The sequence below is a fragment of the Rhodococcus sp. NPDC060084 genome (assembly GCF_042730335.1).
In the GTDB taxonomy this organism is placed as follows: Bacteria; Actinomycetota; Actinomycetes; order Mycobacteriales; family Mycobacteriaceae; genus Rhodococcus.
In genome coordinates, this window is sequence record NZ_JBHWWX010000004.1 from 1 (window position 1) to 57120 (window position 57120).

Annotated in this window: 52 protein-coding genes and 1 pseudogene (1 of these 53 only partly in view); 23 read left to right on the forward strand and 30 right to left on the reverse strand. The window is 68.3% G+C overall.

The annotated features are described in order from the left end of the window. Positions 1–123: 123 nt before the first annotated feature. Together ACFWBU_RS03465 and ACFWBU_RS03470 are read right to left on the reverse strand one after the other, a co-directional pair. Positions 124–1914, reverse strand: a complete 1791-nt coding sequence (locus tag ACFWBU_RS03465) for an AMP-dependent synthetase/ligase (protein ID WP_378527484.1) — start codon at positions 1912–1914, stop codon at positions 124–126. Next, complete coding sequence (locus tag ACFWBU_RS03470) at positions 1907–2398, reverse strand: MarR family winged helix-turn-helix transcriptional regulator (RefSeq protein WP_378527485.1); 492 nt, start codon at positions 2396–2398, stop codon at positions 1907–1909. Before ACFWBU_RS03470 ends, ACFWBU_RS03465 begins: the two co-directional genes overlap by 8 nt. A gap of 194 nt (positions 2399–2592) precedes the next feature. Between ACFWBU_RS03470 and ACFWBU_RS03475 the strand changes: the two genes are divergently transcribed. The 3 genes from ACFWBU_RS03475 to ACFWBU_RS03485 are packed head-to-tail and all read left to right on the forward strand — an operon-like array spanning position 2593 to position 9385. Further along, positions 2593–4101, forward strand: coding sequence for a DUF2397 domain-containing protein (locus ACFWBU_RS03475; protein ID WP_378527486.1), 1509 nt, complete (start codon positions 2593–2595; stop codon positions 4099–4101). Beyond that, a complete protein-coding gene (locus tag ACFWBU_RS03480; protein ID WP_378527487.1) occupies positions 4098–5234 on the forward strand; it encodes a TIGR02678 family protein in 1137 nt (378 codons plus the stop codon). The genes ACFWBU_RS03475 and ACFWBU_RS03480 overlap by 4 nt, the downstream gene beginning before the upstream one ends. Next, a complete protein-coding gene (locus tag ACFWBU_RS03485) occupies positions 5231–9385 on the forward strand; it encodes a TIGR02680 family protein (RefSeq protein ID WP_378527488.1) in 4155 nt (1384 codons plus the stop codon). The genes ACFWBU_RS03480 and ACFWBU_RS03485 overlap by 4 nt, the downstream gene beginning before the upstream one ends. Before the next feature lie 99 nt (positions 9386–9484). Here the strand turns inward: ACFWBU_RS03485 and ACFWBU_RS03490 are convergent, their stop codons facing one another. Continuing rightward, positions 9485–10669 (reverse strand): thiolase family protein, encoded by a 1185-nt coding sequence (locus ACFWBU_RS03490; protein WP_169652756.1) that lies wholly within the window; start codon positions 10667–10669, stop codon positions 9485–9487. Positions 10670–10769: 100 nt separating this feature from the next. Then, entirely contained in the window at positions 10770–11585 is an 816-nt protein-coding gene (locus tag ACFWBU_RS03495; protein WP_296551536.1) for a hypothetical protein, read from the reverse strand. Positions 11586–12025: 440 nt separating this feature from the next. On the opposite strand from ACFWBU_RS03495, the gene ACFWBU_RS03500 reads away from it, so the two are divergent. Further along, entirely contained in the window at positions 12026–12322 is a 297-nt protein-coding gene (locus ACFWBU_RS03500; protein ID WP_169622434.1) for a chorismate mutase, read from the forward strand. A gap of 90 nt (positions 12323–12412) precedes the next feature. Here ACFWBU_RS03500 and ACFWBU_RS03505 read toward each other — a convergent pair whose 3' ends face one another. After that, a complete protein-coding gene (locus tag ACFWBU_RS03505; RefSeq protein WP_169622433.1) occupies positions 12413–13837 on the reverse strand; it encodes an aldehyde dehydrogenase family protein in 1425 nt (474 codons plus the stop codon). A 376-nt stretch (positions 13838–14213) separates the two neighbouring features. On the opposite strand from ACFWBU_RS03505, the gene ACFWBU_RS03510 reads away from it, so the two are divergent. Further along, positions 14214–19709, forward strand: coding sequence for a glutamate synthase-related protein (locus tag ACFWBU_RS03510; protein WP_169622432.1), 5496 nt, complete (start codon positions 14214–14216; stop codon positions 19707–19709). Beyond that, on the forward strand, positions 19706–21463 hold the full coding sequence (locus ACFWBU_RS03515) for a sulfite reductase subunit alpha (protein ID WP_378527489.1): 1758 nt from the start codon (positions 19706–19708) through the stop codon (positions 21461–21463). Before ACFWBU_RS03510 ends, ACFWBU_RS03515 begins: the two co-directional genes overlap by 4 nt. A 13-nt stretch (positions 21464–21476) precedes the next feature. On the opposite strand, the gene ACFWBU_RS03520 is transcribed toward ACFWBU_RS03515, so the two are convergent. Next, on the reverse strand, positions 21477–22775 hold the full coding sequence (locus tag ACFWBU_RS03520) for an MFS transporter (protein WP_378527490.1): 1299 nt from the start codon (positions 22773–22775) through the stop codon (positions 21477–21479). A 357-nt stretch (positions 22776–23132) separates the two neighbouring features. Here ACFWBU_RS03520 and ACFWBU_RS03525 point away from each other — a divergent pair, with 357 nt between their 5' ends. From ACFWBU_RS03525 to ACFWBU_RS03540, 4 genes are read left to right on the forward strand one after another with little or no spacing between them, the layout of a single operon-like run. Further along, positions 23133–23822 (forward strand): energy-coupling factor ABC transporter permease, encoded by a 690-nt coding sequence (locus ACFWBU_RS03525; RefSeq protein ID WP_206037271.1) that lies wholly within the window; start codon positions 23133–23135, stop codon positions 23820–23822. Then, positions 23819–24187, forward strand: a complete 369-nt coding sequence (locus tag ACFWBU_RS03530; RefSeq protein WP_169622429.1) for a PDGLE domain-containing protein — start codon at positions 23819–23821, stop codon at positions 24185–24187. Before ACFWBU_RS03525 ends, ACFWBU_RS03530 begins: the two co-directional genes overlap by 4 nt. Then, entirely contained in the window at positions 24184–24945 is a 762-nt protein-coding gene (gene cbiQ, locus ACFWBU_RS03535) for a cobalt ECF transporter T component CbiQ (RefSeq protein WP_169622428.1), read from the forward strand. The genes ACFWBU_RS03530 and cbiQ overlap by 4 nt, the downstream gene beginning before the upstream one ends. Then, positions 24942–25709 (forward strand): ABC transporter ATP-binding protein, encoded by a 768-nt coding sequence (locus ACFWBU_RS03540; RefSeq protein WP_169622427.1) that lies wholly within the window; start codon positions 24942–24944, stop codon positions 25707–25709. The genes cbiQ and ACFWBU_RS03540 overlap by 4 nt, the downstream gene beginning before the upstream one ends. Positions 25710–25724: 15 nt before the next feature. On the opposite strand, the gene ACFWBU_RS03545 is transcribed toward ACFWBU_RS03540, so the two are convergent. Further along, complete coding sequence (locus ACFWBU_RS03545) at positions 25725–26105, reverse strand: helix-turn-helix transcriptional regulator (RefSeq protein ID WP_296551551.1); 381 nt, start codon at positions 26103–26105, stop codon at positions 25725–25727. Positions 26106–26252: 147 nt separating this feature from the next. Between ACFWBU_RS03545 and ACFWBU_RS03550 the strand changes: the two genes are divergently transcribed. After that, complete coding sequence (locus tag ACFWBU_RS03550) at positions 26253–28304, forward strand: elongation factor G (RefSeq protein ID WP_378527491.1); 2052 nt, start codon at positions 26253–26255, stop codon at positions 28302–28304. Positions 28305–28335: 31 nt separating this feature from the next. Here ACFWBU_RS03550 and ACFWBU_RS03555 read toward each other — a convergent pair whose 3' ends face one another. Then, positions 28336–28839: a carbonic anhydrase gene (locus tag ACFWBU_RS03555; protein WP_169622424.1), complete on the reverse strand. Its 504-nt coding sequence runs from the start codon at positions 28837–28839 to the stop codon at positions 28336–28338. 211 nt (positions 28840–29050) lie between these two features. On the opposite strand from ACFWBU_RS03555, the gene ACFWBU_RS03560 reads away from it, so the two are divergent. Then, complete coding sequence (locus tag ACFWBU_RS03560; protein WP_072700161.1) at positions 29051–29239, forward strand: hypothetical protein; 189 nt, start codon at positions 29051–29053, stop codon at positions 29237–29239. Between the two features lie 35 nt (positions 29240–29274). On the opposite strand, the gene ACFWBU_RS03565 is transcribed toward ACFWBU_RS03560, so the two are convergent. Both ACFWBU_RS03565 and ACFWBU_RS03570 read right to left on the reverse strand, forming a co-directional pair. Further along, complete coding sequence (locus tag ACFWBU_RS03565; protein WP_169622423.1) at positions 29275–30435, reverse strand: iron-containing alcohol dehydrogenase; 1161 nt, start codon at positions 30433–30435, stop codon at positions 29275–29277. A gap of 58 nt (positions 30436–30493) precedes the next feature. Then, positions 30494–31498 (reverse strand): ADP-ribosylglycohydrolase family protein, encoded by a 1005-nt coding sequence (locus ACFWBU_RS03570; protein WP_296551558.1) that lies wholly within the window; start codon positions 31496–31498, stop codon positions 30494–30496. 60 nt (positions 31499–31558) lie between these two features. Between ACFWBU_RS03570 and ACFWBU_RS03575 the strand changes: the two genes are divergently transcribed. Beyond that, complete coding sequence (locus tag ACFWBU_RS03575) at positions 31559–32224, forward strand: NUDIX domain-containing protein (protein WP_378527493.1); 666 nt, start codon at positions 31559–31561, stop codon at positions 32222–32224. Between the two features lie 45 nt (positions 32225–32269). On the opposite strand, the gene ACFWBU_RS03580 is transcribed toward ACFWBU_RS03575, so the two are convergent. Beyond that, positions 32270–33178 carry a pseudouridine-5'-phosphate glycosidase gene (locus ACFWBU_RS03580; RefSeq protein ID WP_378527494.1) on the reverse strand — a complete coding sequence of 303 codons (909 nt, stop codon included), beginning with the start codon at positions 33176–33178 and terminating at the stop codon, positions 32270–32272. 48 nt (positions 33179–33226) lie between these two features. Beyond that, the gene (locus ACFWBU_RS03585; protein ID WP_378527495.1) at positions 33227–33784 is read right to left on the reverse strand and encodes a TIGR03086 family metal-binding protein; all 558 of its coding nucleotides are present in this window, start codon (positions 33782–33784) and stop codon (positions 33227–33229) included. A gap of 37 nt (positions 33785–33821) precedes the next feature. On the opposite strand from ACFWBU_RS03585, the gene ACFWBU_RS03590 reads away from it, so the two are divergent. Both ACFWBU_RS03590 and ACFWBU_RS03595 read left to right on the forward strand, forming a co-directional pair. Further along, a complete protein-coding gene (locus ACFWBU_RS03590; RefSeq protein ID WP_378527496.1) occupies positions 33822–34685 on the forward strand; it encodes a helix-turn-helix domain-containing protein in 864 nt (287 codons plus the stop codon). 120 nt (positions 34686–34805) lie between these two features. Continuing rightward, a complete protein-coding gene (locus tag ACFWBU_RS03595; RefSeq protein ID WP_169652745.1) occupies positions 34806–35693 on the forward strand; it encodes an alpha/beta fold hydrolase in 888 nt (295 codons plus the stop codon). Between the two features lie 4 nt (positions 35694–35697). Here ACFWBU_RS03595 and ACFWBU_RS03600 read toward each other — a convergent pair whose 3' ends face one another. From ACFWBU_RS03600 to ACFWBU_RS03610, 3 genes are all read right to left on the reverse strand, one after another. Continuing rightward, positions 35698–36477, reverse strand: a complete 780-nt coding sequence (locus ACFWBU_RS03600; RefSeq protein WP_378527497.1) for a maleylpyruvate isomerase family mycothiol-dependent enzyme — start codon at positions 36475–36477, stop codon at positions 35698–35700. Positions 36478–36556: 79 nt separating this feature from the next. Further along, entirely contained in the window at positions 36557–36886 is a 330-nt protein-coding gene (locus ACFWBU_RS03605) for a hypothetical protein (RefSeq protein WP_378527499.1), read from the reverse strand. Between the two features lie 38 nt (positions 36887–36924). Further along, positions 36925–37536 carry a DUF3558 domain-containing protein gene (locus ACFWBU_RS03610; protein ID WP_169622415.1) on the reverse strand — a complete coding sequence of 204 codons (612 nt, stop codon included), beginning with the start codon at positions 37534–37536 and terminating at the stop codon, positions 36925–36927. A gap of 202 nt (positions 37537–37738) precedes the next feature. Between ACFWBU_RS03610 and ACFWBU_RS03615 the strand changes: the two genes are divergently transcribed. Further along, positions 37739–38170 carry a PPOX class F420-dependent oxidoreductase gene (locus ACFWBU_RS03615; protein WP_169622414.1) on the forward strand — a complete coding sequence of 144 codons (432 nt, stop codon included), beginning with the start codon at positions 37739–37741 and terminating at the stop codon, positions 38168–38170. A gap of 9 nt (positions 38171–38179) precedes the next feature. Here the strand turns inward: ACFWBU_RS03615 and ACFWBU_RS03620 are convergent, their stop codons facing one another. Together ACFWBU_RS03620 and ACFWBU_RS03625 are read right to left on the reverse strand one after the other, a co-directional pair. After that, positions 38180–38938: an HAD-IA family hydrolase gene (locus ACFWBU_RS03620; RefSeq protein WP_378527500.1), complete on the reverse strand. Its 759-nt coding sequence runs from the start codon at positions 38936–38938 to the stop codon at positions 38180–38182. A 33-nt stretch (positions 38939–38971) separates the two neighbouring features. Then, positions 38972–39382: pseudogene (locus ACFWBU_RS03625) on the reverse strand (GyrI-like domain-containing protein). A gap of 235 nt (positions 39383–39617) precedes the next feature. Between ACFWBU_RS03625 and ACFWBU_RS03630 the strand changes: the two are divergent. The 3 genes from ACFWBU_RS03630 (at position 39618) to ACFWBU_RS03640 (ending at position 41481) form a co-directional block, all read left to right on the forward strand. Then, complete coding sequence (locus ACFWBU_RS03630; RefSeq protein ID WP_169652741.1) at positions 39618–40025, forward strand: four-helix bundle copper-binding protein; 408 nt, start codon at positions 39618–39620, stop codon at positions 40023–40025. A gap of 141 nt (positions 40026–40166) precedes the next feature. Beyond that, complete coding sequence (locus tag ACFWBU_RS03635; protein WP_169652740.1) at positions 40167–40817, forward strand: DedA family protein; 651 nt, start codon at positions 40167–40169, stop codon at positions 40815–40817. 16 nt (positions 40818–40833) lie between these two features. After that, on the forward strand, positions 40834–41481 hold the full coding sequence (locus tag ACFWBU_RS03640; RefSeq protein ID WP_378527501.1) for a maleylpyruvate isomerase family mycothiol-dependent enzyme: 648 nt from the start codon (positions 40834–40836) through the stop codon (positions 41479–41481). Positions 41482–41487: 6 nt separating this feature from the next. Here ACFWBU_RS03640 and ACFWBU_RS03645 read toward each other — a convergent pair whose 3' ends face one another. Then, complete coding sequence (locus ACFWBU_RS03645) at positions 41488–42240, reverse strand: energy-coupling factor transporter transmembrane component T family protein (RefSeq protein WP_378527503.1); 753 nt, start codon at positions 42238–42240, stop codon at positions 41488–41490. After that, positions 42237–44249, reverse strand: a complete 2013-nt coding sequence (locus ACFWBU_RS03650) for a DUF2232 domain-containing protein (RefSeq protein WP_378527504.1) — start codon at positions 44247–44249, stop codon at positions 42237–42239. The genes ACFWBU_RS03645 and ACFWBU_RS03650 overlap by 4 nt, the downstream gene beginning before the upstream one ends. A 120-nt stretch (positions 44250–44369) precedes the next feature. Here ACFWBU_RS03650 and ACFWBU_RS03655 point away from each other — a divergent pair, with 120 nt between their 5' ends. Then, positions 44370–44996, forward strand: coding sequence for a maleylpyruvate isomerase family mycothiol-dependent enzyme (locus ACFWBU_RS03655; protein WP_378527505.1), 627 nt, complete (start codon positions 44370–44372; stop codon positions 44994–44996). On the opposite strand, the gene ACFWBU_RS03660 is transcribed toward ACFWBU_RS03655, so the two are convergent. Continuing rightward, complete coding sequence (locus ACFWBU_RS03660) at positions 44993–46021, reverse strand: DNA polymerase IV (protein WP_296551573.1); 1029 nt, start codon at positions 46019–46021, stop codon at positions 44993–44995. The two genes, ACFWBU_RS03655 and ACFWBU_RS03660, sit on opposite strands and share 4 nt — an antisense overlap. 190 nt (positions 46022–46211) lie before the next feature. On the opposite strand from ACFWBU_RS03660, the gene ACFWBU_RS03665 reads away from it, so the two are divergent. After that, entirely contained in the window at positions 46212–46472 is a 261-nt protein-coding gene (locus ACFWBU_RS03665) for a hypothetical protein (protein ID WP_378527507.1), read from the forward strand. Between the two features lie 15 nt (positions 46473–46487). Here the strand turns inward: ACFWBU_RS03665 and ACFWBU_RS03670 are convergent, their stop codons facing one another. From ACFWBU_RS03670 to ACFWBU_RS03700, 7 genes are all read right to left on the reverse strand, one after another. Further along, the gene (locus ACFWBU_RS03670; RefSeq protein WP_378527508.1) at positions 46488–47588 is read right to left on the reverse strand and encodes an AAA family ATPase; all 1101 of its coding nucleotides are present in this window, start codon (positions 47586–47588) and stop codon (positions 46488–46490) included. Next, on the reverse strand, positions 47588–48214 hold the full coding sequence (gene pnuC / locus ACFWBU_RS03675; protein WP_378527509.1) for a nicotinamide riboside transporter PnuC: 627 nt from the start codon (positions 48212–48214) through the stop codon (positions 47588–47590). The genes ACFWBU_RS03670 and pnuC overlap by 1 nt, the downstream gene beginning before the upstream one ends. A 61-nt stretch (positions 48215–48275) precedes the next feature. Then, a complete protein-coding gene (locus ACFWBU_RS03680; protein ID WP_378527510.1) occupies positions 48276–49091 on the reverse strand; it encodes an ABC transporter ATP-binding protein in 816 nt (271 codons plus the stop codon). Beyond that, positions 49088–50140, reverse strand: coding sequence for an iron chelate uptake ABC transporter family permease subunit (locus ACFWBU_RS03685; protein ID WP_296550044.1), 1053 nt, complete (start codon positions 50138–50140; stop codon positions 49088–49090). Before ACFWBU_RS03685 ends, ACFWBU_RS03680 begins: the two co-directional genes overlap by 4 nt. Further along, the gene (locus ACFWBU_RS03690) at positions 50137–51180 is read right to left on the reverse strand and encodes an iron ABC transporter permease (protein ID WP_169622402.1); all 1044 of its coding nucleotides are present in this window, start codon (positions 51178–51180) and stop codon (positions 50137–50139) included. The genes ACFWBU_RS03685 and ACFWBU_RS03690 overlap by 4 nt, the downstream gene beginning before the upstream one ends. After that, positions 51177–52214, reverse strand: a complete 1038-nt coding sequence (locus ACFWBU_RS03695) for an iron-siderophore ABC transporter substrate-binding protein (protein WP_169622401.1) — start codon at positions 52212–52214, stop codon at positions 51177–51179. Before ACFWBU_RS03695 ends, ACFWBU_RS03690 begins: the two co-directional genes overlap by 4 nt. Positions 52215–52355: 141 nt before the next feature. Beyond that, the gene (locus ACFWBU_RS03700; RefSeq protein ID WP_378527512.1) at positions 52356–53126 is read right to left on the reverse strand and encodes an AraC family transcriptional regulator; all 771 of its coding nucleotides are present in this window, start codon (positions 53124–53126) and stop codon (positions 52356–52358) included. Positions 53127–53205: 79 nt separating this feature from the next. Here ACFWBU_RS03700 and ACFWBU_RS03705 point away from each other — a divergent pair, with 79 nt between their 5' ends. Continuing rightward, complete coding sequence (locus tag ACFWBU_RS03705) at positions 53206–54333, forward strand: methyltransferase (protein ID WP_378527513.1); 1128 nt, start codon at positions 53206–53208, stop codon at positions 54331–54333. Here ACFWBU_RS03705 and ACFWBU_RS03710 read toward each other — a convergent pair. Both ACFWBU_RS03710 and ACFWBU_RS03715 read right to left on the reverse strand, forming a co-directional pair. After that, on the reverse strand, positions 54330–55538 hold the full coding sequence (locus ACFWBU_RS03710; RefSeq protein WP_378527514.1) for a winged helix DNA-binding domain-containing protein: 1209 nt from the start codon (positions 55536–55538) through the stop codon (positions 54330–54332). The two genes, ACFWBU_RS03705 and ACFWBU_RS03710, sit on opposite strands and share 4 nt — an antisense overlap. An 80-nt stretch (positions 55539–55618) precedes the next feature. Next, entirely contained in the window at positions 55619–56269 is a 651-nt protein-coding gene (locus ACFWBU_RS03715) for a hypothetical protein (protein ID WP_378527515.1), read from the reverse strand. Between the two features lie 116 nt (positions 56270–56385). Here ACFWBU_RS03715 and ACFWBU_RS03720 point away from each other — a divergent pair, with 116 nt between their 5' ends. Then, the gene (locus ACFWBU_RS03720; RefSeq protein ID WP_378527516.1) at positions 56386–57066 is read left to right on the forward strand and encodes a TetR/AcrR family transcriptional regulator; all 681 of its coding nucleotides are present in this window, start codon (positions 56386–56388) and stop codon (positions 57064–57066) included. Here ACFWBU_RS03720 and ACFWBU_RS03725 read toward each other — a convergent pair. Continuing rightward, positions 56994–57120: the end of a sulfurtransferase gene (locus ACFWBU_RS03725; protein WP_378527518.1), read on the reverse strand. The gene runs 752 nt beyond the window's last position; 127 of the gene's 879 nt are visible here — the last part of the coding sequence; its start codon lies off the right edge, out of view — the gene reads right to left on this strand; the stop codon is at positions 56994–56996. The genes ACFWBU_RS03720 and ACFWBU_RS03725 overlap by 73 nt on opposite strands.

The window sequence follows — 57120 nt, forward strand, 5'->3', positions numbered from 1 at the left end:
GGTGTTTCGGGGGGCCACGCGGGGCCCGCCCCCCCCCGCCGCGCCACCCCCCCCCCCCCCTCGGGCGGGGTCTGGCCGGCCCCCCCCCCCCCCCCGGGGCGGGGGGGCCCCCACGGCAGGAGACTACTTGCGGTACATCGCCTCGATATCGGCGGCGAACCGCTCGGTGACGACATTGCGCTTGATCTTCAGCGTCGGCGTCAGCTCGCCGGATTCCTCGGTCAGATCCCGCTCGAGCACGACGAACTTCTTGATCGACTCCGAATGCGACACCATCGTGTTCGCGTCGTCGATGATCGTCTGCAGAGCGTCGCGGAGAGCCGGATCGTGGCGGAGATCGGCGATCGTCGCGGTGGACGGCTTGCCGTTCTCGGTCTTCCAGTTCTCGAAGACGTCGGGGTCGACGGTGAGGAGCGCGGTGATGAACGACCGTCCGTCTCCGATCACGACCGCCTGCGAAATGATGGTGTGCGACCGCATGCGGTCCTCGAGCGGCCCGGGCGAGACGTTCTTGCCTCCGGCGGTGATGATGAGGTCCTTCTTGCGGCCCGTGATCGACACGTATCCCTCGTCGTCGATCGATCCGAGGTCTCCGGAACGGAACCAGCCGTCGTCGAACACCTCGGCGGTGGCCTCATCGTTACGCCAGTACCCGTTGAACACGACGTTGCCGCGGAGTTCGATCTCCCCGTCGGCGGCGATGCGCGCGCTGTTGCCGCCCATCGGCTGACCGACGGTGCCGATCTTCTGGGCGCCCGGGGTGTTGACGCTGTGTGCGGCGGTGGTCTCGGTCAGTCCGTAACCCTCGTAGATCGGAACGCCGACGCCACGGAAGAAGTGGCCGAGCTTGGGGCTCAGTGCCCCTCCACCCGAAATGGCGTACCAGCACTGGTTACCCATCGCCTCGCGCAGCTTCGAGAAGACCAGCTTGTCGGCCAGCGCGTGCTTCGCCTTGAGGGTGAACGTCGGGCCGCCGTGGTCGAGCGACTCGCTGTATTCCACTGCGGTCTGCTCGGCGAACGCGAAGATGGCACCCTTGAGTTTGCCGCCGGCGGCCGCCTTGGCCGCGGCACCGTCGCGCACCTTTTCGAAGACCCGCGGAACGCCGAGGATGATGTTCGGCGAGTACCGGGTGAACTGTCCCGAGACGGTCGAGAAGTCCGCCCAGTGGGCCTGCGCCGCGCCCGACTCGAACAACGCGAGCGAGACCGCGCGAGCGAGCACATGGGCGAGCGGCAGGAAGGTCAGGCCGCGGTTTCCGGGCTTGGCGACCGCGCCTACCGACGAGGTGAGGATCGCGCGGACCTCGGACAGGAAGTTGGCGTGCGTGAGCATGCAGCCCTTGGGGCGACCCGTGGTGCCGGAGGTGTAGACGAGCGAGGCGAGGTCGGCCGAGCGGATACCCGCCAGACGCGCCTTCAGTTCCGCATCGTCGACGTCGGCACCTTCGGCGAGCAGCGTGTTGACCGCGTCCGCCTCGATCTGCACGACACGCCGCAGCGTCTCGGGCATGCCGACGAACAGTGCCTCGTGACGCGGGGTCTCGACGATGGCCAGACACGCCTCGGAGTCCTCGAGGATCCAGCGGATCTGCTCGGTCGACGACGAATCGTAGATCGGCACCGACACCGCACCGGCCGCCCAGATCGCGTAGTCGAACAGCGACCACTCGTACCGGGTCGCGGACAGCAGCGCCACACGGTCACCCGGGCGGACGCCGGCGGCGATCAGGCCCTTGGCGACGCCGCTGACCTGTTCCCCGAACTGACCTGCGGTCACACCGATCCATTCGTCGCCCACCGGACGCGAATACATCACTCGGTGCGGGGTCTTCTCCGCATGTTCGAAGACCGTGTGGACCACGGACTCGTCCTCACCGATGGTGTACTGGGCAGGGGTCGAGTACTCACGCACTGATATCTCCATCGTTCTGGTCGGGAGTCCGGGTGGCGCCCCACTCGACGCCGCTTCGAAAGCGGTGCAAAAGGTGCACGAACCGGTCGAGATCATCCTTTTCCCATCCGGCGAGACCCGCCCGGATCTCGCCGTGCCTGCGCAGCACGGTGTCGTCGAGGATCGCCCGGCCGTGTTCGGTCAAGCGCAGGGGGTTACCCGTCCTGACCGAGCCTTCCGTGGCCTCGACCCACCCCGCCTCGACCGCGTTGCGCACCTGGCGGGACACGGTGGACCGGTTGACGCCGAAGGTCTCCGAGATCTCGGTGGCACGGCAGCCCGGATGGCGGGCTATGAATCCGAGCAGGGAGTGCTGAGCCAGACTGAGCGCGCTGTCGTGTGCGCGCTCTCCGGCTGTCAGGAAGCGGACGAGGTGCACGAACTCGTCGTAGACCTGCGCCACTTCGGTCTCGGCCGGCGTCCCGGCCTGCCACTCGTGTTGCACAGGGCAACTATAGGCGCGGGGTGTGCTGCGACACTAATCGGTACGACCCGTCCCTGTGATCCGTCCACGACCGGCGTGCGAGCAGGCCTGGACCGTTGTCACGCTTCTCGAGGCGCCGCCGGGCGACCGCTACCGGGACAGTCCGCACCGCTAGCCTGTCCCTACCGTGACGGCGCACGTGCAGGGAGGTTCGGATGGGTGATGGGGGCGGCCGAGACCTGTTCCGATATCTGGTCGCCGACGAAGCCGACGACTACACCGCGGTGATGGACTGCTTCTCCGGTCTCCTTCTCGCCGAGTTGTCCGCCGCGGACATCGCGTCGGCCCTCGCCGCCACGGGCACCCCGCTGCACGCCGACGTGGTCGAGGCGCGCTGCCGCCGGCTCGTCCACTGGGGGAATCTCGCGGCGTCCGGACGCGACACCGGCGGAAGCGCCGTCACCGACTACGTCCGTGCCCGCGCCCGCTATCGCACCACCGTTCCCGGAGCCCGGGTGCACCGGGAGGCCGCCGCGGTGCTGTCGTCGCGTGACGGCGCGCGCGAGGTGGCACGCGAGTCGCTCGGCCGCATCGCCGACGCGCTCGTCCTGATCGACGCCCTGGTCGGAGACTCGGGTTCCGTCGCCGATCCCGACGCGCTCGCAGGCCACGTCACCGGCGTGTTCGCACACCACCGGATGTTCACCGAGAGCGTCGCCGATTTCTATACCTACCTCGGCGGGGTCCTCGCCCGGCTGGACCTGTCCGACGACGACTACACCGAATTCAAGCTCGTCTTGCTCGAGTATCTCGACGTCGTCACCTCGGATGTCGCGCAGTACGCTCCGCTTGTCGCCACCCGGCTGCGCGATCTGGCACCCCGGCTGGACCTGGTGCTCGCCGCGTTGCCCGGCACAGGCCTGCCCGACCCGGCCGGTGTCGTGCGGTCGCCGGGGCGCACCCGCAGCGACTGGGACGAACTCGCCCGGTGGTACGACGAGGATTCGGGACCGCGCCGGTTGCGGGACGCGGCAGCGCACGCGTTGACCCGCCTGCTGGTACACACGCGGCGACTCACGTCGGCCACACCGGGCTTCTCCCACCGCGCCGACCTGCTGCGGCTCGCCGGATGGTTCGCCGAATCCTCCGACGAGCAGGCGCACCGCCTGTTCGCGGCAACCTTCGGCGCCTACCCCAGCCGGCATCTTCTTCTCGGCCCCGACGAACCCGACCCCCGGGTCGGGCCGGGCACGTCGTGGTGGGACGCCGATCCCGTGCATGTTCCGGTGTCGCTCCGCGAACGCGGCGACCGTTCCCCCCGCGGACGCACGGCGCGCATCCCCGATCCGACGCCCGATCGCACACGTGCCGACGCGCTCGCGACCCAGGAGTCGCAGGAGCGGGCCGCGGCCGTCGAGGAACTGTGCGGTGCGGGAGACCTGAACGGCGCGCATGTCTCCGACCTCGCCCGTACCCTGCTGCTCGACGCGCTCGGGGAACTGCTGGCCCGCTCGCGGTCGCTGGACAGCCCCGCACGCGTCGACGACCACGACCTCGGGCTCTCCCTCACCGCCGAACCGGGGCCCGACACGGTGGTGCACTGCCCCGACGGTGACCTCACCGTGCACGCGCTCTCGTTGCGAGCCTCGGTGCCCGCCAGCCGTGCACCGACCGGCACCTGTGCACAGACCGACACCGACTCGCAGAGAACAGGTACGGAGTGACCACAACGACGGGCACGGTGGCCCAGGACACCACCGGTCGCCGGCATGCGGCCCGGGTACTGCTCCAGCAGCCGATCCTCACCGCGGCGCAGGACCCCGACACCTTCGAACTGGTACGGCGACACGCCACGGCTCTGAAGTCGATGTTCGCGGAGCAACTGGGATACACACTCGTCGTCGACACCTCGTTCGCGCGGCTGACGAAAGCACCGCTCGACGGTTCGGCCCCGAGCCGGCCCGTGCGTCGCGGCAACGGAGACGAGTTCGGGGCCACCGCCTACATGTATCTCGCACTGGTCTGCGCTGCCCTGCTCGCGCCCGGCGCGGACGACCGCGTGCTCGTCTCGCACCTCGTCGACCAGATCCGCGCCGACGCGGACGAACACGGAATCGCGCTCGGCGACACGCTGTCGGAGCGTCGGCACCTGGTGTCGGCGTTGCAGACGCTCCAAGAGTGGGGCGTCCTCACCGAACCCGGCGGCGAGGGCACTGCCGTCGACGATCTCCCTGGCGACGTTCCGCTCACGGTCGACCGGGCGCTGCTCCCCCATCTGATGTCCGGTCCGCTGCACAAGGCCACCGGACCGGCGGCGATCGTCGCGTCGCCCGCGCAGGAACCGGCGGCGCGCCGGTTGTACCGCCGCCTGGTGGAAGACCCGTTCGTCGCTCGCCGTGACCTGGACGCAGACGCGGTCGACGTGCTCGTCCGCGACCGGGCCGAGCTCAACCGGCGGCTCGACGAGGACTTCGGACTGGTGCTCGAGGTGCGCACCGAAGGCGCCCTGGCCTACGACCCCGACGGTGAACTCACCGACGCGCCCTTTCCAGGAGCGGGAACGGTCGAGCAGGCGGCGCTGCTGCTCGTCTCCGAACTCACCGACCGCTACGACACCGAACCGGGTGCGGACCTGCACGTCGACACGGCTGCCCTCGATGCCCTGCTGGGTGAGTTCGTGGCGGCGCATGCACGAACGTGGCGCCGTGACTACGTCCGTGATGTTCCGCTGCTCCGACGCGACGTGACGTCGCTGCTGACGCGACTGGGCCTCGCCCGACCCTCGGAGGACGGACTGATGCTGGCCGCCCCCGCCGCCCGTTACCGCCCCACCGCCGCCGAAAGATCTGCCACATGACCCACTCCTCCGACGCTCTGCTCCACGACGACAGCGTTCCGGTACGCCATCCCCATCGCTGGCGACTGTCGCGAGCAGGAATCGTCAACGTGTGGCACTACCTCGACACCGAGTTCACGTTGCCCGGCGGCCGGATGATCCTGCGGGGCACCAACGGATCCGGCAAGTCGCGTGCCCTCGAGATGCTGTTGCCGTTTCTTCTCGACGCCGACCGCAAACGCATGGATGCGACCGGCGCCGCCAAGGTCGACCTCGACGAACTGATGCGCACCGGCGCTGCCGGACAGACCAACCGGATCGGTTATCTGTGGATCGAGTTGGCACGCCCCAACGGTCACCTCACCATCGGTGCGCACATCCGGTACAGCGCCACGGCGCACCGCAGCGAGGTGCACTTCTTCACCACCGAGCTTCGGATCGGGCACGACCTCGTGCTCGTCGACGAGTTCCGTGCTCCGCTCTCGCGTGACGATCTCGCCGCCCGAATCGGCGCGGACAAGCTCACCCGCGAACCCGACCGGCATCGTGACACGGTCCGTGACCTGGTCTTCGGGCTCCGAGGCGAAGGTGGTCGCGACCGGTACACCGGGCTGCTGCAATTGCTCCACACATTGCGGTCGCCCGATGTGGGCAACCGGATCGACGAAGGCCGGCTGCCGCAGATCCTTTCCGATGCGCTTCCCCCGCTCGCCGACAACATGCTGGTGGAAGCGGGAAGTCAGCTCGATCTGCTCGGGGAGAGCCGTCGAGCGCAGGCTCAGCTCGAGGCATCGCTGACGCGCGTGCGCCAGTTCCACGCGGTGTATCGGCGCTACGCCGCCGACCTGCTTCGCGCGAGCGCCGACGCTGCGGTCGCCGCGGCCGACCGCGTATCCGACACCCGGCGCGAACTGGCAGCAGCGGAAGCCGACGCCACCGATCTCGATACGCAGGCTGCCGCCGCCGAGACACGACTGCGCGAGCGCCGCGATCAGCTCTCCGAACTCGAGCGCGCGATGCGGGGACTCGAGACCCACGAACTGTTCCGCACCGCAGACGACCTTGCCCAACGTCAGCTCGCGGTCGACGCTCTCGGGCTCGCCGCGGATCAGGCGATCGCCGCGGCGACGCGAGCGCGCACCCACGAGCGCCTCGAAGCAGACCGTGCCGGCGAACTCCTGGACGAGTTGTCCGCGGCGGTCGACCGGACAACCGAACGCCTCGCGCTGGCGAAACGCGAACTCACCGCCGCCACCGTCCCGCACGGCGCACTTCCCGCCGACGTCCGCCTGGACATCGACCGGGAAGTACCGGCCTTGCACCCGGTGCGCACCGACCGCGACGCACCCCCCGAGTCGGCGCCGCGACCGACGATCGCGCGGGCGACGCTCGTCCCCGAACAATGCGAGGAGGCCAGGGCCGCAGCCGAATACGCGGCCGCGGCGGCCCGGCGTCGCCGCGAGCAGGCGTCCCGGCGACTCGGAGAGGCCCGGCGACTCGACCTATGGGGGCGCGGAGTACGCGAAGCGGAGGCAGCCGCCGAGCGCGCCGCCCGGGAAGCCGAACGCGACTCCGCTCAGCGGTTCGAGGCCGCCGCCCGGCTCGACGACGCGGCACTGTCGCTGCGGCACGGCTGGCGCGAGTGGCTCACCTCGGACTCGACGTCCGCGCTCCTGCCGGATCTCGACGCCGTCGGGTTGATGCGTCGCTTGTCGGCGTATCTCGAGTCCATCACCGACACCGACACCGAAATCGATACAGACGCCGACCCGATCCTGTCGGAACTCGGCGCCCTGCCGGCGTCCGCGGCCGAGGCAGCCGTCCACGCGCTGGACGAGACCGCTGTCGCGCCGCCGCAGGACCGCACCGACGACGCCCGGCGCCGGGCACTGGCGGAGGAACGCGACGCACTCGACGCCGACGACGGGACTCCTGTGGGGGCGCCGTGGCAGTCGCCGAGCAACGGTGTACCGCTGTGGCAGGCAGTCGACTTCGCCGACACCCTCGGTGAAGACGACCGCATCGGCATCGAAGCGGCGCTGCTCGCCGCCGGTTTCCTCACCGCGACCGTGGACGGCGAGGGCAGGCTCCGGGCGCACACCGGCCAGGTCCTCGTCTCGCCTCGCGGCGAACCGCCGCGGCAACCGTTGTCGACGGTGCTCGTACCCGCCCCGGAGACGGACGTACCGCTCACCGCGATCACGGCCGTCCTGTCCGCGATCGGGTTCGAAGACGCCGCTGCGGTCGCGTCGGTGTCGCGGGACGGACGATGGCACAACGGGGTTCTGCGCGGCCGGCACACCGCCGAGTCCGCGCGCTATATCGGCGCGGGTGCCCGCGACGCCGCCACCGCCCTCCGGCGCATCCGGCTCGACGAAATCACCGCGGACCTCGCGGCACTCGACCTCGCCGCCGAGCGCCGGACCGCCGAGCGCGGCGATCCGGCCACGAGCCGGGCCCTGGTGCATGCTCATGCGTCGTCGGCTCCCACGACCGGAGCCCTGGAGGAAGCGCTGCACCGGTACCGAGAGGCCGACGGCCGCGCGCAGGTCAGCGCCGCCGCCGCGGCCGAACTCAGAAAGCACGCCGCGACACTGCGGACCCAATGGTCCACCGATCTCGACACCCACCGAGCCACCTGCACCCATTTTTCCTTGCCGCGGGACGTGGCAGACCTCGAAGCGGTGGTCTCGACCTGTGCGGTCGCAGAGAGAACCTGCCTGGATCTGTCGCGAGATGTCGGTGACGTGCTTGCCGCACGGGACAGACTCGCCGCGGCCACCGACCGTTTCGCGTCCGCGTCCGACGTGCGTGCCGAGGCAGAGGAGAACGCCGAGTCGTGCTGGCACGAGTGGCACGGCAAGGCAGCCGTCGTGGCCGCACAGGTGGAGGCACTCGACGTCGATGCCGCCGATCTCGCTCGCGAGCTGCGCGATTCGGACGCGGAACGCGCGCGCACCGAAGAACAGTGCCGACGGACCGTGACCCATCGTGAGCACCTCGGGAAGGCCGTCGCGGAGGTCCTTCAGCAGTGCGCCGCCGTGCGGGAGCGGCTCCGGCGCGACCGCGACGAACTCGCCGCCGCGGCCGGCCGGCTGTCGGCACAGATGCAACTCCCCGAAATCGCCGCAGCCGCCGACATTCAGGCGGAGCCGCTCGCGCACCTCGACGACCCCGACCACGTGCGCACCGCTGCACAGGCACTGCTGAGCGTGCTGCCCGCGAGCACCGGGACGGGCGACAACCGGATGCTCGCCGCGCTGCAGCGGTTCGATCGCGACATCTCCGATCGTCTCGAGGTCCGGCACACCGTCACCGAGTCCGCGCATGTGGTGAACATCGGCGGCGTCGGCGACGACACCACACCCACCGGCGTGCTGGCCGAGCTCACCAAGCGCGTCGAGGACGAGAGTCGTGCACTGTCCCAGCGTGAACGCGACGTGTTCACCGGCTTCGTGCTGGGCGGGGTCGCCGACGAACTGCGCCGCAGGATCACCCAGGCCGAACAGCTTGTCGCTGCGATGAACACCAGCCTGGCCGACAGCCGCACCACCCACGGGATCGGGGTGCGCATCGCGTGGCGCCCGGTGCGCGAGGATGCGGACGCGGCTCTGGTGACCCGTCTGCTCACCGGGGAGCGGTCACCGGGTGACAGCGAGGAACTCCTCGAGCTGCTGCGTCGCCGGGTGGAAGCGTCACATGCCACCGATCCGTCGGCCGGATACGCCACGCACCTGTCGCAGGCGCTGGATTACCGCCAGTGGCACACGGTCGAGGTGACGATCCTGGGTCCCGAACCCGATCAGGAACGCAGGATCTCCACGCGCGCCAAGATTTCCCAGGGCGAGACCCGGTTCGTGTCGTACGTGTCGCTGTTCGCCGCCGCGGACGGCTACCTGTCCGGACTGCCCGATACCGATCTGGCGCTGCGCCTCGTTCTGCTCGACGATGCGTTCGCGAAGATCGACGAGCCGACCATCGGCGAGCTCATGGGGCTGCTCGTACGGCAGGACATCGACTTCGTGATGACCGGCCATGCCCTGTGGGGCTGCGTCCCGGGGGTGCCGGCACTCGACATCTACGAAGTACGCCGTCTCCAGGACGGGTCTGCGGTCACCACGCGGGTGCACTGGGACGGTCGCACGCGCCACGTGCGTCCGTCACTGCCGTGACCCGGAGCTCTTCCCGGCCGTGACACGGGCCGGGGCCGGGCGATCTCGTCGCCCGGCCCCGGTCCCACTGTCTAGCAGTGTCGTCAGTTCACGCGCTCGTCAGTTCACACGGCGCAGCAGAGCCGCGAGAGCCTGCCCGCCACCGATGCACATGGTGACGATGCCCAGCTCGAGGTCGCGGCGAACGAGGTCCTTCGCGACGCGCAGGGTGAGGATGGCGCCGGTTGCCCCCACCGGGTGACCGAGGGCGATCGCGCCACCGTACGGGTTCGTCTTCTCCGGATCGAGCTTGGCGTCGCGCATCACGGCGATCGCCTGCGACGCGAACGCCTCGTTGAGTTCGACGGTGCCGATGTCGGCCGGCGACGTGCCGGTCTGCTCGAACAGCTTGCGCAGGGCGAAGGTCGGCGCGTAGCCCATGAGCTGCGGGTCCATCGCGGCGGTGGTGACGGCCTCGAGAACCACGGAGCCTTCGAGTCCGCGCTCGCGGGCGGCCGACTCACGTGCGAGCACGAGCGCGGCGGCACCGTCGTTGATGCCCGACGCGTTACCGGCGGTCACCGTGCCGTCCTTCGTGAAGGCGGCGCGCAGCTTCCCGAGTGTTTCGACGGTGGTGCCGGGCTTGGGATGCTCGTCCTCGGTGACGGTGACGGGCTTGCGCCCACCGATCTCCACCGGGGTGATTTCTTCGGCGAACACGGCCTTGGCGGCATCGGTCGCGGCACGGCGCTGCGATTCGACGGCGAAGGCGTCCTGCTGGTCGCGGTCGACGCCGTATTCGCGGGCGACGTTCTCCGCGGTGACGCCCATGTGGAGGTTGCTGAACGGGTCAGTGAGCATGCCGACGGTGCCGTCGACGAGCTCACGATTGCCGAGCTTGTAGCCGTTGCGCGCACCGAAGTCGTAGAACGGCATGCGCGACATGCTCTCGTCGCCACCCGCCACGGCGATGTCGGCGCTGCCCCAGCGGATCTCCTGCGCCGCAGACCACACCGCCTGCAGCCCGGAGCCGCACAAGCGGTTGACCGTCAGGGCCGGTGTCTCGACCGGCAGTCCCGCGGCGAGGGTGACGCGGCGCGCGTTGTAGGCGTCCGCCCCGACCTGGCCGATGCATCCCATGATGACTTCGTCGACGTCCTCCGGTGCCACCCCGGCACGCTTCAGAGCCTCGCGCACAGCCGTGGCGCCGAGTTCGTGGGCGGGCACATCCTTGAAGGCGCCACCGAAGCTACCGATCGGCGTACGTGCGCCGTCGATGATGACGATCGGTTCCGGAGTACTCATGTTCTCGTCCTATCTGATCGAACACCGTTGTCCGCGACGCCGACGCTCCGAACCGCAATCCGATGTGGCCTGGTCGCACGAGGGAAATCCGTGACGGATATTACGACACCGGGTGCCTGTGCCCGCCATCGCTACCGTCCTTCTTCTCCGGAGCAGCGAGGTCGCCGCTGCGTACGCGGGTCGCCGCATCCGGGGTACCGAGTTCGGCACGCATGTCCGGGCGCCCCACGTAGAGCTCGAGAACGCGATACAGGAGCGAGGCGTCGATATCGAAGCGCCGGGAGTCGACCACGATCCGCGGGGAGGCGGGAATCGATTCCAGGCGGAAGATCTTGCTCGTCCGGCGACGCGCCCACGCGGCGGTCTCGGTGCCCTCCACCCACATTTCGGGATAACCGTGATGAACGGCGCGGAGGCGCGCCACCGACACCCAGGGCAGATACGACTCCACGAACCAGCCGCGGTGCCTGATCCCGTCGGGGCCGAGTGTCAGCGCTCCGGCGCGGATCCTGCCGAGTGCCACTTCTCCGAGGAACACGACGCAGACCGACCCGAGCGTTGCCAGCACGACGCTGACCAGCGGTACACCACCGTTGGTGACGAGCACTTCGACCGCGGCACCGAGCGACAGTGCCGCCGCGCATCCGACCATGGCGACCAGCAGCAGGAATACGGCCGTGCGGGCCTGCACCTCGGTGGTTCCGCGACCGGAGGTCTCCGTGTACCGCACTTTCGGCTCGCGTCGCTCCGGCCACCAGTACACCGCTCCGAACAACGCGGTGAGAAGCATGAGCACCGCGAGAATCACGAAGAATCGCGACTCGCCTCCGGCGCCGGACTCCGCAGCTCGCAACCCTCCCCACAGCGCACCGAGCCCCGTCAGTGCAGCGGCTCCCGTCGCCACGGTCGCCGGCACGTTCCATTTCTGCGTCGGCCATTCGGGGGGGCGTTCCGGAGCCGTCCGAATGCTGTCGGCCTCTCCGTCTTCACCCCGCCGAACGTATGTTCGTCGCATCGGTCTCCCCTCCGGGTCTGCCAGGAGCCCCGACGCCCCCGGCCCGCGCCGGTCGGAGCCCGACGCTACCTGAACGGGTAGGCGCCGCCGCGGGTCGGTGATCCGGGGAGCCACGGACGGCGAAGGGTCTCGCGGTCGGCAATTCGGTTGGCAGGCGAGAATGTGACGATTACCATACTTACTGGTCAGTTGTAGTGTTACGCCAGTTCACACGGCGTTTTCAGGGGGTCGGAACAGGGGCGAATACGGGTTCCGGAGATTTTTTGGTATGGCCGAGTAACACCTCCGGCGAGGAACACGACATTATCTCTGACGATTCAGACGAGACCGGAGGAGTCTGCATGACTGTCCAGCTTGATTCGCCTGGCATCGGCACCCAGGGCGCAGCGTCGACGACCGAAGCTGAACTGGGGACGTTGTTCGAACAGGTTCAGGAGCTCGACGCCCAGATTCTCGACGTCATCAAGCGACGCGCCGAGCTGGCACAACGCATCGGTGCTGTCGCGAAGAAGTCCGGCGCGACCCGCGAGGCGCAGGCCGAGGAGATGGCGGTTCTCGACCGATTCCACGAACTCGGCGCCGACGGCAACACGCTCGCGATGACGCTGCTGCGCCTCGGGCGCACGCGCCGACGCTGAGACCCGTCACGCCACTTCCAGCCCCCGCACCCACGGTGCGGGGGCTGCGTCGTGCCGGGAGCCGTCATCTGCGCGGTAGACCGGGCTGCATCAACGCAGGATTGTCTTGATCTCGAGGAACTCTTCGAGACCGAACACGCCGCCCTCCCGGCCGATGCCGGACTGCTTGTAGCCGCCGAACGGGGCGTCGGTGTTGAACGCTCCCCCGTTGATGTAGACCTGGCCGGTCCGAATCCGGCGCGCTACCGCCTCGGCACGCTGCGGGTCGGCGGACCACACGCCTCCGGACAGGCCGTACTCGCTGGTGTTCGCGATACGCACGGCGTCGTCCTCATCGCGGTAGCCCATGATGGACAGCACGGGCCCGAAGATCTCCTCGCGGGCGATCGTCATCTCTTCGGTGACTCCGGAAAAGATCGTGGGGCCGACGAAATATCCGGTGCCGAGCCCGGTGTCGCGGCCGTCGAGCACCAGTTCTGCGCCTTCGGCGACGCCCGTGTCGATGTACGCCCGCACACGCGCCTGCTGCGTCGAACTCACGAGCGGGCCGAGCTTCGATGCGGCGTCGCCCGGGTGTCCGACGGTGAATTTCCGTGCCACCTGCTCGGCGAGCGCGGCGACTTCCGGCATTCGCTCGGCCGGGACCAGCATGCGGGTCAGGGCTGTGCAGGTCTGGCCGGAGTTCAGGAAGCACTTGCTCACGCCGTCGGCGACGGCCGCGGTGAGATCCGCGTCGTCGAGGATGATGTTGGCGGATTTGCCGCCCAGTTCGAGCGCGACCTTCTTCACCGTCTCCGCCGCGACCGCCGCGACCCGCTTACCGGCGCGGGTCGAACCGGTGAACGACACCATGTCGACGTCCGGGTGCGCCGCGATGGCCTCACCGACGACCGGACCGTATCCGCTCACCACGTTGAAGACCCCGGGCGGCAGACCGGCCTCGTCCGCGATGTCGGCGAGCGCGTAGGTCACCAGCGGCGCCACCTCGGTCGGCTTGAGGACCACGGTGCATCCGGCCGCGAGTGCCGCGAACACCTTGAGGACCACCTGGTGCAGCGGGTAGTTCCACGGCGTGATGGCGCCGACGACCCCGATCGGTTCGCGCACCACGAGTGCGTTGCCGATCTGCCGGTCGTCGAACTCGTAGTCCGCGGCCAGCGCCGCATAGCTCGCGATGTTCTTCAGTGGCATACCCACCTGGACCGCGGCGGCGAGCCTCATCGGCATCCCCATGTCCTGGGAGACGGTCGCGGTCAGGTCCGCGGCACGCTCGTTCGCGAGGGCGGAGATCTTCTCGAGGTGGGCGCCGCGCGCCGCACCGCTGAGGGAGGACCACGCGGGAAATGCCGCCCTGGCAGCGGCCACGGCCCGATCGACGTCGCCGGCGGTTCCTTCGGCCACCTCGGCGATGACCTCTTCCGTTGCGGGGTCGCGGACCTCGATGCGCCCGGGCCCGTCCGATGCCACCCACTGTCCGTCGATGTAGATCTGCGTGCGGTCCAGAATGTCGGTCATGCGCGCCTCCGTGTGTGTCGTGCGTCTCTCCGGCGCAGCGTATCGAAGGAAGTCGCGTCGGTGGGCCGGCTGTTCGACGGGATCGGTGCCCGCGCTGCCGGGCGGGACATCCGGAGGTGAGCGCGGCGGGTGTGATGCACGGCGGGTGTGATGCACGGCGCCGAACACGGCGTTAACACGTAGGCTACAATTTGTTTCGCTGCTCGCGCGCTCCACCGTCGCATCGCTCGGCACATCCGGACAACGTCGTCTGCCTTTCATCACCGTCTCCGGCAGAGCTCTGTGCGATCGCGGATCAGTGCGAATCTTCGCCTCCCCCTTCGCGTCCCTCACTGTCGGACGACGTCGCACTCGATCCGCCGAGGAGGGCATTCCGTTGACGAACGCCGACAACACCGGGCTGTACGACAGCAGTCTCGACAAGAGCAGCTGCGGCGTAGGTTTCATCACCCGCAAAGACGGTGTGCGGACCCACGACATCCTCACTCGCGGGCACGAGGCGCTCTGCGTGGTCCCGCACCGGGGCGGCATGTCCGCGGAGGGGGTCGGCGACGGGGCCGGCGTCAACGTGGACCTGTCGGTGGAATTCTTCTCCGCGATCGCCGGAACACCGCTGCAGCAAGATCATTTCGGCGTCGGCAACTTCTTTCTCCCCTCCGAGGACGCGGCCCGGGCGGCTGCCGAGAGCCTGATCTCGGCGGCACTCGCCCACGCCGGAATCCCGGTCCTCGCGGTGCGCGACGTCCCGGTCGACGACAGCGTGCTGCGCGCCGCCGCGGTCCGGTACCAACTGCCGATCCGGCAGTGGATCTTCACCCGCCCCGGCACCTGCGCGTCGGCCGACGAGTTCGACCGCCTCCTGCACGACGTGCTCCTCGATGTCGAGGCGCGCGCGTACCCCGATCCGGATCTCACGGGGCTGTATCCGCTCTCGCTCAGTTGCCGTACCCAGGTTCTCAAGGGACGCTTGAACTCCCATGAGGTCATCCCCTATTTCCGGGACCTGACGGATCCGCGGCATTCGGTGCACACCTTGTTCTTCCACACGCGGTTCTCCACCAACACGGACCCGCACCCCACGATGGCGCAGCCGTTCCGGCTCATGGCGCACAACGGTGAATTGAACACCGACCGCAAGAATCGTTTGTTCGAGGGTGCGCTCGCCCGGGCGATGGGCCGCGACATCGTCCGGCCTCCCGGCCAGTCCGACAGTTGCCGTTTCGACCAGACTCTCGCGTCCCGGATCGCATTCGACCGTCTCGACCTGGTCACCGCCGTCGTGCAGATGATGCCGCCGGCGTGGGAGAACGACACCACGTTGTCCCCGCAGGTACGTGCGATGCTCGAGTTCTTTTCCCTCTACGAGGAGAAGAACGACGGTCCTGCGGCGCTGATCTTCGGTAACGGCACCGTGGTCGGCGCACGTCTCGACCGCCTCGGCCTGCGCCCGTTGCGGTCCGTCGAGACCGCCGACTACCTCGCCGTCACGTCGGAGGCCGGCCAGTTCGATTTCGCGCCGAGCACGGTACTGCGCCGCGGACGCATCGAGGCCGGCGGCATGCTGTACTTCGACCATCGCACCCGGCGCTCGTACGGCACCGTCGAAGCGCTCGAACTACTTGCGGCCGAGCGCGATTACTCGATTCTGGTGGATGCCGCACGACGTGAGATCGAGGCGCTCCCGCCCGTCCCCGCGGAAAAGGCGGGATCACCGTTGCGCTACAACGGCGATCTCGGGCGGCACCAGCGGTACGTCTCGTACGCACTCAACCAGGAGTCGTTCCGTTTCATGCTCGACCCGATGCTCGCATCGGGTCAGGAACGGATCTCCGCAATGGGGTACGGCAACGCCATCAACGCCCTGTCCGATCAGGAAGGCGGTGTCGCCAAATACTTCTCGCAGCGCTTCGCCCAGGTGACGAACCCGTCGCTCGATTCCCTGCGTGAGGCCGACGGCATGACCCTGCGCGTCGCGCTGGGGGCACGCCCCGGCAGCGGCGCACCGTCGTCGACCGCGACCCAGATCGTGGTGCCCACCCCGATCCTGACCCACCTCGAGATGCTTCGGATCCGGGAGCAGACCGACACCCCGGTGCGGCGCTTCGAGATGCTCTACACCCCGGTTTTCGACGACACGAAGGCCAACGCCGCTCAACTCGCCGCCGCGATCGACGGGGTTGCCGACCGCATCGCCGATTTCGCGCGGGAGTCCGGCGGCATCGCAGTCCTCACCGACCGGCACGTCGCCACCGACCGCGCCGCGCTGCCGATGATTCTCGCGATCGCCGCGGTCAACCAACGACTCATCGACGACGGCGTGCGCCTGCGCGTGTCGGTGATCGTCGAGTCCGGTCAGCTGTGCTCCTCGCACCACATCGCCGCGACCCTCGGTTTCGGCGCTGCGGCGGTGTACCCGCTCACCGTGCAGATGCGCGCGGAGGAGAAGTACGGCGACGAAGCCGACCTCGCGTTCCTGAAGTTCCGCAAGGCCGCGGAGAAGTCGCTGATGAAGACGATGGGCAGGGTCGGGCTGTGCACCGTCGAGTCGTACATCGGGGGTGAGTTCTTCGAGCCCAGTTACCTCGACACCGACGACGAGGTGCTCCGCCGCTGGTTCCCGAACGTGGCCACCCCGGTGGGAGGCGTCGGGTTCACCACCGTCGCCCAAGCCGTAGCCGACTGGCATCGACGCGCAGCGGCCGTCGAGTCCGAGGCGGACGTCCCCCTGCTCGGCCTGTTCAAGGAACGCGCCGAAGGGGCGGGACACTCGTTCGGCACCACCGCCGTGCGCGGATTCGTCGACATGACCGAAGAACCCCTCGCCGTGCCCGCCGTGCGCGAGGCCGAGCCGGACCTGACGGACTCGCTGCGCCTGTTGCCGCTGCACCGCCTCTCCGACGCACACGGTCTCGACGACGAGGCGTACCGCTACGGCGGTTTCCGGGCACTGACCGACGCCGAAATCGACTCCTTCGAGATCACCCCCGGCTACCGGGCATTCGCGCGGACCATGGCGGAGGAGCGCTCCCGCCGCCCCGCCGCGTTGCGCGATGTCCTCGCCCTGCCGTCCGACATCACCTACGCGGTCACCACCGACGACTTCCACAAAGAGATGGGGCGGTTCTCGCGGTACGGCAACAACTCGATGCGCGTGCGCGGCCTGGCCGCGGCCCGCGTGGGCGAGAACGAGTTCGTGCTCCGGCTGACCGGACCGCTCGCCGACGACCACACCCGGCCCGCAGCGCTCGGCCGGTCTCTCGTCGCGCGGTTCGGCGACGCCATCGTCTCGCACCGCTGCTACGGCGACACTCTCACCGTGCACGCGGTCGGTGACGCCGCCGACTACCTGAGTCTGGTCCGTCAGGCTCCGGCGGCGGTGCGTCTCGACCAGGTGCAGCCCGCACACGAGATCACCCGCGCCCTCGCCTCGGGTGCGATGAGCCACGGCGCCTTGAACTCCAACGCGCACGAAGCTGTCGCGCACGGAACCAACATGGTCGGTGGCATGTCGAACTGCGGCGAAGGGGGCGAACATATCTCGCGCTACGGCACGATTCGCGGTTCCCGCATCAAGCAGTTCGCCTCGGGCCGCTTCGGTGTCTGGGCCGGGTACCTCGCCGATCCGATGCTCGAGGAGATCGAGATCAAGATCGCGCAGGGTGCCAAACCCGGTGAAGGAGGACAGCTTCCCGCGAAGAAGGTCACCGTCGAGATCGCGGCCGCCCGTGGTGCGACCCCGGGTGTCGAACTGATCTCGCCTCCGCCACACCACGACACGTACTCCATCGAGGACCTCGCGCAGCTCATCCACGACTGCAAGGCCGCCCGGGTGCGCGTCGTCGTCAAGCTGGTGTCCTCGGAAGGTATCGGCACGATCGCCGTCGGCGTCGCCAAAGCCGGCGCCGATGTCATCAACGTCGCGGGCAACACCGGCGGCACCGGGGCCGCCTCGGTGACGTCCCTGAAGTACGCGGGCCGGTCCGCCGAGATCGGCGTGGCCGAAGTTCATCAGGCCCTGACCGCGAACGGACTCCGGGACAAGGTCGTGCTCCGGTGTTCGGGTGCGCACCAGACGGCATCCGACGTCATCGTCTCCGCGATGCTGGGAGCCGACAGCTTCGAGTTCGGCACCACCGCACTGATGATGCTCGGCTGCGTCATGGCGAAGAACTGCAACGTCAAGTGCCCCGCCGGACTGACCACCAATCCCGAGGTCTTCGACGGCGACCCGCGCGCGATGGCGCAGTACCTGCTCAACATCGCCCACGAAACGCGGGAAGTGCTCGCCCGGCTGGGCCTGCGCTCGCTGCGCGATGCCCGCGGCCGCGCCGACCTGCTGCACCTGCTCGATCACCCCTCGAGCATCGGGCAGCTCGACCTGCGCGCGATGCTCACGGTCCTGCCCGAGGTACGCGTCGACAACCCCGTCTACCTGGAGAAGGACTACTCGCTCGACGACGCGTGGCTGGTCCGGCTGCGGGAGGCCCTGATCGAGGCACGCGAGAGCACCGTGACTCTCGGCGACGGGGTCCGCCTGACGAACAACAACAAGAGCGTCGGCGCGCAGTTGGCGATCGACATCGAGCGGATGCTCAACCACGACGATCTCGACGACCTTCCGTCCGTGCTGCGCGACGAGCGCGGACGCGGGTGGTTGCGTGACGGCACCGTCACCGTGACCACCACCGGATCGGCGGGCTTGTCGTACGGCGCGTTCTGCAACGACGGTATGCACCTCGAGCACATCGGCACCGCGAACGACGGTGTCGGCAAGGGCCAGTGCGGCGGGCAGATCGTCCTGCGCTCCCCCGGCGGCGGCTGCGACGAGCGCGGCGGCAACGTACTCATCGGCAATTTCGCCCTGTTCGGGGCCACGGGTGGCCGGTTGCTCGTCGAAGGCGAGGCCGGTGACCGTTTCGCAGTCCGCAATTCCGGCGCGACGGCCGTGGTCGAGGGTGTCGGCGATTTCGCCTGCGAGTACATGACCAACGGTGCGGTACTCAACCTCGGCGGATTCGGCAAGGGACTCGGCAACGGCATGTCCGGCGGTTTCGTCTACCAGTACGACCCGGACGGACTGCTGCCCGCCAAGGCCAGCGCCGACTCGATCCTGCTCGGGTCCATCACCGGAGACGATCCGCAGGCCGCGCTGCACAGCGCCGCGGTGCTTCGGCTGCTGCACCTGCACGTCGAGTCGACCGGATCTGTGAAAGCGCGGTTCCTGCTGGACAACTGGCAGACCGAGCAACACCACTTCGCCTACGGGATGCCGCGCGCACTGCTGCAGTACCAGGACGCCGACGAGATCCTGGCCGCCGCGTCGCGCAGGGAACTCGCCTCCGAGGTTGCGTCCGCGCTGGTGGCCCACCAGGTTCGCAAGTTCAAGGAGAGCTACCGCTCGGGTGCGCCCGTCGCCGGTGGACTGACCCCGTCGGGCACCGATACCGAAACGATGTATGCGCTGCTGAACAACTACACGGTGCTCGCCGCCGCGCAGGAGATGGCGTTGCAGAAGGTTCCGGGCGCGTCGGACGTCTCGGATCCGGCGGTGCAGAAGGCTGCGCGCAATCTGCTGCTGACCGAAGATTTCTTCCTCGTCGCGAAGCTCGAACGGTACGCACTCGCCGCGATCGCCGATCACTCCGATGAGCAACTGGCGGTGCTGGTCGCCGACAAGCGACTCGGCGACTACAAGCAGGCGCTCGCACTGCGCAATGTCCGTTCGGTCGACGCCCCCGGAACATACGGCTGGATTCTCCTGCAGAGCCGCAAGAATCTGGACGCGATCGGTCGTTTGCCCGGTTACGAAGAACTGTTCGCCCGCAACGCCGTGCCGAACGTCCTCGCCTCCACGATGGGAGTCCCCGCGTGACAACTCCTTTCATCCCACTCGATGCGCCCTTCACCGACGACCAGCGGTCGTGGCTCGCCGGCTTCCTCGCCGGTATGCAGACCCGGCTGTTCTCCGGCGGTCCCGCCGACGATGCCGGAACCGCCGGTGCGGCGCCCGTGCTGCATGTGCTCTACGGCTCGCAGACGGGCAATGCCGAAGCGGTGGCCGAGGACGCGGCCGCCGCGGCGCGCACGCACGGGTTCGCTCCGGTGGTGTGTGCACTCGACGATATGGATCTCGACCGGTTCGCCTCGGCCGGGCACGTCCTGATCGTCACCTCCACGTACGGCGAAGGCGAGATGCCCGACAACGCGGAGTTGTTCTGGGACGCTCTGTCCGCGGAGTCGGCCCCGCGGCTCGAGCGCATGCACTTCGCGGTCCTCGCGCTCGGCGACACCGGTTACGACGGCTTCTGCCAGGCGGGCAAACTGCTCGACACCCGTCTCGAACAACTCGGAGCGCAGCGCATCGTCCCGCGCGTCGACTGCGACGTCGATTTCGAGGATGCCGCCGCCGCGTGGATCAGCGAGACGATGCCGCTCGTCGCGGCGGTCGAGGGAATCGTGGGGCCGGGTGCGCCCGCCGCACCCGCACCGACGGCACCGGCACGTCCGAAGTCGCAGTGGACCCGCAAGAACCCCTACCCCGCGACGCTCACGACCAACCGGGTGCTGTCGGGTGCGGGTTCGGCAAAGGAGATCCGGCACTACGAGTTCGCGCTCGGCGAGTCGGGCATCGAGTACGAGGCCGGCGACGCGCTGAACGTCGTCCCCCTCAACGACCCCGCGCTCGTGCGGGCGCTGCTCGACCGGTTGCGCCTCGACGGTTCCGTCGTGCCCGCCGGTTTCGGCAGCACCCTCACGCATCTGCTGACCTACGACTTCGAGATCACCGCGCCGACGGTCGACCTGCTCGAGGAAATCGAGAAGCGCACCCGCAACGAGGAATTGACGTATGTGCTGCGGCACGGCGACAAGGCCGCACTCGACGAATGGCTGTGGGGCCGCGACATACTCGACGTGCTGCTGCTCGAACCCGCGCCGGAACTGTCGGCCGAGGAGTTCCTGTCGCTGTTGCGGCCGCTGCAGCACCGTGCGTACTCGATCTCGTCGAGTCCGAACGCGTGCGACGGTTCGGTACACCTGACCGTCGCGTCGGTGCGGTACGGCGACGACGACCGTGAACGCCACGGGGTGTGCTCCACCTACCTCGCGGACCGCGTCGGCGACGGCACCGTCGGCATCTTCGTCACGAGGAACAAGGCGTTCCGTGTCCCGTCCGACGACACCGCACCGATGATCATGGTGGGGCCGGGCACCGGCATCGCCCCGTTCCGCGGATTCCTCCAGGAGCGGCGTGCGCGCGGCGCGACCGGAAAGAACTGGCTGTTCTTCGGCGATCAGCGCCGCGACTGTGACTACATCTACGAGGACGAACTCGCCGAGTTCACAGCGTCGGGAGTACTCACTCGGCTCGACCTCGCGTTCTCCCGCGACCAGGCCGAGAAGATCTACGTGCAGACCCGCATGACAGAACACGGGGCAGAGCTGTTCGCGTGGCTCGAGGAAGGCGGTCACTTCTACATCTGTGGTGACGCCTCCCGCATGGCGAAGGATGTCGACGCCGCGCTCCACGCGATCGTCGCCGAGCACGGTGGGATGAGCCCGGAGCAGGCCGCCGAGTACGTCACCGCCCTCAAACGGGAGAAGCGGTACGTTCGCGACGTCTACTGACTCCGGAGACGGATCAGTAAACGGACTCGAGCAGTTCCCGGGTCGTCGGCGGTTCGGGCGTGCGGGTCGCGGCGCGGGAGCGCACGGCGGTGAAGACCACCCCGGACGCGAACAGAGCCAGCCCCGCGCCGAGCGCCACCCAGGTGGCGGCCGAGTGCCCTCCGGCATCGGCGAGTGCGCCGCCGACCCAGTTACCGATCGAGGTGCCCAAGGTGATCCCGGCGCTGAGCAACGTCATGACGAGTCCGAGTCGCCGTGCCGGCGTGTAGTCGCCAGCCACCCTGAAAATCGTCACCAGGACCGGACCGATCGGCGAGCCGATGAGGAACAGGACAACGGCCATCTGCCACGGCGCGCTCGGCAGCCACAGCAACGCCAGTGCGGGAACGAGCAGCACCGCGCACCCCAGCCACCGCACCGGAACGGTCAAGCGTCCACTCCACCGGGACACGCTCAACGCCGCTGCGCCGGAGGCAAGCCCGAGCGCGGCGTAGATCAGTCCGCCGCTGCCGGGGTGCCCGGTCTCGTCGGCGAAGACGGTCGTGATGGTGGCGAGCGACCCGAAAATCGTTCCGATACCGAGCATTCCGGTCAGCAGAATTGCCACCGGACCCCACGACACTGCGGCGGGTCCGGTGTCCGGGGCGCTGCCGCCGACCGGTCCGGACCGGTGCACGGGCGCCGCGAATCGGGCACTGGGGTGTACCGCGAACCAGGGCACGACGACGGCCGTCAGGGCGATCAGGACGTACAACGGTGCGGCAGCACCGAACGCCGCGGCGATGATGCCGACCGCCGCGGGGCCGAGGACGAATCCGAGTTCGTCCATGGTTCCCTCGTACCCCTGGGCTTCTTCCACCGCCTCGTCCGCGCCGCGCGCGGACAAACCGCGAATCCAGCGCACGCGTGTCATGGGACCGCATTGCGGAACGACGAGACCGGCGACGAACGCGGCGGCCAGCAGGGTCGGCGGTAACGCCTCGCCTGCGCCGTGGGAACTTCCGGCGGCGAGCACCGCGACGACTGCGACCACATAGACGGCGGTCGAGACGAGCAGCGTCGGCCGCTGGCCCCAGCGATCGGAGGCGATACCGGACAGCGGTGCCCCGACCGCGACTCCCACGCCGGTGACCGCCGCAGCGATGCCGGCGGCGGCGAAGTCGGACGACGAGGCGACGACATAGGTGAGAACGCCGAGCACCAGCATGGACAGCGGTAGCCGGGCCAGCGCCGAGATCGGGAAGTACGCCGACCCGACCAGATCGTGCATGACACGGAAATGCGAGGGGGCGGAACGTGAACTGCGGGACATCGATACCTTTTCGGGACTTTCTGCGTGCACAAGACTTTTCTGCGTGCACAAAACAGATGCACGGCGTCCCGACCTCCCGCCGTGCCCGACCCGAAGCAACCCGAGAATTCTACAGGAACGACCGGGTTTCTCCGAACATGCACGATCGTGCCGCTGGCGCGATATCCCGGCGCCGATTCGTCCGGCGGATGCGCGCCCGCATCCGCGTCGACCGGCGTGACGCCGTCCTCGTTGTGCGAGATGTCCGAATCATGCGTTCTCGGCGCATATTTCACGTCGGAGGGTCGGCGTAAAACATGTCCGACTGTTCAGTCGGGCAGGTAGGGTCGAATGATCTTCCACGTCGGAGGGAACTCTATGGACGTCTCGGCAATGCACATGAGCGACGGTCTGATCAACGCACCGACATCGGCTGTGTTCTTCGTGATCGCCGCGCTCGGGCTCGCGGTGGCGCTGCCCCGCGCACGACGGGAACTCGACGAACGAACCGCTCCCCTCGCCGGTCTCGTCGCCGCGTTCGTGTTCGCCCTGCAGATGATCAACTTTCCGGTGCTTCCCGGTGTCAGCGGGCACGTCCTCGGAGGTGCCCTCGCCGCGATCCTGGTGGGCCCGGCGACAGCCGCACTCTGCCTGACAGTCGTGCTCGTCGTGCAAGCACTGCTGTTCGCCGACGGCGGGCTCACCGCACTCGGAACCAACGTCACCAACATGGCGTTGCTGGGAGTCGCCGCCGGGTACGGAACGGCCGTCGCCTTGCGTCCGCTTCTGCGCCGGTCCTCGGGCGTCGCGGTCCTCGGCGTCGTATCCTTCGTGGCCGCGGTGGTCGCCACGGTGGTCGCGGCCGCGGGCTTCCTCGTCGAATACGCCGTCGGCGGCACCGCGGGTTCGATCGGGACCATCGCACCGTTCCTGATCGGCGTGCACGTCCTCATCGGCATGGGCGAAGGAGTGATCACGGCCGTGACGGTGATGGCGGTGGCACGAGCGCGCCCCGACCTGGTCTATCTCCTCCGGCCGTTGCGTCAAGGTGATCGGAGTCCGGTATGAGCCGAAAAGCCGTTCTGATCGTGCTGGGTGCGGCGGTGCTGCTCCTCGCCGGGGTGGTGTCCTCGTTCGCCGACCCGAATCCCGACGGGCTCGAAGCCGCGACCGTGCGGGGCTGCGAGGTCGCCGAGAGCGATACGAGCGAGTCCCTCGCCGGTGACTGTCCCGCGATCGGCGCCGAAGACCACGCATTGGCAACGAGCCCGCTCGCCGACTACGCCGTCGCCGAACGCGAAGGGACCACCGGCGTGGCCGGGATCGTCGGCGCGGTCGCCACGCTGGTGTTCGCAGCGGGGTTGTTCATGGTGCTGGCACGCCGCCGGAAGCCCGCCCGGAGCGACGCGCCCCTCGGGAAAACCGGGCCGTGAGCACCCCGACGATCGAGAACGGTGCGGCCACCGTCACCGCGGCAGCCCGCAGGCTCCCCACCGAGGTGAAGATCGTCGGTGCGGTCGTCTTCACGTTCGTGGTGGTCGCGACACCCCGTGAAGCGATGTGGGCGTTCGCGCTGTATTTCTCGATCGTCGCGGCGGTCTGCGTCGCTGCTCGTATCCGGCTGTCGTGGCTGTTGCCCCGTATGTCCATCGAACTGCCGTTCCTGGTTCTCGCGGTGCTGCTGCCGTTCGCGGAGTCCGGGACACGCGTGGAGTGGCTGGGGCTGTCCCTGTCGGTGCCGGGCCTGTATGCGGCGTGGGGCATCGTGGTCAAGGGCACCTTGGGTGTGCTCGCGTCCCTCATCCTCGCCGCGACCACACCGGTTCAGGATCTGCCCGGCGGTCTGACACGGTTACACGTCCCGCCGCTCATCACCACCGTGGTCCTGCTGATGCTGCGCTATGCCACGTTGCTCGCCGCCGAAGCGAAGAGCATGGATATCGCGCGGCGCTCGCGAGGCGACGATCCGCGGATGCTCCACCGCATCGGGGCGACGGCACGCGGTGTCGGGTCGTTGTTCGTGCGCGCGTACGAACGCGGCGAGCGGGTGCACTGGGCGATGCTTTCCCGGGGTTTCACCGGTGCCGTGCCCGCCACGGGATCGGCGGCGACCCGGACAGCGTGGGCATTCGGCCTGATGCCCGCGGCACTCGCCGGCGCGGTGTGCGCGGCAGCGTGGGGCGGGTTGTGAGCACGTCCCCCGCCGTCGAACTCGAGGGGGTGCAGCACGTGTATCCCGACGGCCGTCACGCACTGCGCGGTATCGACCTCGCAGTCGAGCCCGGCGAGCGGGTCGCCGTCCTCGGTCCCAACGGGTCCGGCAAAACCACCCTCATGCTGCACCTCAACGGCGTTCTGGCTCCGTCGTCCGGGACCGTACGAATCGGTGGAACGCCCGTGACGCGCCGTACGCTGCGCGGAATTCGCAGCCGCGTCGGCCTTGTGTTCCAGAACCCCGACGACCAGCTCTTCATGCCCACCGTGTCTCAGGACGTGGCGTTCGGACCGGCCAACTTCGGGGTGCCGGAACCGGAACTCGGCTCGAGGGTGCAGTCCGCGCTCGAGGCGGTGGGGATGGAGGAACACTCCGGGCGCACGACGATGCATCTCTCGGCCGGGCAGCAGCGGCGAGTCGCGCTGGCGACGGTGCTGTCCTGCCGGCCCGAGGTACTCGTGCTCGACGAGCCGTCCAACGATCTCGACCCGGTGTCCCGGAGGGAACTGGCGGAGGTGCTGCTCGGCCTGGGCACCACGATGCTGGTGGTCACCCACGACCTGCCCTACGCGGCGCAACTGTGCACCCGGGCGGTGATCCTCAACGACGGACGCCTCGCGGCGGACGGCCCGATCGAGACGATCCTGTCCGATTCCGGTCTGCTCGCGCAGAACCGCCTCGAGCTCCCGTGGGGATTCAGCCTGACGCCGCGGGCGGCACACGCGCACGACGGGGAATGACGCCGGAGACCCGCCTCAGGAACGCTCTGTGCGATGGCGGTGCGTGTGCGAATGGCCCGCCTGCTCGTGCGTGGCCCCGATGGAATGGAGAAGTTCGTGCACCGTGGTGTCCGCGAGCCGGTACCGCACCAGGCGTCCTTCCCGCTCCGCGGTGACCCAGCCACGATTTCGTAGCAAACGCAGCGCGTGGGAGACGGCGGTCCCGGTCATCTCGAGGGCCGCGGCAAGATCGGTGACGCAGATCCCCGGGGCATGGTGCAGGCACATCAGCAACCGCAGCCGGTTGACGTCGGACAACAGTTCGAAACGATCCGCCCACCGCGCGATGTCCGGCGTCCGGAGGGCGGCGGCCGCGCGGCGCACATCGTCGGAGTCGAACACCGCGTCCACCGTCATGCACCGAGTGTACGAAGCTCTGTTCTCTCACGACTGCACATCGCCCGATAGGCCGCTCCGCCAACCCGATTGACCGAGGGCAATATTCGGCCGTGAGCTGGGGAGAACCCGCTTAGACTGTGCTCAGGCCACCCGAGGAGCACGCCGATGCCCGATCGCACCGCAGCACGCAGCAGGCAGGCGCCCGTCGCCGACAGCCCCGATCGAATCCGCAATGTCGCGCTCGTCGGGTGTACCGGCACCGGGAAAACCACCCTCGCCGAGTCGCTGGCGGCCGCGACGGGTGCGGTGGGACGCGCCGGGCGGGTCGCCGAAGGCACCACGGTGTCCGACTACGAGGAGATCGAGCAGAGACATCAGCGGTCGGTGCAGTTGACGGTGCTCGCGCTCGAATGGAAGGGCATCAAGATCAATCTGATCGACACACCGGGTCACCCCGATTTCGACGCCGAAGTCCGGGCGGGCTTGCACGCTGCCGACGCCGCGATCTTCGTCGTCTCGTCCACCGACCCGATCTCCGCCGCAACCCGCGCGTTGTGGCGCGAGTGCGACGAGGAGAAGATTCCCCGCGCGATCGTCGTGAACAAACTGGACATCGCCCGGCGCAGCTACGACGACGTCCTCTCCGAATGCCACGACGCGTTCGGCCTCGGCCCGGACACGCTGCGCGCACTGTTCTATCCCGTGTACGACGGCGACCGGCCGGTCGGCTCGATGGGATTGCTGACCGGACGCCGTTACGGCGAACCGGGCCCGTCCCCCGTGTCCGAGGACGTGCGCGAAGCGCTGGTGGAAGCCATCTCGGGGCAGGACGACACGCTCATGGAGCGGTTCATCGCGGGCGAACAACTCGACACCGCCTCGCTCGAAGAAGGGCTGACACGCGAATTCCTGTCCTGCGCACTACATCCCGCGGTTCCCGCCACAGAGTACGGGGTGGGCGCCGTCGAGTTGCTCGAGCTGATCACCACGGGTTTCCCCGATCCCACCCGGCGGTCGCGCGGTGCGCCTGCGTGCGACCCGGACGCGGATCTGGTGGCGCAGGTCGTCCGCGTCGCGGGAGATTCGTACGTCGGCCGGATCAGCCTGGTGCGCGTCTACGCCGGCACGCTCCGTCCGGATTCGACGCTTGCGCTCACCGGTGGCGACCGCGATTCGCGCGACCGTATTCCCTCACTGTCGAGTCCCTTCGGCAAACAGCAGCGGCCCGTCGGAGAGGCCGTCGCGGGCGACCTGGTGTCGGTCGGGAAACTCGCGACCGCACAGCCCGGTGACGTACTGCACGAGCCGGATCGGCCTGCGCACCTGGATATGTGGCCGACCCCGACACCGTTGCTGCCCGTCGCGATCGAGGCGCACACTCGCACCGACGACGACAAGTTGTCGCAGGCACTGTCACGGCTCGCGGCGGAAGATCCGGGCGTGCGCGTCGAACACAATCCCGACACCAACCAGATCGTGCTGTGGTGCACGGGTGAAGCACACGCGGAACTGGTGCTCGACCGTCTCCGCACCCGGCACGGAGTCCAGGTCGATCCGGTGGAATTTGCCGTAGCGCTCCGCGAAACCTTCGCGACGCCCGCGCCCGGACACGGGCGGCTCGTCAAGCAATCCGGTGGGCACGGCCAGTACGCGGTGGTCGACGTCGAAGTCGAGCCTTTGCCGATGGGAAGCGGGGTGGTGTTCGCCGAACGCGTGGTCGGCGGCGCGGTACCGCGGCAGTTCATCCCGTCGGTCGAGAAGGGTGTGTACGCACAGGCAGAGAAGGGGGTCGCCTCGGCCGGATGCCCCCTTGTCGACGTGCAGGTCACGCTCGTCGACGGCAAGGCTCATTCGGTGGACTCCTCCGACGCCGCATTCCAGACCGCCGCGGGGCTCGCGTTGCGAGATGCGGCGGCGCACAGCACTGTCCGCATTCTCGAACCGGTAGCCGCGGTCCGTGTAATCGTGCCGGAGGAGTTCCTCGGCGCGGTGCTCGGCGACCTCTCCGCACGGCGCGGTCGCGTCCTCGGCACCGAATCTCCCGAACCGGGAACAGCCCTGCTGCGCGCGGAGGTTCCCGAAATCGAACTCAGCCGCTATCCCGTCGAACTGCGGGCCATCACTCAGGGCACCGCCGAGTTCGCGCGGATGTACCTTCGGCACGAGCCGATGCCGGACAACCTCGCTGCGCGGATGACCTCGTCGTCGGCGAGCTGAGTCTTCTCTCGGCGAGCACGTCGGGATCTCGTCACGAGGTCCGTTCGTGCGCCACCTCGTTCAGCCTGCCCGTAGCGACGTCGAAGACGAACCCGCGGAGTGAGGTCGGTTCGGTGACGAACGGGCTCACTTCGATCCGGCGCAGCGACTGACGCACGTCTTCCTCGGGGTCGCGGAACGCTTCCGGGGCCCACTGCGGCCGGATCCCGGTGTCCTGCTCGACGGCGCGGGTGAACTCGTCGTCGGTAAAGGTCAGCATGCCGCAGTCGGTGTGGTGGATGAGCACGATCTCCTCGGTGCCGAGGAGTCGCCGGCTGATGGCGAGCGAACGGATCACGTCGTCGGTCACCGCGCCGCCCGCATTGCGAATCACGTGTGCCTCCCCTTCCGCTATGCCCAGGGCGCGGTACACGTCGAGCCGCGCATCCATGCACGCCACGATGGCGATGTGCTTGCTCGGGGGCAGCGGCAGGGGGCCGGTGAACCCGGCCGAATACGACTTGTTGTTGTTCAGATATTCGTCGGTGACTGTCACGCGCTCATCTCCACGTCGTCGGGCACGGTCGTACCATCCTCCTCCGGTCTCACCCGCCCGGCCAGCGTGCCGATCACCCTGATCCGAATTCGGCCCGGTGTGGGATTCGCCTCGTGCCGGTTTCGTCGACGATCTGCCCGGGTATCGCAAGTGCTGTCCCGAGCACGGGCGCGGTCCCGTGCCGGGCAACTTCACGAAAGGACGGATTTCGATGGCTGAATCCGAGCGCCCGGGCACCCCTGCCGACAACGACGACCTCACCGGCGAGAAGATCTCTCGACTGGTGGACGACATGGAAGAACGCGTCGAAGCCGAGCACGAGCGGGAAGGTAAGGCCGGTAGCCCTTCGGATCGCGAGGAAACCGAGCCTGTCGAGCCCGACGACCAGGCACCCGAGTAAACCGTTTCCCCCTGCCTCCACGCCCGGATCTGCCGTCAGTCGTAGATCCGGGCGTACAGGTCGCGGATCTCCTCCGCCGTGGGCACGAGCGGATTGTTGTTCGGCGATCCCGATGCCAGGGCCTGTTCCGCCATGAGCGGTATCAGCGAGTCCCAGTCACGTCTGTCGATGCCGTAGGCACGAGGCGTGGGCACTTCGACGTCGCGGCACAGTTCCGCCAGCGCGGCGACCAGGCTGTCCGCCGCAGCGGCGTCGTGGTCGCCGGAGGTGGCGACGCCCAGCGCGCGGGCACAGTCCGCATAGCGGGATTCGGCAGCCCGCACCGAGAAGGCGGTCACCGCGGGGAACAGCATCGCGTTCGACAAACCGTGCGCGACGTGAAAATGCGCGCCGATCGGCCGGCTCATCCCGTGGACGAGGGCGACGCTCGAGTTCGAGAACGCGATCCCGGCCTGGGTGGCCGCGAGCATCATCTGCTCCCGGGCGTCTTCGTCGTTGCCGTTCACGTAGACGCGTCGCAGAACTCTTCCGATGGTCTCGATCGCAGCGAGGGCCAACGTGTCCGAAAACGGAGTGGACTTCTTGCTGACGTACGCCTCGATCGCGTGGGTGAGCGCGTCGACCCCGGTGTCGGCAGTCAGTCGCGGAGGCATCGTCAACGTCAGCCGGTAGTCGACCACCGCCGCGATCGGCAGGAACGCCGCGCCCGGGCACAGCATCTTCTCGTTGGTGACACTGTCGCTGATCACGGTGAACTGCGTTGCCTCCGAACCACTCCCGGCCGTGGTCGGAACCGCGACGACAGGTAGCGCCGGACCGTTGTTGATGCGGGGGGCCTTGTACTCGCTCATCTGCCCACCGTGGACGGCCAGCAACCCGAGCGCCTTGGCGGTGTCCATCGGGCTGCCGCCACCGAAACCGATGACGCAATCGGCGTCGTGGGCGGCGACTGCCTCGAGACCCGCGACGAGGGAGTCGGTGGTGGGATCGGGAACGGTATCGGCGAACACCGCCGTTGCGAGTCCGGCCGCGCCGAGCCGTGACACCATGCGATCCACTGCGCCGGTCCCGACCATGAACCGGTCGGTCACCACGAGCGGCCGGGACAGCCCCAGCCCGGCCACCACCTCACCGATCTCGTCGACGGCGCCCCCGCCGATCCGCATCACGCGGGGAAGAGCAATGTGTGCGGCCACGTGGATCCCTTCGTCACAATTCGGTCCGAAGGATGTCTACCCCAACGAGCGGGCCGAGTCACTCCTCGACGAGAAACTGCGCGTGGTCGATCTCGGCGTCGGGCCGGTGGCGGTCGTCGCCCGCGCCCGCCCATGCGGTGTGCAAGGCGAGGCGTACGAGGTCCTGCGACCGGTACCCGGGCCAGCCGTGCAGGATCCGCTGCCACTGCGCGGGTACCGCCGACGCACCCCACCGGGCGCCGAGCAGCCCGCCGGCGATCGCCGCGGTGGTGTCGGTGTCGTGCCCGGCACGTACGGCGAGTTCGAGCGCCTGGGGAAGATGACCGGGGCCGGTCGCGTCGGCATGGCACACGGCCCACCACGCCGTCTGCAGCGCATGGACCACCCACCCGTTGTTGTCGAAGACCCGCGGGTCGGAAGCTGTGCGGGCATCGTCGAGCAAAGTCGACCAGCGCCGTGCCGCGTCTCCCGGCAGCGTTTCCAGACCGGCGTCGACGCCGTCGAACGTGCCGTGGAGGACGGCGTGCCGGATCGCGAACGACCACAGCATGCATGCCTCGACGGCCTCGGGATCGTCGTGCGTGAGACGACTGATGTCGCGGGCTGCCGCGACACATCGCTCGCCGTCGGCGAGGTAGGCAATCCCCACGGGTGCGGTCCGCATGAGCGACCCGTTGCCGCCCTTCCTGCCGGGGAGGGCGCGCGCCCGCTCGGTCATCGACGCTGCGGTCGGCTGCGCTGTACTCAGCACCGCGCGGGTCTGGTTTCCGATGTCCTTGGGCCCGGACGCATACCAGCGTGCGAACCCGGCGGCGACGGCGTCGAGTCCGTCGCCGGCACCGATGTCGGCTCCGGTGGCGGAAACCTCCGCGATCGCGAGCGCCATGGACGTGTCGTCCGTCCACTCACCGGGAGCGAACGGCCCGAGTCCCCCACCGATCATGCGGATCGCTGTCTCCGGAGTGGGATAGGTGAATTCGTAGCCCGCGCCGAGTGCGTCACCCGCTGCGGTGGCGAGCAGGACCCCTGCCGCCCGGTCGTTCTGTGCTGTCGTCAGCCTCATACCGTCTCCCCTTCGATCAATTCTGCGCAAATATTAGCGCACATTTGATTGAATGGGGAGATGCAGGCCTGGACCGATCCCCGGGGCAAGTCCCTCACCGACTATCCGCGTCCGTCCGTGGCGGTGGACGTCGCGGTACTGACCGTCGACGAAACGCTGAAAGTACTGGTCATCGAGCGACCCGACGGCACATCAGCACTTCCCGGGACGTTTCTCCGTCCCGGAGAACGGCTCGCCGACGCGGCTCGCCGGGCTCTGCGCGACAAGGCCTCGCTCTCGGGGATCGAGTTCCACCAGCTCGCGATGCTCGACGACCCAGGACGCGACGATCGAGGGTGGGTGCTGTCGATGGCGCACGGAGCGGCCGTTCCCGTCGCCGAGATCCCGGCCGAAGCCCGGCTCACCCCCGTCACCGGCATCGCCGATCTCGCATTCGACCACGCCACCATCGTGGAATTGGCCGTCGACGACCTGCGGGCGCGGTACTCGGCCGCCGTGGACCCGGCCCGGTTTCTCGGCGACGAGTTCACCGTGCTGGATCTGCGCCGTCTCTACGAAATCGTCTTCGACCGCCGCTACCCCAAGGACACGTTCCGGCGGCATCTGCTGCACGGGCTCGAACCCACGGGCGAACTCCGCCGCGAAGGCACCGGCCGCCCGGCCGAAATCTACCGGCGACGCGACGTCGCGCTGCCACCCGCCACCACCGCATTTCTGCTGCAGTGACATTTCCGGTGCGGCGACATTTCCGGGTGCGGTGACGTGCGCGTGTCAGGACACCAATGCCCTCGCGATCGCCGCGCCGAGAGCGACATTGCCCTGGTACGCAGCGATATTCGTCTCGAGCGTACGGCCGTCCGTCGCGCGATGCATGTGCTCGAGCAGGAACGGAGTGAGACTCTTGCCGCGAAGTCCCGAAACCGCTGCCTCACGCTCCGCCTCGACGAGGACCCGGTCGTGCAACTCCGGGTCCACCTGAGCCGACGCGTCCACAGGATTGCCCACCACCACCGCCGAACGGAGCCCGAGAGCGTTGCGGGCGCGGGCGAGCGCTGCCGCGTCTTCGGGTGAAGTGATGTCGTCGACGACGCAGCCGCTGTCCCGCACGTAGAACCCGGGGAAGCGGGCGGTGCGGTACCCGACGACCACCACCCCGAGTGTTTCGAAACGTTCGAGCGTGGCGGGGACATCGAGGACCGATTTGACACCGGCGCTCACAACGAGAATCGGAATCGACGCCAGCGCAACGATATCCGCGCTTTCGTCGAAGGTGGTGGCGGCGCCTCGATGTACGCCGCCGAGACCGCCGGTGGCGAATACCCCGATCCCGGCGTGATGCGCGAGAAACGCGGTCGCGGCGACCGTCGTGCCGCCGTGTGTCCGCTTGAGCGCGGCCATCGGCAGGTCGCGTATCCCGACCTTGACCACCTCGCTCTCGGCGTCTCCGAGTGTGACGATCTGCTCCTCGGAGAGGCCGACCGTGGGGACCCCGTCGACGACGCCCACGGTTGCCGGGACAGCACCCGCGTCACGCAACTGCTGTTCGGCGGCCAGAGCGACCGCCACGTTTCGGGGCCGGGTCAGGCCGTGCGTGAAGATGGTCGATTCGAGCGCGACTACGGGGCGACGTTCGGCCAGCGCCTCACGCACGGGTCCGGACACCACGATCGGTTCGCTCATACGCCCGAGACTAACGGCCGGGCCGCGAGCCGGCCGTGTCCCGCACTCTCACACGGCGTCGGGGCGACGGCGCCCCAGGCGCGCGAGCACTCGAGTCGACCGGTCGGCGCCCTCCGGTGCCTCGACACCCGGTGCGCACACCCCGTCCATGTAGAGCGAGTCGCCGAAACTGTCCGCTCCGGCCTCGATCCGCTCGAGTTCGGCCTCGTTGAACGTCTCCTCGAGGCCTGCGCTGGTGGCGAGGTCCCATCGATGCACGATCATGTCCCAGACGTAGAACTGGTCGAAGGTCGCTCCGATGGTCGTGGGTCCGAAGTACCCGTCATAGGGCGTGTTCACGAGGGCGTCGTCCGCGACGATGTCCGCCACCTGGGCGTTGTGCTTCTGCCATGCGCCGGCCGGGTCGTCGAGGGAGGGCCGATCACCGAGGTCGAGGTCGCGGCCGGTGAAGAATTCGCGTTGGGTATCGATGATATGACTCAGGACGTCGCGCGCGGTCCACCCCTCGCACGGTGACGGACGGTCCCAGTCCTCGGCCTTCAACGCGCCCACGACCGCGCCGAGTCGCTGTTCTGCTTCGCTGTGTCGGATCGCTGTTGTATTCATGGGTGCGACGCTATCGATCGCCCAGTGCGAGGTATTGATGAAATCCGACACCGGGGACTCCGGAAAGCCAGACGACGGCGAGCCGATCGAGCGCGCACACTTGAGACACCCGAACGACACAACGCACACCATCTTCCGATACCCGGCATCCCCCGATCTGGGCGACGTGGTCCGGCGCTACTGGATTCCCGTGTGGCGGGTCCCTCCGGGTCGGGAGGCTCCGCAGCACGTGCTGCGGTATCCCGTATGCCTGGTCGTGATCACCGAGGACTACGCCCGCTTCTACGGTGTCGAGTCCGGTTTGTCGACCACCGTTCTGACAGGTGAGGGCTGGGCCGCCGGTGTCATGCTCGCCCCCGCGGCGGGTGCCCTCGTGGCCGGTGGGCCACTCGCGTCGTTCACCGACCGGATCGTGGAGGTGCCGGAGGTCCTCGGCGACGCGGGCGTCCGTGTCGTCGATCGGGTGCGCGAGATGATGCGCCGCGATCCGCGGTCCCCCGAGGCTCACCACGCGGTGATGGGCGTCTACGACGAGGTCTTCCGGCGCTACCTGCCGGTCGACGACGAGGGCCGCCTCGTCAACCGTGTCGTGGCGTTCGTGGAGGACAACCCGGACGTGTTGCGCGTAGAACAGGTACGCAACGAATTCGGTCTCTCCGAGCGCGCGCTGCAGCGACTCGTCCACCGGCGCATCGGACTTACCCCGAAATGGCTGATCCAGCGGCGGCGCCTCCAGGAGGCCGCGGGCCGCCTGCGCGAGAAGTCCGGTTCGCTGTCCGAGGTCGCCGCCGTCCTCGGGTACGCCGACCAACCGCATTTCGTGCGCGACTTCAAGAACGCCGTGGGCGTGACGCCCGGCGCGTTCGCCGATCGTTACTCCGGACCGTCCTCCCGGGGATGACGGAGCCCGCGCCTCGCAGCGCGATCGTCCCTGCCGCGCTCCACTCCCTGACAACATGCGGTTCCGTTCGCGCCGAGCCACATCTGGCTTCTCGCCCGGTAGTCGCGTAGAGAAGTCCTCATGGATCCGCACCGCACCGACGAGTTCGCGCTGCTTCCCGAGAACGCCGCGGAGTTGGGCCTCGAACTCCCCGTACCGCCGACCGTGCGGCGGGTGCGCGCCGAACACGACGGCGGGCACACCAGCGCGCTGCTGTGGGGCGACGTCTCTCCCCGCCTCGTGTTCCTGCACGGCGGAGCCCAGAACGCACACACCTGGGACTCGGTGGTCCTCGCACTCGGGGTGCCCGCGCTCGCCGTCGACCTCCCCGGTCACGGCCACTCCTCCTGGCGTGACGACGGCGACTACTCGCCGTGGCCGAACGCCGAAGCGGTGGCGCACGCGGTCCGCCGCTGGGCGCCTCGTGCGGAGGCCGTGGTCGGCATGTCGCTCGGGGGCTTGACCGCCCTCCGGCTCGGCTCCCTCGCACCGGAACTCGTGCGCCGCACCGTCCTCGTCGACGTCACCCCGGCATCGTTCCGGCGGCACCAGGGCATGGCCGAAAACCAACGCGGAACCGTCGCTCTCGCGGCGGGACCGGCCGTCTTCGACACGTTCGACGAGATCGTCGCCCTCACCGCCGCGGCGGCACCGCACCGATCACCGTCGTCGATCCGGCGCGGCGTCGTCCACAACACGCGGCAGCGCAGCGACGGACGATGGGAGTGGCGTTACGACCGGATGCGCACCATGCGCGACTTCACCCCGCTGTGGGACGACCTCGCCGCACTCGACGGACCCGTCTCGCTGGTGCGCGGTGGCGCTTCGGCCTACGTCACCGAAGAGGACGTCGACGAGGCGCGTCGACGCGTCCCCGGGCTGGATGTGCACGTGGTGCCGGGCTCCGGGCATTCCGTACAGAGCGACGCGCCCCGGGAACTCGCCGGCATCCTGCGGGACATTCTCTGACCGTTCAGCCGAACGCGACCACATCGAGCCATGAATCCAGTAGCGCGGCATCGCCGAACACCTCGACCTCGGGGTCGGCGACTGCTCGTCGGCGATAAAGCACCAGCATCAACTCGACCAACGGTCCCCGCACCGCCACCGCACTCTTCTCGTGCGCACGGCGCCAGACGAACTCGTCGCCGGTGAGGTCCACGACCCACTCCGCATGCGAATCGGTCGCGTGGAAATGGAGAGTGCTATCGGGTCCGTGCAGCGCGTGCCGGCGGTCGCTCATCCTCCGCGGCCACGTCACCACAGCAAGATCGAGCCACTCGTCGACGGCGTCGAGTGCGACATCGTGGCTGAGGTCGAACCCCTCGCCCAGCGCCAGCACGGCATCGGCACGGTGCACTGCAGTCTCGTGGGTGAAGCGTCGCGCATAGAACTGCGGGGTCTGCGGGCCGACCGGCGTCGGGGTCCAGACCTTCCGCTCGGGACCTGCCTCGCGCAGAGACGATTCCAGGTCGAGTGCGCCGGCAAGCAACCACGGCACCAGCTGGTCGGGGTCTTCGTCGACGTACGAGGCCAGTTCACGCATCGCCGAGTCGTCCGGGGGCGTCGTCGCTCCGGTACGCACTGCCTCGGCAGCCCAGCGGTGGCCGTATCCCACATGCCGCGCGAGCTGTCCCACATTCCAGCCCGGACACGTCGGCACCGGGGTATTCATATCCCGTCCCGGCAGCACCGAGCACAGCAACTCGGTCTGTGCGGTGATCTCCCCGCAGTACCTGGTGTAATCCAGCATCTCGATCCTCTCGTCCGTGGCCCGTGCACGTACCGGTCCGAGACTCTCACGGTCCGAGTCGATCAGGTTCTCACCCAGCTCACGGCTCGGTGTTTGTCGCCTGGAGTCGCCCTGCCCAGTCGAACTCCGAATCGAGAAACGCTTCGCCGCCGGAAGCGAACGCGTCGCGCAGGTCTGTGAGGGTGGTGATGAACTGGTCGATGCGCTCGCGGGCGGACGCGGGGGTTCCGGCGGCCTTGCGTGCGTAACCGGCGGCGAGTTGCCTGGCGGATTCGAGGTCGCCGAAGCCGTGCGTTTCGACGAGTCTCTCCGCTATTTTCCGTGACGCGTTCAGTTCGTCGAGCATGGTGTTGCAGATGCCGACGAGTTCGTCGATCACGTGTGGTTCAAGACGGATGAAATCGGTCATTTGGACCTCGCATTGTCGAAAGTGAACACACGACGTCTTCACTCGCTGATGAGGGGTTCGACAGCCGCTGCCAAGTCCTGGAGGCCGGCACACCACTCTTCGGGCGACGAACCCCTCGTATGGTCAGGGTTGTAAAGCCGATTGAAGATCACGATCCCGTAGGCGGTTTCCACAACGACCGCGCACGTGTTTCGCGCGGCGACATCGACCTGCAGGAGAGCACGCCTGCCGTTCACATCGATCGAAGTGGAGATATCGCCGTCCTTCTGCATTTCCTCCTGCAGAGTGACATTCCCGGACAAGATGTTGAGGCCGTACGGCCGCATTGTTCCCGGAACGCTGACGACACCGTCGTAGCTGCAGACGAGGAATGTATAACTACCCATCGGATAGTCGGCGATGTCCTTGCTTCGCGGGTCATATCCCACCTCGATCAACAGATCGTCCGGGATGTCCAGGCATGGATCGAACGTGATCTGCGGACGGCCCGAATCATCCACCACGCGCGGTGTGCGCGTCGTCGACATCGCGCTTTCCGTGGCAACGGATTCCGACTCGCCGGTCGCGGCCGATCCTGACCCGCACGATGCTGCCGACACCACGATCGCGACACACGCCACCGCTTTTGCGACAGTCCCCCACCCGTTCACGCGACCCCCCGATGCGCTGAAGTGCCGCAGACGCTAGCACAGTGCATCCGTGACACCGAGCGACATCATCGTGGTCGAAACGGAGCGGCAGACAACAGGCACCCGCATGATTACGCTGGCAGGTAACGATTTCCGCCCCGCGCGAAGCTGCCAGCGCGGCAAGATGTGTTCACAGGACCTACCGCGATCAGGAAGGACCCACATGAGCCGAGAGTCGGAGGTGCCGCTCGAGGCACTGTTCGGATCCAGCGGTATCGCGGCGCTCGCCACCCTGAAACACGACGGTCGGCCACAGCTCTCGAACATCGTGTACTCCTACGACCTCCTCGCGCGGACGTTCTCGGTCTCGATCACCGACACGCGTGCGAAGACCCGCAACATGCGGCGGGACCCGCGCGTGAGCGTGTTCGTCGACACTCGGGACGGCTGGTCGTACGCCGTAGCCGAAGGACACGCCGAATTGTCCGATGTGGCAGCGGATCCCCACGACACCACCGTCGATGAGCTCGTCGCGCTGTACCGGGCGGTGCAGGGCGATCACCCCGACTGGGATGAGTTCCGGGATGCCATGGTTGCGGAGGGACGTCTGCTGTTGCGGGTGCGGGTCGAACGGTTCTACGGCATCGCCCGCTGACGACGCTCCTCAGTGCCGTGCCGTGCCACGGGCTTTCGCGGCGCGGGCCGCATCCGCGAATGCCTGCATGGTCGGGAATTCGAGATCGTAGGTGTATTCGCCGGTGGGTGCCGGTGTCGCACCCCACCCCGGGCGGTCGTGGCGCCGGTTGATCCATACCGAGCGCAATCCTCGCCGGGCGGCGGGGACATGGTCGTGGAACAGCGACTGCGCCACGTGCAGGAGGCGCTCGCGCGGAATCCCGAATTCGGTGAGGGCGTCGTCGAGCGCCTCGAAGTGGTCGAGAGCTGGCTTGTACGCCTGCACGTCCTCGGCTGTGATGATCTTGTCGAACTCGACGCAGAGGCGCGCGTTGCTACCGGCGAAGCCGTCGCGATGGACATTGGACACGATGATCAGGGTGTAGTCCTCGGCCAGTGCCGAGAGGGCCTCGGCGGAGTCCGGGAACGCCGGCCAGTCCGGAACGGATGCGCCGAGCCGCGCCGCCCACTCGTCGGAGACTTCCGCGCCGAGTGCCGCGCCGGTGCGCCGAAATGCCTCGGCGAGGATCGCGGGGTACAACGCGTCGGGAGTGTCGCGCTCGGCCTGCGCCTCGTTCTCGGCGTACGCGAGAAGCAATTCCTCGTCGGACAGTTCCAGTCCGGCGTCCTGTGCCCACGGGGCGAGGACGGCGGCGATGCCCGTCTCCCAGTCGATCAATGTGCCGTAGCAATCGAAACTCAACGCGTCGACATCGGACAGATCCACGGCAGCTCTCCCGTCATGCATGTCGCCGAAGTGTAGGACCAGATGCCGTCCGCTTCACTCCCGGGCAGCCGCGACCGGTTGCCTCAGGATGGTGCGCAGCTTTTCCGGCGCGGTCCTGCGGAAGTCGCTCAGGTAGATCTCGTGGTGCTTGCCGACCATGCGCAGCCCGTTGCCCGGGACGAACTCGTCGTGCAGTTGCGCGAGGACGTCCGCTTCGTCGTCGAACGATCCGACGTGGAGCGTCTGCACACACCGCCCCTCCACGAGGGGTTCGAGGCGCGAACTTCAGCGTGAACGCCCGGGGTAGAGCGACTCGATCGCGTCGGCGAAGGCAGGTGAGGTGTTCGGGTTGCCGACACCATCGATCATGAGGTACCGCATGTCCGGCACGTCCACGATGCGGAATTCACCGCGCGTCGCGCGGTAGGCGTCGAGCGTCTTCTTGAAGTCGATCTTCTCGGCCATACGAACCCGGACTCACCCTGCGAGCCACTACCTTTCACGCCGTGAATGTACTCGAGACATTAGCGGACCGCCGGCCCGTGCCACCGACGATCCGCGCAACGCACCGGTCGGAATCGAAGCCCTCCTCGTAACCACGAAGATCCGATTCGTCCGTTAGAGCGCGACTTCTTCGGGTACGCAACCGTCGACCCGGGCGGTGATCCACTTCCCGGAAACGACGAGAGGAGAACTCTTCATGAGCACCGCAGCGAGCATGCTCGGCACCTACCCGCACGACATGGGCGCGATCGACCACGAGAAACTGGCTGCGTGCATCGAGGCGTGCGTCGAATGCGCGCAGACCTGTACGGCATGTGCCGATGCGTGTCTGGCCGAGGAATCGGTCGCAGAACTGACCCAGTGCATTCGCACCGATCTCGACTGCGCCGACCTCTGCGAAGCGACCGGCCGGGTGCTGTCCCGGCAGACCGGCGACAACGCCTCGGTGACTCGAGCGGTCCTCGAAGCCTGTGCTGCGGCGTGCAAGGCGTGTGGAGACGAATGCGACCGGCACAGCTCTCACCACGAGCACTGCAGGATCTGCGCCGACGCGTGCCGGCGCTGTGAACAGGCATGCCGGACCTTGCTCGCGTCCCTCGGGTGATCGAGGCACCGACGCTCCGACGCCGGTCGGCCGGTTCCCCGGCACCGGCCGGGTCACACTTTCCCGCGTGGCTCGCCTGGCGAAGAAGGCGCTCACCCGCCCGGCCGAGTCGTCTCGTAGCCGATCGGTAACCTTGACCGGATGAGTGTTGCGGATTCTCCATCAGCGCCCACCGACGGACTCGCCGGATGGGCGCTCGACCTGATGGATCGGCTGGGCGGTGTCGGGGCCGGTCTCGCGATCGCTCTCGAGAACTTTTTTCCTCCGCTTCCCAGCGAAGTCATCCTTCCTCTTGCCGGGTTCGCTGCGAGTCTCGGCAGCTTCACCTTGTTCGGGGCGCTGTTCTGGACGACCCTCGGCTCGGTGCTCGGGGCGCTCGGGTTGTACTCGCTGGGACGGTGGGTCGGTGAGGACCGCCTGCGGAAAGTGATGGACAAACTTCCCCTCGTCGACGTGGAGGACCTCGACCGCACGGCGGAGTGGTTCCGCAAGCACGGGCGCAAGGCCGTGTTCTTCGGCCGCATGGTTCCCGTCTTCCGGAGCCTCATCTCGATTCCCGCTGGTGTAACGCGAATGCCGCTGTGGCAGTTCACCGCCTTCACCACCGCGGGCAGTCTGGTGTGGAACACGATCTTCGTGTTCGCGGGTTATCAGCTCGGGGAGAACTGGCAGAAGGTCGAGCCGTACGCGGAGATCCTCCAGTACGTTGTCCTCGCGGTGGTCGTCGTGGTCGTCGGCTACGGGGTGCAGCGCCGGGTCCGCTCGCGGCGCGCCCAGAAGACCAGCGCCTGACCCACGGGAGGTCCCGATGTTCGGACGCAACGCCCACACGTGGTCCCTCATCCGCGCCGAACGTGCCGCACTCGCGGCCGACCTGACCGAGATCGACGACACGCAGTGGGCAACGCAGTCGCTGTGTGATCGGTGGACCGTCGAAGAAACTCTCGCGCATCTCACCGCAGTCGGGAGCATCGGGCCGATGCGCTGGTACCGAAGCGTGCTGGGTGCACGGTTCGACTTCGACCGCCACAACGCTCGCCGGATGGCCGAGCACAAAGGTGCCACGCCCGCGCAGACGCTCGGCCGCTTCGACAACGTCGTAGCTGCGACGGCCGCGCCACCCGGACCGGCGGCGGCGTGGCTCGGTGAGGTGATCGTCCACTCCCAGGACATCCGGCATCCGCTGGGGCTGCCCTACACACCCTCACCCGAGGTGGTCCGCCCGGTGGCCGAGTTCTACGCGCGACGCAACTTCGCGGTCGACAGCCGGAGCACCGTGGACGGTCTGCGAGTCGAGGCCTCGGACAGCACGTTCGCTGCCGGTTCCGGTCCGGCGGTCACCGGGACGACTCTCGCCCTGACCATGGTCATGGCCGGTCGCCCCGCCTACTGCGACCACCTCGACGGCCCCGGTGTCCCGACCCTCCTGACTCGCCTGTCCGCCCAGGCGAACTGACGTCGCTCAGCCCCAGACCACGATCGCCGCGCACGCCGCGCCCACGATCAGGACGGTCACCGCGTCCCCCGCGCCGAGGCGGGGCCGGGTCCGGACGACGGGACGCGTCCCCCGCACCGACAAGGCGTCGCCGAGGTCGCGCACCTGCCGCATGGACACCGACGCCACCGCGCCCACCGTGTCGATCAGTTCGGGCCACCACCCCCTGGGATTGCGGATGCCGGGCCGTCCGCGCAACCGGCGTGCAGCGAAGAGCATGCGCATCTCGCCGCGGATCGTCGGCAACATTCGCAGCGCGAGCGCGCACACCGTCACCCACTCGTCGACGGGGAGCCGCAGCAACCGCAACGGTGCCAAGAGGACAGGCAGGGCGTCGACCAGTTGCGACAGACTCGTCGTCCAGCCGACCAGCGACGCCAGCACCAGCAGGCACACCCCCAGCAGCAACGCCCGCACGTAGCTCGTCAGTCCGCCACCGGCAACGTTGAGCGCGGCACCGAAGGCCAGGAAAGCGAACACCCACCACGGAATCGTGGGGACCACTCCTCGCGGAATACGGGCCACCAGCAGGCCGGTCAGGAGAACCGCCGCAATGATCCCGAGCGCCGTCCAGGAGGGGATGAAACTCACGACGACCGACAGCGCGACGGCCGCCAGGATCTTCGTGCCCGCCCAGACTCGGTGAAGTGCGGTGACACGCGGTACGGGCCGCAACAGGATCAGCGGCCGGCGCTGATCTTTCGTGCCACGTTCTTTCATGTCGTCACCACACCGATCTGGTCCACGATCCGTCCCGCCTCGAGCACCACGGTGCGTGAACACACCTCTTCCATTCCGTGCAGGTCGTGGGAGATGACCACGATCGTGACGTGGTCGACCGCTCGCAGGTGAGCGAGGATCGACACCAGTTCGCGGCGTCCGGGCACGTCCAGGCCCGCCAGGGGCTCGTCGAGTATCAGGACGCGGGGAGTGCGCGCGAGCTGAGCCGCGAGTGCGACCCGCCGCATCTCACCACCGCTGAGCCGGTCGATCGGGCGGTCCACGAGATCGGGTCCGAGCCCGACCCGGTGCAGCACCGCCGCAACGTAGTGCCGGTCGGTGTGGGGCAGGCCCGCCACCTCCGAAATCTCCTTCGCGACCGTCGGACGCTGAAGCTGCAACCGGGCCTGCTGGAAGACGAACCCGACGTCGCCGCGCAGGTCCGCCGTGGGAGTGTCCTGCAGGAGACAAGATCCGCGTGTGGGCCGGTACAGCCCCGCCATGATCCACGCGAGTGTGGATTTGCCCGAGCCGTTCGCACCCACCACCAGCACGCCCTCCCCACGGCACACGGTAAGAGTCACGTCGCCCAGCGCGGTGTGTGCCCACGGTGTGCGGTCCGCGTAGGTGTAGGTGACGTCGCGGAGTTCGAGGACGGGTTGCGGGAACGTCGGCGCGGCGGCGACCACCGGCGCGGGACGCGGTTCCGCGGCGGGTGCCGCTACGATCCGTCCTCCCGCAAGATGCACGACGCGATCGGCCGCAGCCGCCTCGTCGTCGAGATGCGTCACGAGCACGACGGTAGTGCCTTCTCTGGCAACCTCGGCCAGCAGGTCGATCAGCGCCGACCGGCTGGCGGCGTCGACCATCGCGGTGATCTCGTCGGCGATGAGGAGCGACGGGCGGCGGGCGAGCGCACCGGCCAGGGCGAGTCGCTGAAGCTGACCACCCGAGAGGTCTTCGGTGGGCCGGTCCTCCATGCCGGCGAGACCCACCCTCGCGAGCACCGCCTCGGCGTCGACGTCGTCGATTCCCCAGCGCAGGTCTTCCTCGACCGTGCGGCCGAGCACTTGGCTTTCGGGATGCTGGAACACCGTCACGGTGCCACCGGGTTGCCCGAGGCCGACGGGGCCGGGCCGGTCGACGAGCCCGGCGGTGGGCTCGAGACCGGCGAGGATGCGCGCGAGTGTCGATTTCCCGGACCCGTTCCTGCCGACCACCGCCACGAACTCGCCCGGACCGATCGTGAGATCGATGTCGGACAGCGCGTCGACGCTCGCACCGGGATAGCGGTAGGTGACGAGGCGCAGCGCCACCGGGAGAGGGTTCGGCTCGCCGGAGCGGGCGCCGGCCGGCCACTCGGCCGACTGTGTACTCCACGTGCTGCGCATCGACACGAGCCGGAAGATCCCGAAGCACAGCAGAGCGGTGCCGACGATGCCGACCACCACGGCGCTGCCGATCCACACCCACCACAAACGCACCATCAGGTCGATGGTCTGCTCGAAGGTGCGGACGAAGTCGTCGCCGGCTCCCGCGGCTTCGAACGCCCGGACCGTTCCCCGCATCGACGACGCGAGCGCATCGAGCAGCAACACTCTGGTTTGCTCGAACAGAAGCAGCAGACCGATCACCCCGGCGGCAAGCAGCAGACCGATCGGCACGGCGCCCGCGAAGATGACGAACACCGCCGACTTGCCCCACCTTCGGTCGGCGAATCCGACGAGCGCCCCCACCGCTGCGAGGACGAACACGGTGGCCACCGCGAACGGTCCCGCCGCGATGAGGGCCACGACACCCGACGCGACAGTGGCCGCGACCACGGATCGCACCCGTCCGGCAGCTGCGAGAAATGCGATCGGCAATGCCACGAGCACCTGCGCCACCCCGACCGGAACGAATCCGGTGATCACGGTCAGCACCGCGGTCAGTGATCCGAACACCGCCGCAGCGGCTGCTTCGGCCGGTCGAAGGGGTCCCCTGGTCCGGGGAGCGGTTTGCGCGTGCACCGGTCCCAGTGTGCCAGCGCAGGTCACTCGTGCGAACGATGACTTCCCGCGCCCGCACGAGTCGGTACGTGCACGGACGCAGAGAGTCCGCACGGGCCCCATCGACGGAAGGACCCACTCATGCCCGCGACCGCACACCCGCTCGTCGAAGCCGAACGACGCGACCTCGTCTCCGTGCTCGAAGAACTCACCGAGGAACAGTGGAGCGCCCCGTCCCTGTGCCGCGGATGGAGAGTCCGAGAGGTGGTCGCGCACACGACGATGCCGTACCGATACGGCATACCGCGGCTCCTGCTCGCCATGCTCAAGGCACGCGGGGACTTCGATCGTGCCGCCGACGCGTGCGCCCGCGCGGACGCGCGAGCGATGACCGATACCGAACTGCTCGAGTGCCTGCGCAGCAATGTGGCGCATCCCTGGCAGCCACCGCGCAGCGACTCCTCCGCCGCGCTGTGGCACGAAGTGATCCACGGACTCGACATCACCGTCGCCCTCGGAGCCGACCGGCGGGTGCCGGACGAGCGGATCGCGATGCTGCTCGGGTCGGTCTCACCGGAGAGTGTCCGCTACTTCGGAGCCGACCTGGACGGCATCCGCCTGTGCGCCGACGATCACGACTGGGAGTACGGATCGGGGGACACCGTCAGCGGCGACGCGCAGCACCTGCTGCTCGTGCTCACGGGTCGCTCTCTTCCCCCTGGACTCCTGAAAGGCGCACCCGCCGAACGGTTCACCGCTCCGGTCTAACGCGGAGGGGTCATTTCGACCCGGACGCCCACCAGACGCACCTCGCGTTCGTGATCGAACCGATCGAGCAGAGCGACGGCCGCGTCCCCGATCCGGTCGGCGTCGAACGTCGGTCCGGGAAGCGGCGCGCTCGCCGTGTGCGTGATGAAGGGTGCGTACCGGATCTTCAGGCCGACACGGACGCCCTCCCTGTTCTCGGCACGAATATCGTCTGTCGCCTGGGCGGCGAGCCGCCGTACGTGCTGCGCGAGTTCGTCCCAATCGGCGACATTGTGCTGGAACGTGGTCTCTCGACTGTGCGACCTGGCCACCCATGGCTCCCCCGTGACCGTCGCGGTGGCCGCCCCGCGACCGAGACCGACCAGCCACGGACCGATCTTCGGCCCGAAATTTTGCGCCATGACATCGACCGGGGCTTCAGCGAGTTCACGGACCGTGTGAATGCCGTGCGCGGCGAGTTTCTTCGCGGTGCGAGAACCGATACCCCACAGTGCTGCGGGGTCGCGCTCCCCCATCACCGCGAACCAGTTGTCGCGGGTGAGGCGGAAGACTCCGCGCGGCTTCCCGAACCCGGTGGCGATCTTGGCGCGGAGGATGTTGTCCCCGATGCCGACCGAGCAGTGCAGCCCGGTCGCATCCAGAACGCCGGCTTGGACGCTGCGCGCGAACGACTCCGGGTCGTCGGTCTCGACGCCGAGGAACGCCTCGTCCCACCCCAGCACATCCACGACGGCGTCGAAGCTGCGCAGGGTGCTCATCACCACGTCCGAGACCTCGTTGTACGCGTCCTTGTCGACCGGAAGAAAGATCGCATCCGGGATCTTCTTCGCCGCGACGCGCAGCGGCATCCCGGATCCCACACCGTGTTCACGCGCCTCGTACGACGCGGTGGATACGACACCCCGCTCCGTCGGATCGCCGCGGCCACCGACCACCACCGGCTTTCCCGCCAGTTCGGGCCGACGCAGAACCTCGACGGCAGCGATGAACTGGTCGAGGTCGACGTGGAGCACCCACGCCGTCACGGTGCCCGGCCGTCCTGGGTCGTCGAACCGCACGTCACCGGATCACGGTATGTCCCGGCGCCGTCCCAGCAGGACGGTTTCGGGACAAAGCCGGAGGCCGCTGTCGTCGCGGTCTCACGCCGGATGTAACGAAGAACACATTCGGCGCGACATCCCTACCGAAGCTAAGCGGAACAAAGAAGGGCTCATCGTGGCACACGACCGGTTGCTGTTCATCGGCCATCCCGACGCCGGAGAAGTCGCGCAATGGAGTGCACTGCGCGATCTTGCTCCTCAGCGGGGACTGGTCCCCACCCGCAAGTTCGAACCCGGCGAGGTCGTCTGGGCGGTAGCGCCCGGTGGTGTCCTCGACAGCACGGCGTCGGGCACGCCGTCGCGGATGGTCGATGCGTTGCGTGCCGCCCACATCCCCTGCACGAATGCACTGGACGCGATCCGTCACGTGTACTGAGCAGCGAGTTCGGCCTCAGCCCACCCGGCCGAACGTCAATGGTTCGCCGAACTGCGTGCGCAACCCGAGCGCCTGGTCAATCACCCGCTCCCCCAGCCGCACGCGTTCCTCGAGGGTTCCGGTGAGCAGCACCCACGACCGGCCGGTCGCCGTGAGCATGTCCACGAACCACTCCGTCATCTCCGCCCGGATGTCTTCCCCGTCGCGGATCCCATCCTGGACGAACGGGACTCCCGCGTGATCGGTGACGAGGTAGAGGGCATCCCGGTCGGGAACCTCCGTCCACGCGCGCCGACTCTCCGTGCCCAGGTATCGCCGCTCCCAGACGGTGGTCGCGACCGCGTCGGTGTCGCACACGAGCACCGGTGATCCAGTGCCTGCCGCCTCCTCCTCCTCGAGGCGGGTCTGCTCCGCGGCGATGTGCGCGAAGTCGTCGCCGGTCCAGGTGATGTCGTGCATCGACGCGGCCGGATCACGCTCTTTCATTCGAGCGAGTGTGTCCACGGTGGCCTGTCGCCCGTACTCCGGCACCCACCGAGTCCGCTCCCACACCCCGCCGCGGGCACGGTAGCGCTCCGACAACGCGCGGCTCACCGTCGTCGTGCCGGTGGATTCGGCACCGAGAACCACGATGCGCGTCGTCAGACCCGCGCGGGCAGGCGAGTCGAGGTGGTCCCAGCATCCCGCGAGATCGGCGCGACACGCCGTTCCGGATACCGGATACGCGATGCGATCGACGTCGACGCACAGGTGGGTCGCCGAAAAGCGTTGCGCCAGTTCGTCACCGTATTTCTCGCTGGAGACCACCGCGTCGACCGGGATGCCGGTGACCGTCCGCACCGCGGCGCGCATGCAGGCGACCTGCGCCGCCCACACAGCGTCCGAGCCGAAGTCCATCGGGGCGTCGCACACGATTCCGGTGACGGTGACTCCGCGGTCGGCGCGATGCGTCTCGCGCATCCACGCCACTCTCCGGTCCAGCGGGATCGACTCTGCGGCGGACGCCATGACGACCACGGTGACACGGTCGGCCACCTGTGCCGCGGTGCGCACCAGATGGTGGTGCCCGATGTGCGGCGGGTAGAACTTGCCGATGACGAGCGCGTGCCGGTACATCACGCCCCCCGTGCGAACTCGGGCGTCCTCACGCGGGTGCTGCGCCAGGCGATGAGGCCGCGTACGCAGAGCAGAAGGAAACCGATGTAGAGCAGTGCGGTCAGGGTGAGACCTTTGTGCAGATAGAGCGGGATGTAGATCAGATCGGCGGCGATCCACAGCAGCCACGACTCCCACCGCTTGGTGGCCTGGCCCCACGTCGCGAGCAGCGAGAGGACGGTGGTGGCCGCATCCCAGAACGGCACGGTCGACGGGGTGGCGGTGTCGAGCAGGACGGTCAGCGCGGCGGTGCCGGCGATACCCGCGCCGACGAGCCACAGCCACTCGCGCCCACTGGTGCCGGTCACGGGCAGCACCCCACCGTCGTGCCCCCGCACCCAGTTGGTCCAGCCCCACACCGCGAGCCCGATGTAGACGATCTGCAGTCCCGAATCCGCGTAGAGGCCGGCGGTGGCGAACAGCAAGATCCAGACCAGGTTGTTGACGATGCCGATGGGCCAGTTCAGCGCGGACTGCCGGCCCACCAGGTACACGCACCACGCACCGGAGAGGAAACCGAGGACCTCCGCCCACGTGGTGGGAGCGCCGAGGGCGGTGAACGCCGCCGAGTTCAGGAATGTGAGCATGGCGATCCTTTCACTGGTGTCAGTGATTAGATCAGTATTGCGCTAAGTGCGCAACGGGCGCTCAGACCGTGGCGCCCTCCGTGACGTGGTGGCGTCCGAGCGGCAGCATCAGGGGCTTGCCCGACACCGGATCGGAGATCACGTGGCTGTCGAGCCCAAACACCGCCCGCACGGTCTCGGTGGTGAGAACGTCGGACGGATCACCCGCCGCGTAGACATCACCCGCGGCGATAGCCACGAGGTAATCCGCATACCGCGCAGCAAGATTGAGGTCGTGCAGCACCATGACGATCGTCGTGCCCCGGCTCCGGTTGAGATCGGTGAGCAAATCCAGCACCTCGATCTGGTGGCTCACGTCCAGGAAGGTCGTGGGCTCGTCGAGCAGCAGCACGTCGGTCTGCTGGGCAAGTGCCATGGCGATCCAGACACGCTGCCGCTGCCCGCCGGAGAGTTCGTCGACGTGCCGCTCGGCCAGTTCGGTCGTGTGGGTCGCAGCGAGAGCATCCGCCACCGCGGCATCGTCCTCACGACTCCACCGCGAGAGCACCCGTTGATGCGGGTGCCGGCCGCGTCCGACCAGATCCGCCACGACGATTCCTTCCGGCGCGATCGGCGACTGCGGGAGCAGACCCAGAGTGCGGGCGAGTTGCTTGGCCGGCAGCCGGTGCACGTCCTTGCCGTCGAGCAGAACATGCCCCGAGCGCGGCGCGAGCAGGCGGGACATCGACCGCAACAGCGTCGACTTTCCGCACGCGTTGGCCCCGACGATGCACGTGATCTTTGCCGGCGGCACCACCAGATCGAGGGATTCGACGACGGTACGTCCGCCGTATCCGAGTTCGAGGTCTTCGACGACGAGGGTGTGGGCTGCGGTCACAGCGAGCCTCCCGAGCGGTTGGAACGAATGATGAGGTAGACGAGATACGGCGCGCCGAGCACACCCGTCACGACACCGACGGGATAGCGGGTGCCGAACGCGTACTGACCGCAGAAGTCGGCGACGAGAACGAGCAGCGCACCGACGAGGGCCGCGGGAACGACGAGCGACGTGCCCGGTCCGACGATGCGGGCTGCGATGGGCCCGGACAGGAACGCGACGAACGCGATCGGGCCCGCGGCGGCGGTGGCGAACGCGATCAGCCCCACGGCGGCGATGATGAGCACGATGCGTGTGCGCTCGACCCGGACGCCGAGCGCCTGCGCGGTGTCGTCGCCGAGCTGGAGCATCGACAGGTTGCGTGTCTGACCGAGCAGCACCGGTCCGAACACTGCCAGCGCGACGAGCACCGGAACGGTCGCGGTCCACGTCGTTCCGTTGAGGCTGCCGGTGAGCCACCGGGTGGTCTCCTGCAGGTCCCAGGTCGCCGCCGTGCTCAGCAGGTACGACGTGAGGCTGTCGAGCATGGCGGCGATACCGATGCCGATGAGGATCAGCCGGGTGCCCGCCACACCGTTCCGGAACGAGAGCGCGTAGATCAGCACCGCGACCGCCAGGCCCGCCACGATCGCGACCGCGGACACCTGCGACCCGCCGAGTGAGAGCACGATGATGGCGAAGGCTGCGGCGGCGCTCGCGCCGGAACTGATGCCGATGATGTCGGGGCTGGCGAGTGGGTTGCGCAGCATCGTCTGGAAGGTCACGCCGCCGAGGCCGAAGCAGATTCCGGCGACCACCGCGAGCACCGTGCGAGGTATCCGGAGTGTGCCGACGGTGAAGGACGCGCCGGGCACGTCCTCCCCCAGGATCACCCGCATCACGTCGGACGGTGGATAGAACGTCTTGCCGAACATCAGGCTTGCTGCGAACGCGGCGGCCACGAGCACGACCAGCACCGCGATGATGCCGCGTCTGCGTCGTCCCCGCCGAACGCGGTTTGCCGCAACGGTGTCGGTTCCGGAGGTGGAGGTATCGAGGGTGGCGGTCACAGTTCGCGTATCTTCTGGCGTCGGACGATGTAGATGAAGAAGGGTGCCCCGATCAGGGCGGTGATGATGCCCACGTCGATCTCGCTGGGCCTCGCCACTATCCGGCCGAGGATGTCGGCTGCGGTGAGCAGGGCGGCGCCGGTCAGCGCCGAGAACGGCAGCAGCCATCGGTTGTCGACCCCGATCAGCATGCGGCACAGGTGCGGCACGACGAGCCCGACGAAAGCGATGGGTCCTGCGATGGCGGTCGCGGCGCCGCAGAGCAGTACCGCTCCCAGCGCCGCGATACCCCGCGCGATCGCGACTCGCTCACCGAGACCGGCCGCGACCTCGTCGCCGAGTGCCAGCGAGTTGAGGCTGCGCGCCGAAAGGAGCGAGACCACGAATCCGACGGCGAGGAAGGGCAATGCCTGCCCGACGGCGTCGAAGCTCGCGCCGCCGACACCACCGATCTGCCACGAGCGCACGCTGCCGGCGATGTCGTTGCGCGGCAGCACGACAGCGGTGATGAACGACGCAAAGGCCGCCGACGTCGCCGCGCCCGACAGCGCAAGCTTGAGGGGTGTCGCGCCGCCGCGCCCGAGAGAGCCGACGGTGTAGACGAACAGGGCGGCGATGCCCGCTCCGAGAATCGCCACCCAGATCATGCTCGTCTGCGTCCACAGACCGAAGTACGCCATGCCCACGACCACCGCGAGCGAGGCCCCCATGTTGACTCCGAGAATTCCCGGGTCGGCCAAGGGGTTTCGGGTGACGCCCTGCATCACCGCGCCGGCGAGGCCGAGAGCGGCGCCGACGAGGAGCGCGAGCACGGTGCGCGGGATGCGTTTGGCCACGGCGCCCTGCCCGATGTTGTCCGTCGACCCGCCGAGCGCAGCGACGATGTCGGACCATTCGACGTCGCGTGAACCGATGACGACGGACATCACGGTCAGCGCGACGAGCACACCGGCAAGGACCAGCAGCCACAGCAGACGGCCGAACGTCGGGCGCCCCGTGGTGAGAGCGCCCGACGTCGAATCCGGTTGGGTTACCGTCACTCCGGTGAGCCGGTGGCAGCCTTCGCGAGCAGGTCGACGTAATCGCCGAGCACCCACGAGATAGCGAGCGGAGTCGGGTTCGCGGCCGTGCCCAGCGGGCCGGAGCCGTCGAGGAACACGATCGAGTTGTTGGCGACAGCTGGCATCTGCGAGAGCAGCGGGTCTGCCTTCAGCGCGTCCACCAGTGCCTGGTCGCCGTAGGTCACGATGATCTCGACATCGTCGAAGACGTCGACGCGCTCGGCACTGACCTTCTGCGAGTACTCCTCACCGGTCGACGCCTCGGCGACGCTCTTCGGAGTGGACAGACCCAGGTCCTCGAAGAACGCGGAACGGGTGTCCTTGGCGGTGTAGAAGCTGACCTGGCTCAGGTCGGCGGTGTCGACGTGCGTAAGGAACATCGTGGACTTGCCCGCGAGGCCCGGGTGCGAGGCCACCTCGTCGGCGATCTGCTGTTCGAGGTCGGCGATGAGGGCCTTGCCCTCGCCTTCCATGCCGAGGCCCATGCTGTTGTAGAGGATGGTGTCGCGCCACGACGTCGCCCACGGCGCCTCGGGGAATGCGACAACCGGCGCGATGGCACTCAGCGTGTCGTAGGTCTCCTGCGTCAATCCCGAGTAGGCCGCGAGGATTACGTCCGGATCGGTGTCCGACACGGCTTCGAAGTCGATGCCGTCGGTCTCGTCGAAGAGCACCGGGGTCTCGCCGCCGAGTTCCTCGAGCTTCTCCTCGACCCACGGCAGCATGCCGTTGTTGTCGTCGTCGCCGAAGTTCGCTGCGGCCATACCGACGGGGACGATGCCGAGGGCAAGCGGCACCTCGTGGTTGGCCCAGTTCACGGTCGCGACGCGGGTGGGCTTCTCGTCGATCGTGGTGGTGCCGAAGGCATGCTCGATCGTGACCGGGAATGCACCGGGTCCGGTCTCGGAGGCCGCGGTGTCCGAGGACTCCGACGAGTCGGAACCACAGGCCGTCATGCCCAGTGTGACCGCGACTGCCGCCGCGGCCACTGTCAGGAAGCGCTTGGAACGCATGGGGTATTACTCGCTCTCGTGCAAGGGGTGACCACACTCCCGCAACCCGCGGGAATTAGGTGAGGTTTGCCTAAACCGTAATGTTTGTCCGGTCCGGGCGCAATCGCGCGTTCGGGACATCCGATGTCGCGTTCGGGACAGCTACCCCGTCAATCGGAACGTGCCCGGTGTGCTTCCCATGATTCGGCGGAACGCCGCGCCGAACGCGCTCACCGACCGATAACCCATCTTCTGGGCCACCTCGCCGAGTTCGAGACCGGTGCCGAGAAGGATCGCGGCGCGCTGTGCCCGAACCGCTGCGGTCCACCGTCCGAAACTCATTCCCGTCTCCGACCGGAACACGCGAGTGATGGTCCGGGGACTCACCCCCAGGGCCGTCGCCCAGTCCGCGAGCGTGCGCGGGTCGCCGGGGTCGGCATCGACGGCCTCGACGATCGGCCGCAACAGCGGGGATGTCGGCATCTGCACCAGCAGTTCCTGGTCCGACGGCGCGAGCACGTCGATCACCATCTTCTCGGTCAGCGCTCGCGACTCACTTTCGAGCGACTCGTGCGTCAAACGGTCGAGCAGTAACCGGAGCAGCGGCGTCATCTCGACGGACACCGGACGCTCGGACAGTGCGGGCGTCGCGCCGATGCCGAAGTGCGCCGTGCGATACCACGTGCCCGCCGGCGTGATTCCGGAGTGCAGCAGCCCGGCGGGTATCCACAACCCGATCATCGGTGTCACCGTCCAGGTCCGTGCCCCCACCGTGACACTCGACGCGCCGCGTTCGTTCCACAGCAGTTCGTGGGTGGGGTGTGAGTGCGGTTCGAACCGCGTGTCGCGGGAGACGAGTTCGTCCATGCCGGCGATGACGAACGGCACGTCGATCGCTCCGGCCTCGTACACCGGCAGCGTCCTGGTCTCCATGGGCACCCATTATGTCCGCAGCGTCACCATCTGCCCGTGCGGTCGTCGGGCACATCGTGGCAGTGCATATGGTTGTGCGATGGAAACCGAGTTCGTCCGCTGGACCGAGGACGGCACCGAGCAGGCGGCGGTGTGGCGGTCCACCAGCGGAGCGACGCCCCCGAAAAAGGTCCGGGTGGCCGACGACTCGATGACGGCCGACGAGGCGTACCGCCTGGCGTGCGAGGGAACGGCGCTGTTGTGGCGCGGCGACTTCCACAACGCCCGCCAACTCGGCACCGCCGTCGCCGCCCGGGCCACGCGCAAGCCCCGCAAGACGTCGACGGACCCCGCCACCGCGTTCCACCTGCACCGGCAGACGCAATCCCGGCGAGCGAGCATCCTCGGGATGCTGCTGGTGCCGTTCGACGCGGACCAGACGATCCCGCTTCGACGCGCCCCCGACGTGCGGCAGGCCGTTCACGAGGCGTACGGGCCGATCGATCAGCCCACCGTCACCACCTTGCGGGATCTGCTGGGCGCGATCGGCGCCTACGAATGGCAGAAGAAGGGCGTCGAGATCCCCGCCCTCGGCGCGCGCATCCACCCCGGATACGGCGTGTTCTCACCGATTCGCGGCGAGTACGTCGACCTCGTCGCCGACACCCCGCTGCCCTCGCTCACCAAGGCGTTCGACATCGGCACCGGCACCGGCGTGCTGGCCGCCGTCCTCGCCCACCGCGGCGTCGAGAAGGTCGTCGCGACGGAGATCGACGCGAAAGCCCTCGCCTGCGCGCGGGCGAACCTCGACCGGCTCGGCTACAGCGACCGGGTCGAGGTCGTGCAGACGGACCTCTTTCCGGAGGGTCGGGCACCGCTGGTCGTGTGCAATCCGCCGTGGATTCCCGCCCGGCCGACATCGCCGATCGAGTACGCGATCTACGACCCGGACAGTGCGATGCTCCGGGGCTTCCTTCGCGGATTGCCCGAGCACCTCGAACCCTCGGGAGAAGGCTGGCTCATCCTGTCCGACATCGCCGAGCACCTCGGCTTGCGGACGCGCGAGGAACTCCTCGCCCTCATCGGCGATGCCGGTCTGGTCGTGCGCGAACGCCGAGATGTGGCGCCGCGGCACGGCAAGATCGAGGACCGGTCGGATGCGCTCTACGCCGCGCGCAAGCGGGAAGTGACGTCGCTGTGGCGGCTCGCCGTGCGGGACCGTCCCTAGCGCGTTCGGCGGCCTGGGTCCCCGCCCTGCGACAGTTCCTTGGCCAGTGGCGACGGGAACCTCGGCATCACGCGCACACCCCCGAGCCAGTCGTCGAGGCGGGCGGCTTCCTGTTCGAGAAACGCCGAACCCTCCGCGCCGATGTCCTCGAGCAGGTGGAGGGTGACGGCACCGTCGTCGTCCTGCCACCAGGTTCCGACGATCCGTCCGTCCCACCACGCGGTGGGTCCGGCGTTCCCGTTGGAGTCGAACAGCGCCTGCCGGTACGAACCGAGATACCAGTCGCGCTCGAACCAGCCCATCGTCGTGGGGTCCAACGCCGGCAGCAACGCGCCCCACGGTTCGACGGGTGGGGCCTCGTCCACATCGTCGGGCATCAGGTAACCGGTTCGTCCGCCGAGATCCACTTCCACCGCGTGTAATTCGGCGAGCGCCGCGCGCACCGCCTTCAACGTCGAGCCGAGCCACCACTTGATGTCGGCTTCGGTGCCGGGACCGAAGCGCCGCAGCCACAACTCCACCAGGCCGCGCACGCCGTCGTCCTCGGTGCACGGTTCGATCTCCGCGCCGAGCCACGACTCCGTGGTGGCCCAACTCGGCCGCGAAATTCGCCACGCTCCATTGTTGGAGGCGCGCACCACTTTTCCCGACGCCGACAACACCGTCAGCACGCGGGGAGCAAAGGCGACCTTCCCGGCCCACGACTTCCCGGTGCCGTAGTCGATCGCACTGTCGATATGGGGAATCTCCTTGCGCAGTTCGGTGGAGGTCGCTTCCCTGCCACCGGACAGCGCGTCGAGGACGTGCGCGCACGCCTCGGTCAGCCACTGCTCGCCGTCGACGTGCAGACCGGCGGCCTCGACATCCTTGGCCACGCTGCGTCGTTGCACCGCCGCGACCCGGTTGCTCGCGCCGGCTTGAGCGAGTGGCAGAACGTGCCGCGGGAAGACGAAGACCGTCCGCCGCATCGCGAGATGCTTGACCAGCGAACGGTCGACGTAGAGCGCGCGGTCGAGGTCGGAGACCTGGAAATCGTCGACGCGCGCCCAGGCCGACAGATAGACGGTCGCCGGGTCGGTGCCGTGCAGGCAGACCATGCCGGTCGCGGCCTCGACGGCATCCTTCGCGTGAAATTCCGGAGCGAGGCAGTGTCGTGCGGCCAGGCGAGCCCTGCGTTCGGTTGCGTCGATCTGTCGCAGCGTCATGGCGCCACCCTAGTGGTTACCTGCGACGAACTTGGGTGCGATAGTGCCCGCTAGGCGGGCACTATCGCACCCAAATTGCGTCACATCAGAACCAGCTGGGCGGCGATCAGGACGTCGAGCACTCCGCACCATTCGGCGAAGGTCTTCGAGACCACCCGGTCCCGCCAGATATGCACGAAGTCCCACATCCCGTGCAGGAACCAGCCGGCCGCGATCACGTACACCCCGATGGTCGGATCGACGGCGAGACCGGCGAGCGCCACACCGCAGAAGAACACGATCCCGATGGCTTGAAGGCGCAGGTTCGGCGTCGATTCGATTTCACCGGTGGACATCACCCATATCAGCAGGACGAGCGAGGCACCGATGAGAAGGGTGGACGGCGCCATAATCCCGGTCACCTCGGTGACCGCGACCGTCCCCGCCACCAGCACCACGACCGGCCACGTGATCTTCCGGTTGCCGATCTTGGCCATGATCAGATAGATCAGCGCGAGCATCGGCAGCGCCTCGCCGAGGAACTGGGCCGAACCGCCCTTCTCTCCGAGCGCTGCCGCCACCACGTCGGGTCCGACCAGGGCGAGGGCGAGCAGGGCGGGCCAACGGCGCAGAGTCCACCGCACAGGTCCCGGCAGTCTGTCGAACCAGCGCGCAATCCGTCCTGCCTCGGGAGCACTGTCCGACGAAGCTGCCGTGCGCAGCTGTTGTGTGGGTTCCGTCCTGTCGAGCATCGCGAACTCCGATCGTCGAGGCGCCTTCCCCCTGGGCCTCACATAAGTCGAACAGTGCTGTCTATTTTAGGACCCTGCTACCGTAACTCGTACAGCCATGTATGGGAAGAGGAATGATGACAGCACCGACACCTCGCGCGACGAAACGAGCCGACGCCGTCCGCAACGTGGAGCGCATCCTCGACGCCGCTATCGCCTGCCTCAGCGAACGGCCCACCGCGTCGATGGCCGATATCGCCAAAAGAGCAGGTCTCGGCCGCGTCACCCTGTACGGCCACTTCGCGTCACGCGCCGAATTACTGGAAGCTGTGGTCGTGCGCGTCCTCGAACAGGGCGAACGTGCCCTCGGTGCGGTAGACCTGTCCGGCAACCCGCGCGACGCGCTGAGCCGCCTGATCGAAAGCAGTTGGCTCCTGACCAGTCAGGCCGCTTCGATCATCGCCGCCGCCGAAGACGAGTTGCCGCCCGGAAGAATGCAGGAACTGCACACCGACCCGGCTGCGCGCGTCGAGGCCCTCATCGAGCGCGGCCGCGACGAGGGTGTGTTCCGAACCGATATGCCGACATCGTGGCTCGTCACCGTGATCCACCAGATCCTGCACGGCGCCGCCACCGAGATCTCGATCGCACGCCTCGACCCCCACGACGCATCCGAACGCATCACCACGACGATCCTCGCCGTCCTCGATGCTCCGTCGACGCAGGAGACGAATAACTCAGCGGGTCAACGAGGGTCGGGTCCCTCGACGAGCGGAAGCGACTCGTCGGCGGTCCAGGCGTTGAGCGAACCGTCGTAGACCGCGGCGTCGGTGCGACCCGCCACGGCAAGTGCGTGGGCGACGCCCGACGCG

Bases quoted from the DNA above. Each gene is read 5' to 3' on its own strand.
- ACFWBU_RS03475 (WP_378527486.1), top strand. From the start codon at position 2,593: ATGGGTGATGGGGGCGGCCGAGACCTGTTCCGATATCTGGTCGCCGAC.
- ACFWBU_RS03485 (WP_378527488.1), top strand. From the start codon at position 5,231: ATGACCCACTCCTCCGACGCTCTGCTCCACGACGACAGCGTTCCGGTA.
- ACFWBU_RS03490 (WP_169652756.1), bottom strand. From the start codon at position 10,669: ATGAGTACTCCGGAACCGATCGTCATCATCGACGGCGCACGTACGCCG.
- ACFWBU_RS03500 (WP_169622434.1), top strand. From the start codon at position 12,026: ATGACTGTCCAGCTTGATTCGCCTGGCATCGGCACCCAGGGCGCAGCG.
- ACFWBU_RS03505 (WP_169622433.1), bottom strand. From the start codon at position 13,837: ATGACCGACATTCTGGACCGCACGCAGATCTACATCGACGGACAGTGG.
- ACFWBU_RS03520 (WP_378527490.1), bottom strand. From the start codon at position 22,775: ATGTCCCGCAGTTCACGTTCCGCCCCCTCGCATTTCCGTGTCATGCAC.
- ACFWBU_RS03525 (WP_206037271.1), top strand. From the start codon at position 23,133: ATGGACGTCTCGGCAATGCACATGAGCGACGGTCTGATCAACGCACCG.
- ACFWBU_RS03530 (WP_169622429.1), top strand. From the start codon at position 23,819: ATGAGCCGAAAAGCCGTTCTGATCGTGCTGGGTGCGGCGGTGCTGCTC.
- ACFWBU_RS03545 (WP_296551551.1), bottom strand. From the start codon at position 26,105: ATGACGGTGGACGCGGTGTTCGACTCCGACGATGTGCGCCGCGCGGCC.
- ACFWBU_RS03550 (WP_378527491.1), top strand. From the start codon at position 26,253: ATGCCCGATCGCACCGCAGCACGCAGCAGGCAGGCGCCCGTCGCCGAC.
- ACFWBU_RS03560 (WP_072700161.1), top strand. From the start codon at position 29,051: ATGGCTGAATCCGAGCGCCCGGGCACCCCTGCCGACAACGACGACCTC.
- ACFWBU_RS03570 (WP_296551558.1), bottom strand. From the start codon at position 31,498: ATGAGGCTGACGACAGCACAGAACGACCGGGCGGCAGGGGTCCTGCTC.
- ACFWBU_RS03575 (WP_378527493.1), top strand. From the start codon at position 31,559: ATGCAGGCCTGGACCGATCCCCGGGGCAAGTCCCTCACCGACTATCCG.
- ACFWBU_RS03580 (WP_378527494.1), bottom strand. From the start codon at position 33,178: ATGAGCGAACCGATCGTGGTGTCCGGACCCGTGCGTGAGGCGCTGGCC.
- ACFWBU_RS03585 (WP_378527495.1), bottom strand. From the start codon at position 33,784: ATGAATACAACAGCGATCCGACACAGCGAAGCAGAACAGCGACTCGGC.
- ACFWBU_RS03590 (WP_378527496.1), top strand. From the start codon at position 33,822: ATGAAATCCGACACCGGGGACTCCGGAAAGCCAGACGACGGCGAGCCG.
- ACFWBU_RS03595 (WP_169652745.1), top strand. From the start codon at position 34,806: ATGGATCCGCACCGCACCGACGAGTTCGCGCTGCTTCCCGAGAACGCC.
- ACFWBU_RS03600 (WP_378527497.1), bottom strand. From the start codon at position 36,477: ATGCTGGATTACACCAGGTACTGCGGGGAGATCACCGCACAGACCGAG.
- ACFWBU_RS03605 (WP_378527499.1), bottom strand. From the start codon at position 36,886: ATGACCGATTTCATCCGTCTTGAACCACACGTGATCGACGAACTCGTC.
- ACFWBU_RS03615 (WP_169622414.1), top strand. From the start codon at position 37,739: ATGAGCCGAGAGTCGGAGGTGCCGCTCGAGGCACTGTTCGGATCCAGC.
- ACFWBU_RS03620 (WP_378527500.1), bottom strand. From the start codon at position 38,938: ATGCATGACGGGAGAGCTGCCGTGGATCTGTCCGATGTCGACGCGTTG.
- ACFWBU_RS03630 (WP_169652741.1), top strand. From the start codon at position 39,618: ATGAGCACCGCAGCGAGCATGCTCGGCACCTACCCGCACGACATGGGC.
- ACFWBU_RS03635 (WP_169652740.1), top strand. From the start codon at position 40,167: ATGAGTGTTGCGGATTCTCCATCAGCGCCCACCGACGGACTCGCCGGA.
- ACFWBU_RS03640 (WP_378527501.1), top strand. From the start codon at position 40,834: ATGTTCGGACGCAACGCCCACACGTGGTCCCTCATCCGCGCCGAACGT.
- ACFWBU_RS03645 (WP_378527503.1), bottom strand. From the start codon at position 42,240: ATGAAAGAACGTGGCACGAAAGATCAGCGCCGGCCGCTGATCCTGTTG.
- ACFWBU_RS03655 (WP_378527505.1), top strand. From the start codon at position 44,370: ATGCCCGCGACCGCACACCCGCTCGTCGAAGCCGAACGACGCGACCTC.
- ACFWBU_RS03670 (WP_378527508.1), bottom strand. From the start codon at position 47,588: ATGTACCGGCACGCGCTCGTCATCGGCAAGTTCTACCCGCCGCACATC.
- pnuC (WP_378527509.1), bottom strand. From the start codon at position 48,214: ATGCTCACATTCCTGAACTCGGCGGCGTTCACCGCCCTCGGCGCTCCC.
- ACFWBU_RS03695 (WP_169622401.1), bottom strand. From the start codon at position 52,214: ATGCGTTCCAAGCGCTTCCTGACAGTGGCCGCGGCGGCAGTCGCGGTC.
- ACFWBU_RS03700 (WP_378527512.1), bottom strand. From the start codon at position 53,126: ATGGAGACCAGGACGCTGCCGGTGTACGAGGCCGGAGCGATCGACGTG.
- ACFWBU_RS03705 (WP_378527513.1), top strand. From the start codon at position 53,206: ATGGAAACCGAGTTCGTCCGCTGGACCGAGGACGGCACCGAGCAGGCG.
- ACFWBU_RS03710 (WP_378527514.1), bottom strand. From the start codon at position 55,538: ATGACGCTGCGACAGATCGACGCAACCGAACGCAGGGCTCGCCTGGCC.
- ACFWBU_RS03715 (WP_378527515.1), bottom strand. From the start codon at position 56,269: ATGCTCGACAGGACGGAACCCACACAACAGCTGCGCACGGCAGCTTCG.
- ACFWBU_RS03720 (WP_378527516.1), top strand. From the start codon at position 56,386: ATGACAGCACCGACACCTCGCGCGACGAAACGAGCCGACGCCGTCCGC.